The organism is Curtobacterium sp. VKM Ac-2865 (assembly GCF_015350905.1).
GTDB lineage: Bacteria > Actinomycetota > Actinomycetes > Actinomycetales > Microbacteriaceae > Curtobacterium.
The window spans coordinates 1-57,158 of record NZ_JADKRZ010000004.1 but is presented as its reverse complement, the minus strand read 5'-3'; the positions used below and the strand labels follow the sequence as shown (position 1 = coordinate 57,158).

The window sequence follows — 57,158 nt, the reverse complement described above, 5'->3', positions numbered from 1 at the left end:
GCCGCCCACTCCGGCCGGTCGGTCGCGGACCCGATGCCGTGCAGCGCGACGAGCACAGCGCCCGGAGTCGCTTCCGCGCGGATCGCCCCCTCGGCGACGGCAGCCGTCATCAGGTCGCCGAGCGTCCGCTCGAGCTCGCTGCCGCCCTCGGCCTGCGTCGCCGGGTCGACGACGGACGCAAGGGTCCGAGCCAGCGCAGCGTGCTCGACCACGTACTCCACGAACGTGTGCAGGAACACCTCGAGACGCTCGGCCGCAGGCCGCTCAGAGTCACGGGCCTCTCCGCAGAGCGCCTCGACCTCGCCCTGGTAGACCGCGGCCGCCAGCGCCTCCCGGGTCGGGAAGTGGCGGTACAGCGTCCCGACCCCGACACCGGCACGCATGGCGAAGTCGTCGAACCGGAGTTGTTCGTCCTGTTCGAACACCGTCCGAGCCGCCGCGATGATCGCGTCCCGGTTCCGGCGGGCATCAGCGCGCACTGGTTCTCCTCGATCGGGCAGCAGTCATTGACAAGTGGAGACCGTCTCCGTATCGTCGCAAGTGGAGACGGCCTCCAACTTAGCGGACAGGTGTGCGATGCGGATCCTCATGTTCGGCCGCGGTGTCATCGCGACCATCTACGGCCAGGCCTTCCAGCAGGCAGGCCATGAGGTGGACCACCACGTGCGCCCAGGCCGCGCTGCCGAGTACGGCGACACCGTCGAGATGGACGTCGTCGATGGACGCCACGGACTCCTCGGCCGCCGGAGCACATCCTTCTACCGGACGAGGCTCCGTGAGTCGGTCCACCCGGACGATGGCTACGACCTCGTCGTCCTCAGCGTCGGCCACCACCGACTCCGCGAAGCCGCCGCCTTCCTGGCGCCCCGCATCGGCGACGCGACGGTCGTGGTCCTCGGCAACGTCTGGGAGGAACCGCTCGATGCCGTCGCCCCGATCCCCGCTGACCAGGTGGTGTTCGGCTTCCCCGGCGCGGGCGGCGGCTTCAGTGACGACGGCGTCCTGCATGGCGGAGTCCTCCGATCGGTCACCCTGGCAGCGCCGGCAACCGGTCACGACCGACGCGGACAGGAGGCCCGGCTCGCCTTCCGACAGGCGGGTTTCGCCGTCAGAGACCAGCGGGACATGCGCGGATGGCTCTGGCTGCACGTCGTCCTGGACGCCGGCATGTTCTCCGCTGCCCTGCAGCACGGTGGGCTCGCGGCCATGATCGGGGACCGGCGGGCGCTCAGCGACGCGTTCCAGACGAGTCGGGAGCTCCTCCCGGTCCTCGAAGCACGGGGCGTCGACCTCAGCCTCCACCGAACGGCGACGGTCCCCGCGCGGTTCTCCCGGATGACGGGGACCATGCTCGCACTGGCCACCCGCCTCGTCCCGATCGCCCGAGCGAGCCTCGCAGGGCATGGTGACCCGAACGCCGCGGAACCCCGCGCGGTCATCGCCGACACCCTGCGCACCGCACGCGATCTCGGAATCGCGACCCCGCGCCTCCAGCGAATCGCCGCGCGCCGCTGAGATCCGCCCGGAGCGAGCGCGCGTCAGCCCGTCAACCGGTCAGAGCGCGTCAGCGGATCAGGCCCCGCCGCCGCCACCCGCTCTGCTCGAGCACCGTCCGGAGCGGGACCTTGAGCTCCTCCGGCCGGAACCGGTGCGGCGGCGTCGCGCTCCCGGTCCGTCGCTTGCGTTCGGCTCGTTGCACCAGCGTGACGATGAGGGACACGAGGTTGAGGTTGGAGTTGCGGCTGTACCCGCGGTAGGCGCGCAACGCCCCGTTGTTGTACCCGACGTCACGTTCCGAGCAGCGGAACGTGCCCGTCGACGGGTCGAGCGTGACGACGTACCGGAAGTTCGACGATGCTCCGCCGTCACCGAGCATCGGTCCGACAGCCGGGTCGTCGTAGTTCCACCGGCCCGTGATCGTCGCCCCCTCGATCACGTAGACGGACGGGGCCCCCGGGGCGTTGAGGGCGGCGACGCGTGGCATGAGCTCGTGGATCGGCGCTGCAGACATGGCTCCCCCTTGCGATCACCGGCGATCGATGACCGGGACAAGACTGCGGGAACACCGACGCGGGGGCAATCGCATCAGCGCTCCGTCAGACGTGCGCGCAGCCGGGACCGCAGGTCGGCGTCAGCCCCGATGGTCGCGAAGGCGGCGTCGACGTCGGCAGCTACGTCCTCGACGATCAGAGCAGTCGCGGCGATCCACTCGTCGACCTCGTCCGTCCCCCAGGTGGCCTGCCGGTCGTTGGGCGCGTGCGTCTTCGCCCCCGCCATAGCCCGGACCGACTCCGCGTAGTCGGCAGCGACCACTGCGGGGGAAACCCCCGCGTTGCTGAGCAGGAGCGCGCTGACCATGCCAGTGCGGTCTCGGCCAGCACTGCAGTGCACCAGGAGTCCGTGCGGAGCGTCCGCGATCGCGGTCAACGTCGCGAGCACGAGGTGCGGCAGGATGCGCCAGTTGTGGCGCCAGTACTCCGGCGAGTCCAGGATCGGGAAGCACGTCTCACGGAACTCGGGATCGTCCTGGTCCTCCGTGGGCGCGCTCACCACCGGCACCGCCTCGCGCGTCTCCAGCGAGACGACCGGGTCCCCGTCGCGGACGCCGATCTCGTCCGCACAGCGGAGGTCGACGACGGCCGCGAGGCCCCAGCCGCGGGCGTCCCGCCATCCGGCCTCGGTCAGCAGCTCGCGGCGCGGCCCTCGCGCTACCCTGCCGAAGCGCGTCGCCCCGGTCGCGGACAGGGGCGTCGGGAGTCCGCCCAGGTCACGGGCGTTCAGGTACCCGTCCCACACGAGGTCTCGCACGCAGACACCATAGCGACGAGCGCATCGGTGCCGCCGGCCTGCATCAACGATGGGAGGATCTCCTCCGTGATCACGACCTTCCTCGTCAACCACGCGTCGGCCGTGAAGGTGCTCTTCTGGGTCGTCCTGGTCGCACTCACGGCCCTGGGGTGGTTCGCGTACCGCCAGCGGGCTCGGCGGATGCTCATGACGCTCGCCGTCATCAGCGCGGTGGGGGTGTTCGCGCTGACCATGACCCCGGCGGGCGACGGCGGCAACGGGACCTTCTGCACGGTGCAGTTCTCGATCCCGTTCCAGGGCATCGACACGCTCGCCAACGTCGCGCTCCTGTTCCCGCTGACGCTCTTCGCCGCGCTGCGCACGAGCCGTCCGGTCGCCGTCGTGGCTGCGGCGTCGGGGCTGTCCGCCGCCATCGAGCTCGTCCAGGCGCTGCTGCCGGACCTCGGCAGGGCGTGTGACACGAACGACTGGTTCATGAACACGGTCGGAGCCGTGCTCGCCGGCCTCGTCAGCGCCGGCATCATCGCCGTCGACCGCCGCCGGCGCACGCAGCCGGTCCACCCGGGCGCATCGACGCCCTAGCTGGGGACCACCGCTCGCAGCGAGGGGCGGCCGGTCAGTCCTCGTGCGCGGCGAGCGTGGACAGCACGAGCTTCGCGATCCGCCGCTGGCCCGTGTCGTTCGGGTGCAGACCGTCCGTCGAGTAGATCCCGGTGCCGGAGTACGTGGCCTTCGGGAAGGTGTCGTCCATGCTGACGTACGCGGCCCCGGCAGCGGCAGCGGCCTTCTTCGTCGCGGAGAGGTAGCTCGACCAGGGGCTCGACATGTTGTTCGTCATCGCGGGCGCCGGCGTGAACTCGCCGATCACGAGCAGCGAGGGCTTGGTGGGCAGTGCGGCGAGCGCCTCGAGGAACGCCTGGTACTGCCTGCCGAGTTCCGCGGGCGTGACGTGCTGCGAGTCGTTGCCGCCCAGCGTGATGGTGACCAGGCTCGGCCCGGCGCGGCGCATGGCCCGCAGGAAGCCGGCCTGGTCCTCGGTGAAGGTCGCGATCGTCGCCCCGGAGTGCGCCGAGTCGTACAGCTGGATGCCCTTGTCCCGATCGCCGTCGTAGACCGTGAAGCCCTGCAGCGAGAACGGGTCCACCGCGGTGACGGTGACGGCGTGCTCCCCACGCGGCAGGTCGTCCACCTTCGTGACGGTCCCCGTGCTGGCCTTCCCCGTCGTCGACACCGTCTTCGGTGCGCCGCCGTCGATGCTGTAGGTGAAGTCGCCCGACCCCTGGTACCGCGCCCACCAGATGTCGATCCCGGTCCCGGTGAACGGGTAGGTCCGCGACGCACCCGCCTGCATGGCGACCGCCCGGTAGCCCAGGTCGGGGACGGTCACGTCGTACTGGCTCGACCCCGTCTTCGACGTCGCCCAGTCGCCCCAGGTCGAGTCCGGCGCGTAGACGGCGAACTGCGCGGGCAGGTACCCGGCACCGCCGCGGGCTCCCGAGGTCGGGTGGCGCGTCCGGAGCTGGTCGAGCGTCAGGTCCATCCAGCGCGTGGAACGGGCAGAAGCGCCCTGGCCCTCGGTGATCGAGTCCCCGAGCGCGACCCACTTCGCGGGAGCATCGGAACGGTCGGCGACGGCGGCGTTCCAGGCGGCGAGGGGCTCGCGCTCGGCGGGCTTCGTCGAGGCACACCCGGTCGCGACCGTCGCGACCAGGGCGACGAGCAGCCCGGCAATCAAGCGCGGTGCCGTTCGGGACGGTCGTCGGGTCAGGTCGAGCACGGTGCCTCCGCATGCGGTTCGGGATGTCGCGCACGACCGAGGTCCTGGCCGGGCCAGGGTAACTGGCCGAACCTGGCAGCGGCGGCGCAGCCGCCGTCCAGCGCACCCCGGATGCGGACGGACTGGAGGCTCGTGGCGGGCCCGCCACGAGCCTCCAGTCCGGTGTCCACCCGCTCACCCGAGCGGCTCGACGCCGTAGCTGGTGACCACCGCCCGCAGCTCGTCCAGGTACGCCTGCGCCTGCACGGTGAGGGGGACCGAGGCGTGGGCGATCCACCCGATCTCGATGCGTTCGTCGACGTCGAGCGGGATGGCGACGATCTCGGGGTCGAGGTCGTCGCTGATGAGACCGGTCGAGATCGTGTACCCGCCCAGGCCGATCATCAGGTTGAAGATCGTCGCCCGGTCCGACACCCGGATCTCCCGCTTGCTCGACATCGTCGACAGGATCTCCTCGGCCAGGTAGAAGGAGTTGTTCGCGCCCTGGTCGAACGTCAGCCGAGGCAGGTCTGCCAGGTCGGCGAGGGTCGCCCGCTTCCGTGACGCGAGCGGGTTCCTGCGAGCCACGAAGATGTGCGGCTGGGCGACGAACAGCGGGGTGAAGACGACCCCGGCGTCCCGCAGCAGCTTGCCGAGGACCTGCCGGTTGAAGTCGTTGCGGTAGAGGATGCCCACCTCGCTCCGGAGCGTGCGGACGTCCTCGATGATGTCCCACGTGCGTGTCTCACGGAGCGAGAACTCGTACTCGTCCGCAGCCGCCGCCTCGACCATGCGGACGAAGGCCTCCACCGCGAACGAGTAGTGCTGCGCCGACACCCCGAGCAGCCGACGCGACGCCTGGCCACCGACCCAGCGCTGCTCGAGCAGGGAGACCTGCTCGACGACCTGGCGGGCGTACCCGAGGAACTCGACGCCGTCGACGGTGAGCACGACGCCGCGGGCCGAGCGGGTGAACAGGGGGCGTCCGATCCGCGTCTCGAGGTCCTTCATCGCCGCGGACAGAGTCGGCTGCGCGACGTAGAGGAGGTCGGCTGCTGCGCTGATCGAGCCCTCGGTGGCGACCTCGATGAAGTACCGGAGCTGCTGCAGGGAGATGTCGTTCGAGACCCGGGCCATAGGCGCAGGCTATACCGCCGCATAGCGTCTCGGTATTACCTGATGACCCACGTCTGCCGTCATGCTCGGGGGATGGCGAATGACCTGACCTTCAGCACCACGCGGACGCGGTTCGACGAGGACTACTCCCCCGCGGACAGCTCCCGGTTGACCACGAACTTCGCCAACCTGGCGCGCGGCGAGCACCGCCAGCAGAACCTCCGCAACGCCATCGGCATGATCGATCGGCGCTGCAACGAGCTGGCGGCGGCGGGCGCGGCCGGCCTGGCCGGCTCGGCCAGCTCAGCCGGCTCGGCCGGGGATCGGTACCGCGTCGAGCTCGACATCGTCTCGGTCACGGCGCACTTCGTCGACGGCGGTGCTTCCGGCGAGTTCCCCCTGCTCGAGATGCTCGACGTCGCGGTCCTCGACCAGCACACCGGCGAGCGCCACCAGGGGATCCTGGGCAACAACTTCTCGTCGTACCTGCGCGACTACGACTTCGCCGTCCTGCTGCCGTCGGTGTCCTCGGTCCCGTCCGACTTCGGCGAGCTCCACGGGCAGCTCTTCCAGCGCTTCCTGGAGTCCTCGGCGTTCCACTCGGACTTCAGCGCCGAGCCCGTCGTGTGCATCAGCGTCTCGACGAGCCAGACCTACCGGCAGACCGAGTACGTGCACCCGGCCCTCGGCGCCGAGTACGAGCACGAGCACTCCTCCCTCACCGACGACTACTTCGGTCGGATGGGGATGCAGGTGCGCTACTTCATGCCCGCCGGCGGGAAGGCCCCGCTCGCGTTCTACTCCCGCGGCGACGTGGCGAACGACTACTCGGACCTGCAGCTCATCGGCACGATCAGCACCATGGAGACGTTCCAGAAGATCTACCGACCGGAGATCTACAACGCCGACACGGCCGCGCCGAGCACCTACCGCCCGAGCCTGGCGCACACGGACTACTCGGTGCCGCCCGTCTCCTACGACCGCGAGGAACGCAGCCGCCTCGCGATCACCCAGGGCCGGTACACCGAGGAGCACCTCGTCAGGCCGCACCGAGCACTCCTCGAGCAGTGGGCCTTGTCGCCCACAGCTCAGGCCGCTCTCACCCACTGACCTCCCCCAACGACAGGAACCACCTGCACATGAGCACCCTCCTGCCCACCTCGATCGTCGGCAGCCTGCCGAAACCGTCCTGGCTCGCCGAGCCCGAGAAGCTCTGGTCCCCCTGGCGGTTGGACGGCGCAGCACTGACCGAGGGCAAGCAGGACGCACTCCGCGCCGCGGTCCACGAGCAGGAGCGCGCCGGCCTCGACATCGTCAGCGACGGCGAGCAGACCCGCCAGCACTTCGTCACGACGTTCATCGAGCACCTCGACGGCGTCGACCTCGACCGCAAGGAGACCGTCCGGATCCGTGACCGGTACGACGCTGCCGTTCCGACCGTCGTCGGCGCCGTCAGCCGCCGGGCGCCCGTGTTCGTGGACGACGCCGCGTTCCTCCGCGCCCAGACCGACCGCCCGATCAAGTGGGCGCTCCCCGGCCCGATGACCATGATCGACACCCTCTCCGACCAGCACTACAAGAGCCGCGAGAAGCTGGCGTGGGAGTTCGCCACGATCCTCAACCAGGAGGCGCGGGAGCTCGAAGCCGCCGGCGTCGACGTCATCCAGTTCGACGAGCCCGCCTTCACCGTCTTCCACGACGAGGTGCAGGACTGGGGCGTCGCCGCACTCGAGCGCGCTGCCGAGGGCCTCCGCGCCGAGACCGCCGTGCACATCTGTTACGGCTACGGCATCGAGGCAAACAACAAGTGGAAGGAGACGCTCGGGGCCGAGTGGCGCCAGTACGAGCAGTCCTTCCCGCTCCTGCAGCAGTCGTCCATCGACATCGTCTCGCTCGAGTGCATCCACTCCCACGTCCCGCTCGAGCTCGTCGAGCTCATCCGCGGGAAGAAGGTCATGCTCGGCGCCATCGACGTCGCGACCGAGACCGTCGAGACCCCGGAAGAGGTCGCGGAGGTGCTCCGTCGCGCCCTGGAGTTCGTCGACGCCGACAAGCTCATCCCGAGTTCCAACTGCGGCATGGCTCCGCTCGCGCGGGGTGCCGCGCTCGACAAGCTCGGCGCGCTGTCGGCCGGAGCGGACATCGTCCGGGCGGAGCTCGTCGGCGCCGCTGTCCCGTCGGGACGATAGCCCGACGCTGAGCGGACCGCAGCGCTCAGCTCACGAAGCCGCGCGCTCGGCGCCGTACGCGTGGACGAAGGCGTCCACGCCGTCGACGAAGACCGCGTCGACGGCGGCGGCGTCGAGTTCCGGTGCGTTCAGTGCCAGGAGGAACGTCAGCGCGGTGAAGTGCTCGGAGGCCCGACGCGGGTTCGCCGCGCGGATCACGCCGGCTTCGGCCAGATCGCCGAACCGGGCCGCGATGACCTGCTCGGGGCCATGTGCCAGATCCGTCCCGGACGCGGGGACCGACCGACCCGACTCGAGGAGCAGCTTCACCACTGCGTAGTCAGACGACTGCAGCGCCTGGGTGGCGATCCGTCGTGTGAACGCCAGGAGCGCGGTGGTGAGATCGCGATCCACCCGGAGCTCCTGCTCAACAGCTTCCTCGACGGACGACATCAACGCCACGGCCGCCTGCTCCACGACGCTGGCGAACAGGCCGTCCTTGTCCGCGAAGTGGTCGTAGACCGTCCGCTTGGAGACGCCCGCCTGCGCGGCGACGGCATCGACGGACGTGCGGTCGTAGCCGTCCACCAGGAAGCGGTCCCGGGCAGCGTCGAGCATCGCCGCCCGCTTCCGCTCGGAGCTCGGGCGGAGAGCACGGGTGGGAACGGACATACCCCGACTGTAGCCATCGAGTTTTGCAACTACACGGTGTAGTGTGAAAACTCCGGCCCAACCCCGTGCTCCGAATCGGAAGGCAGCGTCATGCCTCGTACCACCCCCATCACCCCGAGCCCGAGCCCGACCACCATGACGGACGTCGTGGTCATCGGTGCCGGCCCCACGGGGCTCACGCTCGCCTGCGACCTCGCCCGACGCGGAACCCGTGTCCGCGTCATCGAGCGGTTCGACGTCCCGAGCGTCGCCTCGCGCGGGAAGGGCCTGCAACCACGGAGTCTCGAGGTGTTCGACGACCTCGGCGTCGCGGACGAGGTCCTGACGCGTGGCGTCACGAAGCTGCCGGTCCGCATGATCACCGACGACGGCACGGTGATCGACCGAGAACCCATCACCGTTCCGGTGTCCGACCCGACCACGACCGCGTACCCGGAGACGCTCTGGATCAGCGAGTTCGACGTCGAGGGCCCGCTCCGGGACCGTCTGGCACTCGATGGTGTCCACGTCGAGTTCGGCACCGCCGCCACCGACATCGACCAGCAGGCCGACTTCGTCGACGTGCTGGTCGACGGACCGAACGGCCCGGAGACGATCCGCGCCCGATGGGTCGTCGGCGCCGACGGAGGCAGGAGCACGGTCCGTCACGCGCTCGGCGTGGCGTTCGACGGGTTCACGATGCACGACCGCTGGTACCTCGGCGACGTCCGTCTCGAAGGACTCGACCACGGGCGGCAGTACATCCTGCCGACCAGCGACGGCATGATCGGCCTCACTCCGCTCCCCACGACGGACCTCTGGCAGTGGCAGTCGACGACCGAGGCCGGCGACGGCGCGGAACCGCCGTCGCTCGAGCTGTACCAGCAGCTGCTCGACGACCACCTCGGGAAGGACCGGGTGACCCTGAAGGAAGCGACCTGGCTCTCGCTCTACCGCGCCAACGTCCGTCTCGCAGCCCAGTACCGCGTCGGGCGTGTGTTCCTGGCCGGCGATGCAGCCCACGCGCACTCGCCAGCGGGAGGGCAGGGCATGAACACCGGGATCCAGGACAGCTGGAACCTCGGGTGGAAGCTCGCCGCAGTCGTCCAGGGCGCGGACCCCGTCCTCCTCGACACGTACGAGCTGGAGCGCCGACCGATCGCCGCCTCCGTCCTCGAGATGAGCACGGACAAGATGCACACGTTCCGCGCCGGCGCGACCGGTGGCGCGGAAGGAGTCGACCGCGGACTCGACAGCATGGGCGGTGACGACACGACCGGACTGTCCCTGCGCTACGCCCCGAACACCCTGTCCCTCGACGACCAGCCCGCCGTCCGCGCACCGTACGCGACGGGTCTCCGGGGCCTCGGCTTCGCCGGATCGACCTTCGACCTCCTCCGAGGCCCCCACTGGACGATCTTCGTGTTCTCGGACCACCCCGAGGACATGCGACCGCTCGAAGCCTCGCCTGCAGACGTCCACGTCCATCGGATCGGCGCCGGAGCGATCGAGGACTCCCGAGGCCAGGCTGCAACCCGGTACGCGCCGGCCCACGACGCTGTCGTGCTCATCCGCCCGGACGGCTACATCGCCGCCCGCCGGCCCGTCTCCGCAGCCGCCGCCGTCCTCGCGCACATCCGGACCGTCGAGGCGGAGGTCGTCCCCGCCTGAGTCCACCCTCCGGTGTGCGTAACCGCACTGGTGCGGTGACCCCCACGCGGATGGTCGTGTGGACCCATGGAACGAGATCCCGAACCGTCGGCAGGTGCAGTCGCTCCGGCCGCCTCGAGGGATGCGTACCGCTCCTGGCTCGTCGCACCTGCGATCGTCGTCCTGCTCGGCCTGGCGATCACGTCCGGGCTGCCGTCACAGATCGCCCGCACCGTCCTCACGCCGGTCGCCGCCGTGTACGAGCACCTCGTGTGCGGGATGCAGCACGCCGTCAACGACATCGCCGACACCGGTTCCTCCTGCCACTGACGACGACACCGTCATCCGCCGAGTCCGGCGGTCGTGGTGGCACCGCCGACGGGCGTGACGGTGACGGCCGTGCCATCGACGGACTGGAGGCCGTGCTCACCAGGTGAGCACGGCCTCCAGTCCGTCACGTGGTCCGGCCAGGACCGCTGGCGGCTCCGTCGGACACCCGAGGCGATGACGAGCACCGGTTGGAGGCTCGGTGCCAGCTGGCACCGAGCCTCCAGTCGCGAATCTGCTCAGTTCCGGTCGGCCGCGAACGCCGACCGGCGGCCACGGAGGGTGATGAGCAGGGCGATCACGCCCAGTCCCGCCATCAGCACCGCGAGCACCAGGGCGTCGAAGCGCTCGAGCAGCACCGCTCCGATCACGCCAGCGGCGAAGATCGCGAGGTTGAACGCCACGGGGAGGAACGAGTTCGCGACGTCCGAGTTCTCGCGACCGGAGCGACTGAGCGCTGACTGGAGCTGGGCGGAGGCCCCACCGAAGGTGATGCCCCACAGCACGCTCGCCACCAGGACGAGAGCTGGCGCTCCGCGACCCACGAGCAGGATCAGCCCCGCGACGACGAACACCGCGATGCTCAGGTGCAGCAGCGCTCTCGGCCAGCGGTCGATGCAGGCCGCGGTGATCGCGACGCCGATGATGGAGGAGACGCCGTAGACCAGGAGCACGAGGTCCGGACTGAGGCCCGAGCCACCGTCGCGCAGGAACGGTGCGATGTAGGTGTAGATCGTGTTGTGCGCGAGCATCCAGACGAAGATCACCAGACACACGATCGCGACGCCGGGCATCGCGAAGACGCGCGCCAACGGCAGGCTCCCCACCGCGGTCCTCGGCTGACCGGGCGCGTCCGGCACGAACAGGGCGATCAGCACGAACGTGACCAGCGCGATCAGGCTCAGCCCGCCGAAGGACCAGCGCCAGTCGAACGTCGTCCCGAGCCAGGCACCCAGTGGCGTGCCGAGGGCGAAGCCGACCGGAGCGCCGACCGAGACGATCGACAGCGCCAGCCCGGAGCGGTCGCGCGGGCTGATCCGACGACCGTAGGCGGCGAGCATCCCCCAGATGACCCCGGTGAACGCACCGGCGAAGAACCGGGACACGAGCGACACGACGACGTCGCTGGAGAGGGCCGTGACGGTGTTCGCGGCGATGAGGCACGCGATCGTCACGAGGATCAGCGGCTTGCGGCGGAAACCGCGGGTCAGGCTGATCGCGGGGATCGTCACGATCACCGTGCCGAGCGCCCAGACGCTGATGAACTGTCCGACGGTCCCCTCACTGATCCCCATGCCCTCGGCGATGACCGGCAGGAGGCCGGCGGGCATCGTCTCGGCGGCCACGAGGACGAACCCCATCGTGGCGAGGAGCGCGAGGGCGAGCCAGGGCATGGCGCGGGGTTCGTCAGGAGCGCTCTGGTCGGGGAGGCGCACGGGTACAGTGGATGGCATGGGTCCTACGGAGGCTCGGGGCGGTGTCGCGCGGGCTGCGGCGGCGGCGCGCGGGGTCAGTTCGCCGTGCTGGCGGGGAGGCGTGCGATGTCCTCCGTGGCGGCCCAGGTGGCGAGCATCCGGATCTTCTCGTCGGAGGCGCTGCCGGGGACGGCCGGGTACACGGTCATCGAGTGGCCGGGGTCGTCCTGCAGCTCGCTGACCTGGAAGGTGAGCTCGAGCAGGCCGACCACGGGGTGCTGGAACTGCTTCAGACCGGTGTAGTGGCGTCGCACGTTGTGCGCGGCCCACCGGGTGCGGAAGTCGTCGCTGCGCATCGACAGCTCGCCGATGAGCGCCGCGAGCTTCGTGTCGTGCGGGTTGCGGCCCGCGTCGCGCCGGAGGATCTCGACGTTCACGTTCGCTGCCCGCTCCCAGTCGGGGTAGAAGGCGTGCGCGCGCGAGTCCAGGAAGATGAAGCGCGAGTGGTTCGCCGGGCGAGCGGCGCCCCGGTACATCTCGGAGTAGAGCGCGAAGCCGAGCGTGTTCGCGGCCACCATGTCCATCCGCGTGTTCGTGACGAACGCAGGGGCGCCCGTGATCGCATCGAGCAGGTACTGCACCTCAGGCCGGACCGACTCCACGACCAGCGAGCGAGGTCGCGAGCGGACTCCCGCCTCGTTCGCCGTGCGCGCGAGGTCGTGGAGGTGATCGTGTTCGGCGCGATCCAGCTGCAGCGCCCGGGCGATCGCGTCGAGGACGGAATCGGACACACCGGAGAGGTTCCCCCGCTCGAGGCGGGTGTAGTAGTCGATGCTCACGCCCGCCAGTCGGGCGACCTCGTCGCGGCGCAGCCCCGCGACACGGCGACGGCCTCCGCTCGGCTCGATCCCGGCCTGCACCGGGGTGAGGCGCCCTCGGCGCGACGTCAGGTAGTCGCGTACCTCTGCTCGGTGATCCACACCTGGAACCGTACGAGCGGACGGTGGCGAGTTGAAGGGTTCTGACGGAACCCCTCTGGCGGGGCGGGCCTTGAACAACTGGTATTCCACGTTGCGCGTTCTGCGTACTCGGTGCAAGGTGGAATTCACCGAGCAGCCGCTCGTCCACACCCTTCTGATCCGATACACGGAAGGAGATTCACCATGCGTGCATGGCTGCTGTACATCCTGATCGTCATCGCTGCACTCGCAGCACTGCTCGCGATCGCTCACGGCTTCCCCGGGGCATCGTCCGCCGCCTTCGTCGTCGGCACCCCGGTCGTCGTGATCGGGGCCGGCCTCGGTGCCAAGTTCGTCAACGGGCGGTCCGTGGGCAGCGATGAGCCGGGCATTCAGTGCCGCCCACCGTGTCGACCCGAACCCAGAGTTTCGGTGTTCACACCTTCGGCGGCGGCCCGGACGTCTCTGCCGCGAAGCACCAGGCATCGGGCGTTCACTACGCCCATGATCACCAAGAGCAGGATCCACGAGGTCGAGAACGCGACCGTCCGAGATCGGGACGGCGCATCGGTCGGCAAGGTCAGGCAGGTGTTCCCCTCCGACGAGGACGGCAGCGCTGCGTTCGTCAGCGTCGCGACAGGACTCATCGGGGGTCGCACCGCGCTCGTCCCGGTCGAGGACGCCACGTTCGACGGCAGGGACCTGCACGTCGGGTACGCGAAGAGCGCGATCAAGGGCGCACCCTCCCCAGGCGCCGGAAACACCTTGTCCGCCACCGAGGCGAACGCCGTCCGCAAGCACTTCGGACTGTCCCCCACCGGCAGAGCGACCGGGGACATGGGTGATCCGCACGAGAACCTCGACCAGGCTGGTACAGGTCCCTCGGGCGCAGACGACACCGAGGGCGCGGGCACGACGCCGCCGGCGTGACCAGCGCCGGCGAGTGACCCAGCGAAGCGCGGGAGCCCGGGGCCGCCCGCGCGGCGCGAACTGACATCGCCGCCGTGCTGTCTGGACGCGACGATGACGGGGAACGCAACAGCGATGGCTGCGAAGATCCTGCGGGAGGCCCGGCGCGCTACCGCCGCACCTCGTGCTCGATGAGCGCAGTGGCGATCTTGTCGGCCGCATGCGGGGCCTTCGCGAGCGCGTGCACGACCGCGGTGACTCCTGCCGCGTTGGCTATGACTGCTCCTGCCGCCCGCACCTCGCCGTTGATCCAGCTCGATGCCCCTTCCCGTTGCCAGCTCACCGTGCGAGCGCCTCCAGCGTCAGGCGCGAGCGCCCAGTCGGCGTAGCGACAGAGGTCGTCGAACGTGGACCAGACGCCGCCTGCCGCCGCGAACGACGATTGTCCGAGCGCCCACGGTGTGATCGGACGACCGAGGAACTTCGGCACCACGCGCTCTGCCGGAGCAGGCACGAGCGCCGCAGAGGTGATCCCCGCCGGCTCGATGACGTGCTCGCGCACGGCGGCGAACCAGTCGCCGTGCACCTCGTCGAGCACTGCACCGAGGAGGGCGTACCCGAGGTTCGAGTACACGAACTGGCCTCGGGGCGTGGCCGGCACCGCAGCTGCCAGGTCCAGCCGAACTCCGACAGCCTCTCGGTAGGGGTCGGCGAACACGCGGTCGCGCATCGTGGCCGGGAGCCGAGGCAGACCCGAGGTGTGGTGGACGAGGTCAGCAACGGTCATCTCGGCGTCGGGCACACCGGGGAGGTAGTGCGCGACCGGCCGCTCGACCTCGAGTGTGAGACAGGCCGTCGTGCCCACGAGTCCCTTCGTGATGCTCCCCCACTCGAGCATCGAAGCGGTGGCGTACGACCCCCGGGCCTCACGGGCAGTTCGCCAGCCGTCGGCTGTGCGAAGACTCGCCCGCCAGTGTCCCGAGCGCTCCAGCGGGTTCCGCACCTGGCGCCTCCCTCTGCGATCGAGCTGCGACACTCGAGCCGCAGAAGTCGTGGTGTTGTCTGACATACTGCAGTACCACTCAAGAACAGTCCAGGCCCTTCTGACCCGATGCAGGAAAGGACAACCCTCATCAGCGCTGACCTCACGCGTGACTGGCACCGCGCCTCCAGTCCGGAGCGCGGTCGCGAACAGCGGCCGCACCACCGAGACCAAACACCCTCACCCCTAGACTCGGCAGATGCTCGAGAGCCGTCGCCTTCCCCTGTGGGCGGGTCGCACGGCCGCGCTGCTGGGCATCGTGCTCGTGGCGTTCACCCTTCGCCAAGCAGTCGCTGCGGTCTCACCGATCATCGGTGACATCCGGAACGACTTCCCCGTCTCGAACCTCGACGTCGGCCTGCTCGGCACCCTGCCGCCGCTGCTGTTCGCGGCCTCGGGGTTCACGGCACCACGCGTCGCACGCCGCCTCGGGCTCGACGGCGGCATCGTCCTCGCGCTGGTCCTCATCACCGTCGGCCACCTCGTCCGTGCCTTCGCACCCGGCGTCGCGATGCTGCTCGTCGGCAGCATCGTGGCCTTCGCCGGGACCGGTGTCGGCAACGTGCTGCTGCCGTCCGTCGTCCGTCGCTACTTCCCCGACCGAGTCGCCCTGCTCACCGCGGTGTACGCGTGCATCGTGGGCGTCAGCACCGCGGTACCGGCTGCCCTGGCTGCACCGATCGCGCAGTACGCCGGGTGGCGGACCTCGCTCGCCGTCTGGGCAGTCACCTCGGCGGCCGCGCTCGTCCCCTGGCTCGTCGTCCTCGCACAGCAGCGACGACTGCGCCGCGAGGACGCCGGTCTCGTCAGCCCCGCGCCCCCCGAGGTCGTCACCCGCCTGTGGCGATCACGCGCCGCACTGTCGATCACCGCGCTCTTCTCCTCGAGCGCGATCTGCACCTACGCGGCCTTCGCCTGGCTGCCGGAGATCCTGCAGGACGTCGCCGGATCGACGCCGACCGAAGCGGGCGTGCTCCTCGCCGTCACCGGCGTGATCAGTGTCCCCGGCGCGCTGATCGCTCCCCTGCTCGTGCCCCGACTCCGCAACGTCGGCTGGCTGATCGCCGCCGGCGTCCTGAGCTTCGCACTCGGGTACCTCGGCTTGCTGCTCGCGCCGGCGCCCCTCACCCTGCTCTGGGTGCTCCTGATCGGCTGCGGCTCGATCCTGTTCCCCGTCTGCCTCGTGCTCATCAACGTCCGCACCCGGACACACGGCGGAACCGTCGCATTGAGCGGCTTCGCCCAGGGCACCGCGTACGCGCTCGGCGCCCTCGGCCCGCTGGTGGTCGGGCTGCTCCACGACGCCAGTGGTGGCTGGACGCTGCCACTGCTCTTCCTCCTCGCCGTCACGCTCGCGGCAGCGATCCCGGCGGTCACGCTCGGCCGCCCGACGTTCGTCGAGGACGAGCTCGGTCGGTAAGGGCGCTGCTCCATCTGGCCAGCCTGGAGGCTCGGTGCCAGCTGGCACCGAGCCGCCAGTCCGGAACGGATCACGGACACCCGGCGGCGGCGCCGCCACCCCTCACATGTCGGCGATAAGACGGAGCGTGTACCCGTCGGGGATCGTCTGGTGTTCGACGTAGTGCATGAACACCGGCGCTGCCTGGTCGGCCGTGAAGAGCTCTGACGGGTGCCGAGGCTCGTGAGCAGCCTGCACGTCGATGGTCTCCGTGAGCGGTTCCGCGAGGTCGTGGTCACGGCCGACGATGTAGAAGCGGTACTCGCCGTCGCCCTCACGTCGGCGGAGCTCGAAGCTCATCTTCTCCGCGGTGCCGCCGGCCTGCAGGTAGGAGTTGCCGTACTCGTCGATGACCGACTGCGGGCCAGTGCGCCAGGTCTCGTCATCGATCAGTGCGGAGAAATCACGCTGGCAGCTTCGGTCTCAAGCACACGGCGGAGGAGTTTCTCGGCGCGTACTTGGCGGAGCTCCCTTACGTCTTCAACGGGACGACGATCTACCGCTGAACGCCCCGTCTGCTTTGAGGGAACGCGGGACGCTGATGAGCTCCTCTGGCCAATCAGCGACGCTGCGCGCCGACCACTGTGCCACAAACGGTTGTATTCGTGCGGTCCCCATTTGTCGGGGACAGGCGGTACCTTACTGAGCATTGCCCACGTCAGGAGTTCTTGTGCCAGAGTCGACCCCCACGCCTATCGGTGCCCATTGGATCCGCGCCGCTCTCCAGGTCAATCCCTTTTCGTATGAGGGACGCAACGCTCCATCGAACTTCTTCGACAGCGAAGCTGACTACAACGAAGCTCTCCTTGCGGAGTGTGTTTCGCTCGGTATCTCACTCATCGCAGTCACCGATCACTGGCGGGTGGACTCCTCTGCAGGCCTCATCGCTGCGGCGAAGCAGAAGGGCATCGTCGCGCTCCCTGGATTCGAGGCCAACTCCTCCGAGGGCGTCCACATCCTGGTGATCTTCGATGCCGACGCCGACTTCTCCTCCATCAACGCTTCCATCGGTCGATGCGGCGTCATGCCGGGCTGCCCAAACGGAACCCCCGGGGACCCGTACGCACAGATCATGCAGCGGATGAGTGAAGACGACGCGCTTGTCATCCCAGCCCACGTCAATGTGAAGCCCGCCGGACTCCTCACCACCCGCTCGGGCCAACCCCTCGCGGCCATGATCCAAGCGCCCGACCTTCACGCGATTGGCATCACACCGACCGCCGAGCGCACACGCGACCAGACCGCGGTGATCGAGGGAACTGGCATCTTTGCGCGCCCCCATCCCCTCGCCATCATCCACGCCGACGACGTCATGGGCCCACGCCAGCTGCGAACCGAAGGGGCGAGCTCATGGTTCAAGGTCAGCGCTCCCACGCTTCGCAGCCTCAAGCTGGCTGTTCGAACGCCAGCCACCAGGATCTCAGTGACCGATCCGACGATCCAGCCCCGCACGAGAATCAGGAGCGTCTCGTGGACTGGCGGCTACCTCAGCGGCGTGACCGTGCCGATCTCTGAGGACCTCACCGCACTCATTGGAGGTCGTGGCGCCGGCAAGTCAACGATCATCGAGAGCATCCGTCACGCGCTTGCACTCGAGCCGATCACTCCCCAGGTGAAGGCGGATCACAAGAGCATCGTCTCATCGGTTCTCCATGGAGGCACGATCATCCGGGTAGAAGTCGAAGCGGTCAACCCGATACCGAAACGTTTCACAATCGAACGCGAGATTCCTCACCCGCCTGTCGTCCTCGATGCTGCGGGAACGCGGACCAACCTGTCACCCATCGAAGTACTTGGGCCCGTTGAGATTTTCGGCCAGCACGAGCTCGCTGAGCTGTCAGGCAGCACCGAACGCGTCGCCGAGTTGGTTCGCAGGTTCAATGGAGAACTCGGCGACGATGCCGACATGCAACGCACGCTCCAGTCGTTGCGAACGAACCGTGAGGACCTCATTCGCGCCGAAGACGCTCTCGACGCTTTCGACGCTGAGCTCGCGCGCATGCCCGGCCTCAGCGAACAGGTGGCCCACTACGAAACAACTGACGTGCCCACCAAGCTCGCTGGGCAGCAACGACTTGGACAAGGCGCAGCCCTGTTCTCGGAAGGCGCCCAGCGAGTCAACGCAGTCGACGAGGCTCGCGCCTCCTTGGCCCAAGCGCATGCACTGCGGGATCTCGCCGCGCCCCTCGCGGACGTCGAAGACGCACCCCAACGTCAGCATCTGAACCGCGTAGTGCAAGCAGTCACCCAGCTACAGGTCCGAATGGGCGAATTGCTCAACGAGATGACAGCCGCTGTGTCCGCCTCGCGCGACGAGATCGATGCCGCCCGTCTGGCTTGGGAAACCGGCACGGCGGATGAGAAGGCGTCGTACGGCGAAGTCATGCGGGAGCTGCACGAGCGCAACCTCGACCCAGACACCTTCGTTGCGATCAAGGAAGAGCTCGACAAGCTACGGACGGCCGAACCGCGCCGGACGGCTCAGCAGAAGGACCGTGAGAAGCTGCTCTCGACGCGCGAGGCTCTGCTTGTCGCACTTCGCAGCCATGAGACGCAACGAACCGAGCGGCTCCATGCCGCGATCAGCGCCGCGAACGCCGCCACCGGCGGTGTCGTCGTTGCGCGCCCCACAGCTACGACCGAACGCAGCCACGTCCTCAACGTCATCAAGCCTTACATCACCACCCAGCGCACACAGATCTCTGCTGCGATCAACGCCGACTCTTTCTCCCCGCGAGCCCTCGCAGCAGCAATCCGCGGGGGGACCGAGGCGCTCAACGCCCTCGAGATTCGCGGAGCTCAATCAGCCGCACTCGTCGCCGCAGGCGAACGACTTGCCCGCGAACTCGACGAGCTACGCATCGAACTGGCCGTCGAAGTATTGCTGCAGGTCAATGGCACCGGGCTTCGATCGATGGACCAGCTTTCGAAAGGGCAACGTGCCACCGCGCTCCTACTCCTCCTACTCGCCGCCTCCAACGCTCCTCTGATCATCGACCAACCGGAAGATGACCTCGACAACAACTTCGTCTATCGAGGCGTGGTCACGAAGCTCCGCGAGCTCAAGGGGCAGCGCCAAATCATCGCCAGCACTCACAACGCAAACGTGCCCGTCCTCGGTGACGCTGAACTCATCGTCGCCCTCGAGAGCGACGGCACACATGGCCGCCCTTCCACCGATGGCATCGGCTCACTCGATGACGCAGCAATTCGGGCACTCGCCGAGAACATCCTCGAAGGCGGCCCTGCAGCCTTCAACGCCCGTCAGCATCTCTACGGCTTCTGAGCAGGGCAGAACAGCGTGCCGGCACGGTGTAGCTCATGGAGCTGCTTCTCCTACGGCTTGTGCCCGCCAAACGGAACTTGGCGACCATGCCGAGGACGTTATGCGGAATCGGCCGACGGGGTTGGTGGCGTCGTAGACCGATCCCCCCAAGGCTGAGGGCGACGCCCTTCTTCGTGAGCTCGTCCGCGATGCCCGTGGGGTCGCGATGCGACCGAGCTTCGTGACGACGAAGGTGTCGCCGGCTCGAGCGGAAGCGAGAGCCGCTCTGCGACTCCGAGGGGCTGCAGGCCAACCGCCGCGAGGTGGTCGTCGGCCTGAGCGCCGTCTTACTCGCCCTGGGTCCGACCTTGCTCTGGTTCGGACCCGTGACCGTCTAAGGCAGGGTTCCACTCAATGTCCGCTAGCCGATCCGCTGTTGGAATCACGCACACCTTGGCGCTACGTCCCACCCTCCGACTTGCTCGAGCGCGGCCACCCGCTCCGACCTACGTCGAGCACGACGCGGGCACTCTCCCCGACCCACGTTGAGCACGACGTGGCCACTCTCTCCGGCCGCGGCCGTCCAAGCCCTCGCCCACTCTCTCCAGGTGAGGGCTTCGACGTTGCCGACCCGATCGGCGCCGTGGTCACCCGTTTCATGCCTCAGGCTCGGCAGTACGTGCCACGGCGATTGACCATATGAGGTCACTGGAGCCCGGGCGGACTGTCGGCGGTCGAGTGCTGCGATCGAGCCAAACGGACTCAAAGTGCTGACGCTCTTTCATGTCTGTGTCGTACACCGTGTCGCCCAACTTGACCGCTATCGGGATCTCAACGATGAGTGGCCGATGAGACTCATCCCATGCAACGAAGAACTCTTCATCCGGCACCGACCACGAGGAGAATCTGGTGGATAGTTTGTGGCCTTCGAGTAGGGCCGCGACCCGCCCAAGTCGCTGAGCCCCCTGATCTGTCCACTTCTCCGGTCCCGGAATGGTGACTCGGGAAAGCGTGTGTTGCTGCACCACAGATAAAAGTCTTAGCAGCGTCGCGAAGTTTACCGCGTCAGTCGAGATTTCGTTATCTTCGAAATCGAATGTGGGCATGTAAAGCGGCCCTCCTTGGATGGCTAATTGCAGTGAGTTGCCCGGCAACTGTGCTAGAAGTTTCACAGCAGGGAAGGCAGCCGAGGGGGAAGCCCCTACTGCGTTGTTTGCCTTGATCTGGATCGAGCCTGGTTTTTCTGACCCTACGAAATACTCGACGACAACGGCCGGTCCAACTTCCACTTGCAGCCATACACCCTTACCGCGCAGACCTGCGGAGTGGGTTGCGGTGGTGACGGGGACGGTGAGCAGTGTGACGCCGGCGGGATCAATCAACCGGAACTCGAGGGGCGGGAGCTGGCTGTCATCGAGGGCCGGAAGAACAGAAGCGGTTGCGACGGTGGATTCTCCGAAGGTCGTACCCGGGGGGCCTTCCGTTCGGATGACAGTGCCTGGGGCGTCGGAGAGCGGGGCGCCGTACTGGACCCACCGCTCCACCGCTTCCTTCGCCTCGGGAGTCATCACGGTGAAGTTGATGGTTCCGCGGATGGGGCGTAGTTCCGTAGAAACTTCGGAACGGGCTATTATGTGCGTAACGAGGTATTGGGTGTCATTGACTTGTTCCAAAACAGATTCGACAAGGCCAGGTCGCTCAAACTGCGTCATTGACTGCTTGGCCGATATGTCTCGAAGGTCCCCGGACCGCAGCTCCAGTTCATAGCTGTAGAACGGGTCAACCTCATCCAACGACTTTCCGAGAGCGAGCATCCGTCCCTGGACAGAGTTGAGTAGAGGGTCCCCTTCACCCTGCGGCTGCTGGCTGCCTGACAAGGCGGTAGCCATTAGGTCGTGCAGGCGAGTTTCGCCGCCTTGGAAGTAGTACGCGGTCAGCTTCGGATTTTCCGCCGCCCAGCCGTCAAGGAGCGCCCTGCCTATCCAATTGATCTCAAAATCAACGTCGGCAGTCAACTTCGCAAACCAGATTTCGTTCTCCGGGGTGGGTTCAAGAGGAAGTACCAATGACCATGACTTGATGTCGCGCGTCGGAAGAACTTCCTTCACAAAGCGGTCCCACGACCCCTTGATGTGCTTCTTGTCCGTAGAGGAAAGGTTCTTGGCGAACCGTTTCACCTGAAATATTTTCCAGCCGTTAGCCGTGGGTATCTGAACATCGATGCCTCGGTCGCCTCGTGACGGGCGTATCTGGTTCCCACGGCCAGCGCGCATTAAGAGGTACGCCGCCGCAAAGTCTTCGACCCGTTCGCCCGGCTCTCGTTCCCAGTTGACCATCACGGAACCCATTCTCACGTGCCAGGTGCATCCGAGCTCTCAGCACAGAGGAATTCGGGGCGCGGGTTTCCCGGGTCACGGCCCCACTAGCGTCGCCAGGTGGCACGATACGCTCATGAGCGCCGAGGACCGCCGCGCCGAGGCTGGCGCCCGGCAGCAGCTCCACAACGCCGCAGTCCACGCCCCAAATAACACCACACGCGGTCTCACCAACTCGATCACAGGTCGTTCTCGCAACCCGCCCGGTTGAACACCAGGACCACACGGTGCCTCGCCGATGACGACAAGCCGAACCGGAAAACCGCTCAGCAGTCCGCCTGCCTACGTTAGCCGGTCCTCCAGCGGACACGGCCTCGCACGGCGCCCACCTCACGGCCATCCCGTCTCATCTAGCCCGTCCGAAACGGATCTCGATGAGCGCCGGCTATTCGGACACATTAGCGACGGCGTCCGCGAATCGAGAACGCCCCGCCGGCCGAAGCCAGCGGGGCGCTCCCACGAGTCAGACCAGACTCAGAAGTCCCAGTCCTCGTCCTCAGTGCTCTCCGCCTTGCCGATGACGTACGACGACCCCGACCCCGAGAAGAAGTCGTGGTTCTCGTCCGCGTTGGGCGACAGCGCCGACAGGATCGCCGGGTTCACGTCCGTCGTCTCCTTGGGGAACATCGGCTCGTAGCCCAGGTTCATCAGCGCCTTGTTGGCGTTGTAGTGCAGGAACTTCTTGACGTCCTCGGTCAGCCCCACCTGGTCGTAGAGGTCCTGCGTGTACTGGATCTCGTTCTCGTACAGCTCGAACAGCAGGCTGAACGTGTAGTCCTTGATCTCCTGCTTGCGCTCCTCGGAGGCGCCCTCGAGCCCCTTCTGGAACTTGTACCCGATGTAGTACCCGTGGACGGCTTCGTCGCGGATGATCAAGCGGATCAGGTCAGCGGTGTTGGTGAGCTTCGCGCGCGAGGACCAGTACATCGGCAGGTAGAAGCCGGAGTAGAACAGGAACGACTCGAGCAGGGTCGACGCGACCTTGCGCTTCAGGGGGTCGTCACCGGTGTAGTAGTCGAGGACGATCTGTGCCTTCTTCTGCAGGTTCACGTTCTCCGTGGACCAGCGGAACGCGTCATCGATCTCGGGCGTCGAGGCCAGGGTCGAGAAGATCGACGAGTAGCTCTTGGCGTGCACCGACTCCATGAACGCGATGTTCGTGTAGACGGACTCCTCGTGCGGGGTGATCGCGTCGGGGATCAGGCTGATCGCGCCGACGGTGCCCTGGATGGTGTCGAGGAGCGTCAGACCCGTGAACACACGCATGGTGAGCTGCTGCTCCTCCGGCGTGAGGGTGTTCCACGACTGCACGTCGTTCGACAGCGGCACCTTCTCGGGCAGCCAGAAGTTGTTGACGAGGCGGTTCCAGACCTCGACGTCCTTCTCGTCCTGGATGCGGTTCCAGTTGATGGCGCTGACCGAACGGATCAGCGGAACGGCTTTGCCGGTGGCGTGGACCGGGTCGGTGAGAGTCATTGCTTCTTCCGGAATTGAGATGGTGACGAATTGAAGGCCGGGAGGCGCGGTGCGGGCTGGCACCGCGCCTCCAGGCCGGGGGTGGTCGCGTCAGCGACCGAGACGACGCAGCATGCACGACGCCGGAGGCGTCACAGCATGCACGAAACGCAGCCCTCGACTTCGGTGCCCTCGAGGGCGAGCTGGCGCAGACGGATGTAGTAGATCGTCTTGATGCCCTTGCGCCATGCGTAGATCTGCGCCTTGTTGATGTCGCGCGTGGTGGCGGTGTCCTTGAAGAACAGCGTCAGGGACAGGCCCTGGTCCACGTGCTGCGTCGCCGCGGCGTACGTGTCGATGATCTTCTCGGCACCGATCTCGTAGGCGTCCTGGTAGTAGTCCAGGTTGTCGTTCGTCATGAACGGCGCCGGGTAGTAGACGCGGCCGAGCTTGCCTTCCTTGCGGATCTCGATCTTCGACGCGATCGGGTGGATCGACGACGTCGAGTGGTTGATGTACGAGATCGAACCGGTCGGCGGGACGGCCTGCAGGTTCTGGTTGTAGATGCCGTGCTCCTGGATGGACGCCTTCAGCGCCTTCCAGTCGTCCTGCGTCGGGATGGTGATGTCCGCGTTGTCGAACAGCGACGCGACGCGGGGGGTGGCCGGTGTCCAGACCTGGTCGGTGTACTTGTCGAAGAACTCACCCGACGCGTACTTCGAGTCGCGGAAGCCGTCGAAGGTCTCCCCGGTCTCGATCGCGATGTTGTTCGAGGCGCGCAGGGCGTGGAACAGCACCGTGTAGAAGTAGATGTTCGTGAAGTCGATGCCTTCTTCGGAGCCGTAGAACACGCGCTCACGAGCAAGGTATCCGTGCAGGTTCATCTGGCCGAGGCCGATGGCGTGCGACTTGTCGTTGCCGTCCTCGACGGACCGGACCGACGTGATGTGCGACATCTGCGAGACCGAGGTCAGGCCGCGGATGGCGGTCTCGATGGTCTTGCCGAAGTCCGGCGAGTCCATCGTCAGCGCGATGTTCAGCGAGCCGAGGTTGCAGGAGATGTCCTTGCCGATCTCCTTGTACGAGAGGTCCTCGTTGAAGGTGGTCGGGGTGTTGACCTGCAGGATCTCCGAGCACAGGTTCGACATGTTGATCCGGCCCTTGATCGGGTTGGCCTTGTTCACCGTGTCCTCGAACACGATGTACGGGTAGCCCGACTCGAACTGGATCTCCGCGATGGTCTGGAAGAACTCGCGCGCCTTGATCTTGGTCTTCTTGATGCGCGAGTCGTCGACCATCGCGCGGTAGTTCTCGGAGATCGGGACGTCACCGAACGGGACGCCGTAGACCTTCTCGACGTCGTACGGCGAGAACAGGTACATGTCCTCGTTGTTCTTCGCGAGCTCGAACGTGATGTCCGGCACGACGACGCCGAGGGACAGCGTCTTGATGCGGATCTTCTCGTCGGCGTTCTCGCGCTTGGTGTCGAGGAACTTCATGATGTCCGGGTGGTGGGCGCTGAGGTAGACCGCGCCGGCACCCTGGCGCGCACCGAGCTGGTTCGCGTAGGAGAAGGAGTCTTCCAGCAGCTTCATCACGGGGATGATGCCCGAGGACTGGTTCTCGATCTGCTTGATCGGGGCGCCGGCCTCGCGGATGTTGGAGAGCAGCAGGGCCACGCCGCCGCCGCGCTTCGAGAGCTGCAGCGAGGAGTTGATCCCGCGGGAGATCGACTCCATGTTGTCCTCGATGCGGAGGAGGAAGCAGGAGACGAGCTCGCCGCGCTGGGCCTTCGCGGTGTTGAGGAACGTCGGGGTGGCGGGCTGGAAGCGGCCGGCGACGATCTCCTCGACGAGGTCGATCGCGAGCTGCTCGTTGCCCTGCGCCAGGCCGAGGGCGGTCATCACGACGCGGTCCTCGAAGCGCTCGAGGTAGCGCTTGCCGTCGAACGTCTTGAGCGTGTAGCTCGTGTAGTACTTGAACGCACCGAGGAACGTCTGGAACCGGAACTTCTTCGAGTACGCCAGGTCGTTGAGGCGCTGGATGAAGTCCATCGAGTACAGGTCGATCGTCGCCTGCTCGTAGTACTCGTTCTCGACCAGGTAGTCCAGCCGCTCCTTCAGGTTGTGGAAGAAGACGGTGTTCTGGTTGACGTGCTGCAGGAAGAACTGCTTGGCGGCTTCGCGGTCCTTGTCGAACTGGATCTTGCCGTCCGCGTCGTAGAGGTTGAGCATCGCGTTGAGGGAGTGGTAGTCCATCCCCGTCGTCGGCGACGTCAGATCGACGTCTGCAACTGCTGCGTCCAAAATGCATCCAATCCTGAGTTGACCGCGGACACGTCGTCCGGCGTGCCGAAGAGTTCGAAGCGGTAGAGCACGGGCACGTGGCACTTGCGCGACACGACGTCGCCTGCCAGGCCGTAGGCCTCACCGAAGTTCGTGTTCCCGCCGACGATGACGCCCCGGATCAGTGACCGGTTGTGCTCGTCGTTCAGGAACTTGATGACCTGCTTGGGGACCGCTCCCTCGCCGTTGCCGCCACCGTAGGTGGGCAGGACGAGGACGTACGGTTCGTCCACGTGCAGGAACGGTTCGCCCGGGTAGAGCGGGATCCGGTCCGCGTCGCGGCCGAGCTTCCCGATGAAGCGCGCGGTGTACCCGGACACGCTCGAGAAGTAGACGAGTCGGCTCATGGTGTCGCTCCTTGTGAGGTGCGGACAGACGGACCGGGGGTGTCCGGCGGGTGGTGACCCGAGCCTCCTGAACGGACTCGGGTGACCGTCCGCCGGACGGTGGTGGTGCTACGCCAGTTCGGCGCTGAGGGTTGCGATCTTGTCGGGACGGAAGCCCGACCAGTGGTCGTCGTCGGTCACGACGACGGGGGCCTGCATGTAGCCGAGGCTCTTGACGTGCTCGAGGGCGGCGTCGTCCGTCGAGACGTCGTGCACCTCGTACTGGATGCCCTTGTTGTCGAGGGCCCGGTACGTGGCGGTGCACTGGACGCAGGACGGCTTGGTGTAGACGATGACGGCCATGTTCTCCCCTTGTTCTGGACCCCGTTCGGGACCCGAAGTTCTGGTGCTGTGCTGAGCACGACGCTACTACATGTTGTGCCCGATGCCCGGTTGGACCACTAGAGGAAGTGTTACACCCCTGTAGTTCTCCACAACGCCGTCCACAGACTCTGGATTCCCCACAGCCCCGGATTTCCGCCAGTCTGCCCCGCACCACCGACATCCCCAACAGCCTGTGGAGGGGGTTGTCCCGAGGTGTGGAAACAGCCCGTTCGTACCCCCTCGTCGGCGTGTCTGAGAAGGGGACCTCGACGCCCCTCCCCCGGTCGGGTGACACGCCTCCCGCGCCGCCCCGTCCGGTCCGTACACTCGATGCGTGAGCGCGTACGGCAACCTGTTGAAGACCCCCGGCGTCGGCCGTGTGATCGCCGCCCAGCTCACCGCACGGTTCCCGTTCGGGATGCTCTCGCTCGCCTACCTGCTGCACGTCGAGCACATCTTCGGCTCGTACGGCTCCGCGGGCCTCGTGCTCGCCACCACGAGCGTCGGCCAGGCCATCGCCGGCCCGCTCACCAGTCGGTGGATGGGCAGCTGGGGCATGCGGCCGGTCCTGATCCTGACCAGCATCGTCGCGCTCGCGAGCATGGCGGTCATCGCGTTCGTGCTGATGCCCCTGTGGGCGTACGTCGTCATCGGGTTCCTCGGCGGCCTCGCCGTGCCGCCCGTGCAGCCCGCCGTGCGCACCATCTACCCGAAGATGGTGACGTCGAAGCAGCTCACGCCCCTGTTCTCGCTCGACGCCAGCGCCCAGGAGCTCATCTGGGTCGCCGGCCCGGTCATCACCACGTTCGTCGCGACGCAGATCGGCACCGTCGAGGCGATCGTCGTCGCGATGGTGTTCCTCGTCGTCGGCGGGGTCTGGTTCATCGCCTCCCCCGAGCTCGGCCGCGTGCGCATCCCCCGGTCCAAGCGCGCGTTCGGCGTCGTGATGAAGCGTCCGTCGGTCGTCGTGGCCACCCTGACCGGTCTGCTCCTCATCGGGGCGTGCGCCGCGGTGGAGGCCGGCGTCACCAGCGCCTTCGGCGAGGGCAGCCCGAACGCCGGCATCGTCCTCGCGATCTTCGCGGTCGGCTCACTCGTCGGCGGTCTGGCGTTCGGCCACCGTCCGATCTCGCCGAACACGCTCTGGACCCGCATGCTCATCGTCTTCATCGGTCTGGGGCTCGCCACGTTCGGCACCGGGTTCTGGTGGCTGTCGTTCGCGCTCCTCATCGCCGGCGGTGGCATCGCGCCGGCCCTCGCCGTGATGTTCGGCTCGGTGTCCTCCACGGTGAAGTTCTCCGACACCGCCGAGGCCTACGGCTGGATGGGCACCGGGCAGCTCATCGGTGCCGCGGGCGGGTCAGCGGTCGCCGGCTTCCTCATCGACCAGCACGGTGCCACCGGTGGACTTGCGGTCGGTGCGGCAGCCGCGTTCGTCGGGGTGCTCCTGCCGCTGGCCGCCAAGCGCTGGCTCCCCGACCTGCGAGGCCGCGACGCGAGCCCGCTGCCCGACACCGAACCGGTGACGCTCCCCACCTGAGCGGGGCCGCCGCGCTCCCGCGCTCCCCTCCTCCCCCGCCTCCCCGCGGGTCGTTTCGCGCGTAGGAGGTCGAATCGCGCGTAGGAGGTCGAACCGTCCGACCCGCAACGCGCGGGAGCACATCCCAGCGCACGCGTGATGGGAAGGAACGCGCTCCTCCACACCGGCCCGCCAACGCGCACCCTCCACAGATCCGGCCGGGAGGCTCGTCCCGCCTCCGCCCCGCCCGGCAGGATGGACGCATGGTCACCTCCATCCCCCTCCGCGACGGCCACTCCGTCCCCGCCGTCGGCTTCGGCGTGTACAAGGTCGACGACGCGGACGCCGAGACCGCGGTCGGCATCGCCCTCGAGTCCGGCTACCGCCACGTCGACACGGCCGAGATGTACGGCAACGAGACCGGCGTGGGGAAGGCGATCCGAGCCTCCAGTCTGGATCGCGACGACGTCTTCGTGACCACCAAGGTGTGGAACGACCACCAGGGGCGCGACGCGACCCTGCGTGCGTTCGACGCCAGCCTCGACCGGCTCGGGCTCGACGCGGTCGACCTCTACCTGATCCACTGGCCGGCGGCCGCGAACGACCGCTACGTGGAGACCTGGCGCACCCTCGTGGAGCTCCGCGAGAGTGGTCGGGCACGGAGCGTCGGTGTCTCGAACTTCCAGGTGCCGCACCTCGAACGCATCATCGCCGAGACAGGCGAGGTGCCGGCGCTGAACCAGGTGGAGCGGCACCCGTGGCTCCCCCAGCACGAGCTCATGGCGTTCCACGCGCAGCACGACATCGTGACGGGTGCGTGGTCGCCACTTGGGCGTGGCCGGCTGGTGGAGGACCCGGTGCTGACACGCATCGCAGACGCGCACGGGGTGAGCGTGGCGCAGGTCCTCGTTCGGTGGAACGTCCAGCAGGGCGTCGTCGTCCTGCCGAAGTCCGTGACGCCGTCGCGGATCCGCGCGAACCTCGACGTCGATGGCTTCGTGCTCAGCGACGACGACCTGGCCGCGATCGCGACGCTCGAGTCCGGGCAGCGGACGGGCTCCCACCCGGACTCGGTGTCCTAGCGGCGAGGGTCAGTTGCTCTCCGACTGCCACGGCAGGTGCAAGTCGCCGGGCTCGGGCTCGACGTCGCCCGCGTCGTCGGCCCCACCGGTTCCCGGGGCCGCGACGATCCGCGACGGGTCGATGCCGTCCTCGCGCAGGTCGTCGTCGTCGCGCTGCAGGGTCTGCGACGCTTCCGTCTCCCGCTCGCTCGAGGGGCTGTAGGACGTGTCGGCCGCCCGCTGCTCACTCGCGCTGACGCCGTCGACGTCGTCGGAGTGCGCGGTGTTCGTCAGCGCCTCGGAACGGTCGCGGTCGTCGGAGTGCTCGGGGCCTGCGATGTCGTTGCTCATGGGTGTTCCTCTCGTCCTCGCCGACGCTAGGCGGGCCGGTGTCCTGCGTTCCCAGTTCTGGGGTCGGACGGGGGACGCTCGGATCGGTAGCGTCGTGGCGTGATGGATCCTCGCGCCCTGGCCTCCGAACAGCTCCGCAGCGGCGAGCACCTGCTGTGGGTGGGGCAGAGCGACCCCCGCAAGCTGTTCACCGGACGGGACGGCTACCTCATCCCGTTCAGCCTGCTCTGGTTCGGGATCGTGACGACCCAGATGATCCCCGGCACGATGGCGGACGGGCCCTCGTTCGTCTGGGTCCTCAGCGTCGTCTTCGCCGTCATCGGCCTGCACATGCTCGTCGGTCGCTTCCTCGTCAAACGGCACCGCAAGCGCACCGAGGTGTACGCAGTAACCGACCGACGGGTCTTCATCACGAACGGCCGCAGCACCCGCGAGACCGACGTCCGCCGCACGGACCGGAACGTGCAGTGGACGCGCGACCGAGCCCACTGCTCGGTGCAGTGGGAGACGGGGAACTCGGGCGCGGGGGCGTTCTTCGGGAGCGGCAACGCACAGGCGATCTATGCGAACACCGGGCTCGACGGCTTCTTCGGCCCGAGGACCACCGCGTTCTGGGACGTCCCCGACGGCGACGCGCTGGTCTCGGCGCTCGACGGAGTCTCCGTCCGCTGACGGCGCCGTGCCGGTGGCCGGGTCAGTCGGCAGCCCGGCCGACAGCGCCGACCGGCCGACGTTCGTGACAGTTCGGTCACGACTCCTGCAACGGCCGCTGTGCCCGCGCTACGCTCAGCCTCGGATCGAGGGGGAAGTATGGATCGACGGCCGTACCTGGTCGCACTGGTGGGGAGCGCGGCGCTGGTCGTCGCACTGTCGGGCTGCAGCCTGCTCCGGGGTGGCGACGAGCCACTGCCCGGGCCGAGCCGAGCGGCATCGACGTCGAGTCCCGCTCCGACCGACTCGTCCTCGTCAGACGCCGATGCAGACTCGGACGCGACCGACCCGGACATCGAGACGGCCGCGCTGAACCCGCCGCCGATCGCCGCGGACACGCTCCTCGCCGAGACCGACGTCACGTCGCCGACCGGTCGCACCAGCATCCACGTGCGCGTCCTCGCCGACGATGACGGCACCTTCCGCACGGAGCTGTCCGGCTGGCGCTCCACCGAGGCACAGGCGATGACGCTCGAGTTCCGCCGATCCGTGCCGAAGCCCTCGGACGGGTACGGCACGCCGTACGGCCAGGTCCAGTGGGCGGCTGGCCAGACACCCCCCGCGTCCTCCGGACTCGACGGCGTCGGCGCTCGCCCGGACTTCCTGAAGAGCGTCGTGCTCATCCCCACCGTCACGACCGACGGCGACGGATCGGTCGACAGCCCATCCTGGGCCGGACACGTGCTGGCGGTCGCCCCGCTGACGTGGCACGTCCCGACCCCGTACCCGGACATGCGCGTGACGCTCGGCGAGGCTCGGCCCGGTGCCTACGGGATCGTCAGCGCCCAGAGCGGCCGCACCGCGGACTACCTCGTGGCGCACGGCGACGACCAGGTGACGGTCGCCAAGCGCTTCGGTGTGAGCATCCCCGAACTCCGGTGGATGAACCCGGACATGCGCACGCTGAACGGCGAGTGGCTGATCGAGGGCGCGCACCTCAACCTCGACCCGCAGGGACGCTGAGCAACAGCCAGGAGGCCCGGCGCACCTCCCCGGGTCCGCTACCGTTGTCGGGCACTCGCCCCACCTCAGGAGGTCTCCCGTGACGATCGTCGCAGCAGCTGACGGCTCCGCCCTCGGCAACCCCGGCCCGGCCGGCTGGGCCTGGTACGTCGACGACGACCGCTGGGCCGCTGGCGGGTGGCCGCGCGGGACGAACAACCAGGGCGAGCTGACCGCCGTGCTCCAGCTGCTCCGTGCCACCAAGGACGCCGGCGAGCCGCTGCACATCCTCTGCGACAGCCAGTACGCCATCAAGGCCTGCACCGAGTGGCTCGCCGGGTGGAAGCGGAAGAACTGGCGCAAGGCCGACGGCAAGCCCGTCCTGAACGTCGAGATCATCAAGGAGCTCGACGCCGAGCTGCAGGGCCGCAAGGTCACCTTCGAGTGGGTCCGCGGACACATGGGCCACGAGATGAACGAGGCCGCCGACGTGCGAGCCCGGGGTGCCGCGACCGCGTACCAGAACCGCACCGACGTCCCGACGGGCCCGGGCTGGCCGGGTGTCGAGGTCGCCGAGCCGGCTGCGCTCCCCGAGGCGACACCGCCCGCAACTCTCTTCTGAGACGCCGCCGCCGGGGCGCAGCGCGTCAGGGACCTGCGGCACAGCAACCCCACGGCCCCACGGCACAGCGGCCCCGAGTGACGGTGTTCCGATTTCGCCGTGACGGATCCGGTTCGTCATCCCCGGGCTTCGTCGACCGGATTCGTCATCGCCGAGAACGAAGTCCGGTGCACCGCACCCAGAACCGCCCCCGGAGACACAACGACGGGCCCGGGCTCGAGAGCCCGGACCCGTCAGCCAGTCACTCGTGTCAGTAGGTGCCGTCGCGCCGGTCCTGACGGGTGATCTGCTCCCCCGAGGCCGGGTCGACACCCGAGCGCGTGGTCGTGGTGGTGCGACGGCCGCCGAAGCCCACCGCCAGGCTGATGATGAGCAGGACGACGCCCGCGGCCATCAGGATGTAGCCGATGAGTCGGAGATCGATGCCGGCGAGCTGGATGTCCAGCGCGAAGGCGACGATCGCGCCGATGACGATCAGGGCGATGCTGGATCCGATGCGCATGTCGCATTCCTTCCGGTAGGTGGCGCGCCAGACGCTACCCGCGCACGGCGCGTCGGGCACACCCCCGAACGGGCAGCTCGGCGCGATCGCAGTGGCACAGGAAACACCACGCTTGACATGTCGTATTCTGGCCGGACCCCGCTCGGAGCGGGCTCTGGAGAAAGAACCACACATGACCCCCAGCAAGAAGACCATCGGCCTCATGACGTGCGCCACTGGTGTCGTCATCGCTTCCCTCGCCTTCGGGCCGGCAGCGAACGCCGCGTCCATCGACACCGCGAGCACGACTGCGGCCGCTGCCAGCAGCTCCACCAACGCCGTCACCGCTCCCGAGCTGTCCATCGTGTCGAAGTCCAGCGGTGTCGTGCAGGTCGGCGTCCACGCGGCAGCCGGCAGCCTCGTGCGTTTCGAGGACGACACCCGACGCACCACGGTCGTCCGCATCCCCCCGTCCGGCTACAACACCGTGTTCGTCCGCGTCGACGACGACCGCCTCACCACGTTCACGGTGACCTCGGTCCTCGACGGCGAGAGCCTGCAGACCCCGTGGTCGGTCGACACCCGCGACCAGACCCCGGGCGACCCGGGCACGCCGGTCGACCCGGGCACGCCGGGCACCGGCGACGCCCCGACCGTCGTCGTCTCCGGGTACGCAGGCGGCTACGCCACGCTCGTCGTGACCGGCCCGGCCGGCAAGACATACGAGGTCACCGACGCCGCCGGTCACCTGGTCGGCGGCGGCATCCTCGGCCGCACCGCTGCGCGGGTGTCGGTCGAGGCACCCGAGGGTGCCGTCACCACCTACACGGTGTCCGTCAAGGACGGCCTGAAGGTCATCGGTTCGACCACCGTCGAGGTCGACCAGTCCTCGGGTGCCGAGCCGGAACAGCCGGTCGCGCCGTCACCCGAGCCTGTCGACCCGGGCGAGGACCCGCAGGTCCCGGTCGACCCGGGCACCCCGACCCCGGAACAGCCCGGTGACCAGGACGGCTCCATCGCCGGTGACGTCAAGGTCGGCGCCGTCGCGAACGGCCGCGCCGACGTCACGATCAGCGGCCCGATGGGTGCGCAGTACATGATCACCGGCGAGGGTGACACCTACGTCACCGGCGGGTTCATCGAGGGCTTCAGCATCACCCGCAGCATCGTCGTGGGCACGGGCTCGGTGAAGACCTTCACGCTCCACATGGCTGGCGGCACGAAGACCTTCACGGTCGACGCGCGCTGACGCCCGCTGACGGAGAGGAGCCCCCGGCCTGCTGGCCGGGGGCTCCTCTCTTCAGAACTGAGCGGTCAGTCGACGTCGACCTCGGTCCACCCGTCGAAGCGTCCGATCTCGGTGACGCGGACGACCGCTTCGCCGGCTTCGTCCGAGGCGTCGAGGTCGATCGTCGCCGAGAACCCGAAGTCCTTGTCGCCCGCCGGGTCGGCGAAGATCTGCCGTGCACGCCAGGTACGGCCCTGCTCGGACAGGTCGAGGAACTGCATCGACCGGGCGTCGGCGTCGATCCCGATGGTGTCGTGCTCGTCGTAGTACTCCTCGAGCACCAGGTCCCAGGCGGCGCGGTCGAACCCGGCGGCAGCGTCGAGCTCGCCGAGCCCGTCGATGTCGTCGTTCGCGGCGAGCAGCACCCGCTGGAACAGGGCGTTGCGCACGAGCACCCGGAACGCCCGGACGTTGCCGGTGAGTCGCGCGGGCTGGGGCGGGGCGATCTCGGCGTGCTCGGCCTCGGCGAGCGCCACGTCCCCGTTCATCAGGGCCTCCCACTCGTCGACCAGTGACGAGTCGACCTGGCGCACGAGCTCCCCGAGCCACTCGATCAGGTCGTCGAGCTCCTGCGTGCGCTGCTCGTCCGCGATGGTCTGGCGCATCGTGCGGTAGGCGTCCGAGAGGTAGCGGAGCACGAGCCCCTCGGAACGCGTGAGCTGGTAGAACCGCACGAAGTCGCCGAAGGTCATCGCGCGCTCGTACATGTCACGGACGACGGCCTTGGGCGACAGCGTGAAGTCGAGCACCCACGGCTGTTCGGCGGCGTAGGCCTCGTACGCCGCGGTCAGGAGCTCGTCGAGGGGCTTCGGGTGGGTCACCTCTTCCAGCAGCTCCATGCGCTCCTCGTACTCGATGCCCTCCTGCTTCATCCGCGCGACGGCCTCGCCGCGCTCCTTGAACTGCTGCTGCGACAGGATCGCGCGCGGGTCGTCGAGGGTGGCCTCGACGATGGACACCATGTCGAGCGCGTACGTCGGCGACTCGGGGTCCAGCAGCTCGAACGCGGCCAGCGCGAACGGCGACAGGGGCTGGTTTAGGGCGAAGTTGGCCTGCAGGTCGACGGTCACGCGGTACGTCCCGTCCACCTTCTCGATCACGCGGGCGTTGATCAGCGTGCGGGCGATCGTCAGGGCACGACGGGCCATGTCGAGCTGGCGCGACCGCGGCTCGTGGTTGTCGAACACGAGCGAGCGGACGTCCTCGAACGCGTCGTCGGCGCGGCCCACGACGGCGAGCACCATCGCGTGCGTGATCCGCATGCGCGACACCATCGGCTCGGGCTCGGCGTTGATGAGTCGCTCGAAGGACGCCTGCCCCCACGAGACGAAGCCCTCGGGCGCCTTCTTCCGCTTGATCTTGTTCTTCTTCTTCGGGTCGTCCCCGGCCTTGGCCACCGCGCGGGCGTTCTCGATCTCGTGCTCCGGTGCCTCGGCGACGACGTCGCCCTCGGTGTCGTAGCCCGCACGACCCGCGCGTCCGGCGATCTGGTGGAACTCGCGGGCGGACAGCTGGCGCATCCGGGTGCCGTCGTACTTGGTCAGGCCCGTCAGCAGCACCGAGCGGATCGGCACGTTGATGCCGACGCCGAGGGTGTCCGTGCCGCAGATCACGGGGAGCAGCCCGCGTTGCGCCAGCTGTTCGACGAGCCGTCGGTACTTCGGCAGCATCCCCGCGTGGTGCACCCCGATGCCGGCGCGGATCAGGCGCGAGAGCGTCTGCCCGAACCCGGCGCTGAAGCGGAAGGTGGCGATCGCCTCGGCGATCTGGTCGCGGCGTTCGCGTGAGGCGACCTTGGCGGACATGAGCGCCTGTGCCCGCTCGAGCGCGGCAGCCTGGGCGAAGTGCACGATGTACACGGGCGCCTTGCCTTCTTCCAGCAGGCGCTCGACGGTCTCCTGCACCGGCGTCATCACGTACTCGTACTCGAGCGGCACCGGACGCGAGACACCGGTGACCCGCGCGGTCGGCCGCCCGGTGCGCCGCGAGAGGTCGTCCGCGATCGTGGTGACGTCCCCGAGGGTGGCCGACATGAGCAGGAACTGCGCACGCTCGAGCACGAGCAGCGGGACCTGCCAGGCCCAGCCGCGGTCGGCGTCGCCGTAGAAGTGGAACTCGTCCATGACCACGACGTCCACGTCGGCGTCCGGGCCCTGCCGGAGCGCCAGGTTGGCGAGGATCTCCGCCGTGCAGCACACGATCGGGGCGTCCGCGTTGACGCTGGAGTCCCCCGTGACCATGCCGACGTTGTGGGCGCCGAACAGGTCCACGAGCTGGAAGAACTTCTCTGACACCAGGGCCTTGATCGGTGCGGTGTAGTAGCTGCGCTTGCCCTCGGCGAGCGCCGCGAAGTGCGCTCCGGCCGCGACGAGCGACTTGCCGGTGCCGGTCGGCGTGCTGAGGACGACGTTCGCGCCGGACACCAGCTCGATGACGGCTTCGTCCTGCGCCGGGTACAGCGGTCGTCCGCTCGACTCCGCCCAGTCGGCGAAGGCCTGGTAGACGGCGTCGGGGTCGACGACACCGCCGGGGGCCGCCGGCATCGCGGCGACGAGCGGAGCAGCAGTGGTGACGTCGGTCATGTACCCATCCTCCCAGCCCCACCATCGACCACGGTCGGGAGGCCCGACATCCGTGGACGGACACCGCACCTTCCACAGATCCATACAGGCGCATAGAATCGGCTCGTGCGTGAACTCGGCTTCCTGTCCTTCGTCCCCAACCACGGGGGCGCCGCCGGCGCGGCCGCCGCCCTGGAGGACGGCCTCCGCCTCTTCGAGACCGCCGAGCGGCTCGGGTACGGCACCGGGTGGGTCCGTGGTCGACACTTCGAACCGTTCCTCACGAGCCCGATGACGTTCTTCGCAGCCGCAGCGCAGCGCACCAGCACGATCGGCTTCGGCACCGCCGTCCTCGGCATGCGCTACGAGGACCCGGTACGCCTCGCCGAGGACGCCAGCACGGTCGACCTGCTCAGCGGCGGTCGCGTGCAGCTCGGCATCAGCACGGGGATCGCCGGGTACGGTCCCATCCTCGACCCGGTGTTCGGCAGTGTCGAGCGGAGCTTCCGCGACGAGGCCGAAGCCCGCGCAGCACGCCTGCTCGAGGTCCTCGACGGCCAGCCGCTCGGCACCTCGGGCAAGGGCTACGAGAGCATCCCCGAGGGCACCGACCTCACGCTGCAGCCCCTGAGCCCCGAGCTCCGTCACCGGGTGTGGTGGGGCGGCGGCAGCATGGGCACCGCGGTGCGCACGGCGGAGAAGGGCCTGCTGCTGCACTGCTCGACCCTGAACACCGAGGACACCGGCGAGCCCTTCGCCGTGGCACAGGCGGCGCAGATCGACGCCTACCGCGCTCGCTTCGCCGAGCTCCAGGCGGCGGGGACGCACGTCGGACGCACCCCGAAGGTCGCCGTCGGCCGGATCGTCGTCCCCCTGCTCGACGACCACGACCGTCAGGTCCACGACGAGTTCCTGACCAGCTACGCCGCGGGCATGGACGACGAGGGTCGCCCCCTGTCCGGTACGCCGCCGTTCCGCTTCAGCCAGGTCGTCTCCGGCGAACCCGCCGCGATCGTCGAGGCCCTGCGCGCCGACCCAGCCGTCACCGCGACGGACGAACTCGTGATCACGCTGCCGGCCAACGGCGACGCCGCGTCGCACGAGCGGATCCTGACCGTCATCGCCGAGCAGATCGCACCGCACCTGCACGGATGACGATGGCATCCGGCGGGGGCCCGCTCGAGTCGGTGAAGCTCGGGGCCCCCACCGGATGACCATCTCGGACCTGATCCGTCCGAGATGGTTCGTTCATCGTCCCACCTGACAGGCGGTCCGGCACAACCGCGCGCGGCGGCTCACAGCGCATTTTGACCTTCTGTCACCACTTTTTCCCAGTGCAGACGAACGACCAGTGCACACGAACGACCAGTGCAGACGAACGATGCGCCCCCGCGAGAACGCGAGGGCGCATCTGGCGCACCGGGACCACAGGGGCTCGTCGGCCGGATCAGGAGGCCGCTTCGCACACGCGATGATCCCTCGGTGGTGCGCGCGTCGACGGTAACCAGCCGCCTGACGCGGGGTTCATGCTACTGAATGGATCTGGTAACCGCGCGGAAAGCGGATGGGCAGCTGCTCAGGTACCTGCGACCGCCTCCGTGCCCTCGGCGGTAAAGTCCTGCCATGACACGACGCGGTTCCTACGCGAAGGGCATCGCCAAGCGCGAGGCGATCCTCACCGTGGCACTCGAACTCGTCGCCCGCCAGGGGTTCCGGCGCACCAGCATCAGGGACATCGCCGGAGCCGTCGGTCTCACACAGGCCGGGCTCCTGCACTACTTCGACTCGAAGGACGAGCTCTGGGTCGAGGTCCTCCGGCGCCGTGACGCGATCGACGACGCCACCCACGCTGACGCCCACGACCCCGCCCAGCTCCTCGCAGCGGTCGTCCGCCACAACGCCGAGGTGCCCGGCCTCGTGCAGATGTTCGTCAACCTGTCCGCCGCAGCGGCCACGGACCCGGAGCACCCCGCGCACGACTACTTCCGCGAGCGCTACGACAGGGCCCGCCGGATCATGACCACCGACTTCCGCCGCATGCAGGAGGACGGCCGCCTCCGGCCCGACGTCGACCCCGAAGCGCTCACGAGCGTCCTGCTCGCCGTCTCCGACGGCATGCAGATCCAGTGGCTCTTCGACCCGAGCCGCGACATGGCCGCGCACGTCGAGCTGGTCGCCCGGCTCGCGATCGCCGAGGTCGCCGCCGTGTCCGCCTCCTGACGACCGGCCAGGAGGCTCGGCGCACCCCCGGCACAGCAGGGCACCGTCAGTACCTGCCTCCGTCCACCCCCGCACGGCAGGATGGGCCCACAGCAACTCGACGATGAGCGGAGGCGCGATGACTCGCGTAGTGGTGACCGGCGGCAGCGGCAAGCTCGGACGAGCGGTGGTGCGCGACCTCGACGAACACGGGTACGACGTCGTCCTCCTCGACCGGGTCCCCTCGCCCGACAAGCCCGAACGGGTGCAGTTCGTCCGCATCGACCTGACGGACTACGGGCAGGTGCTCAACGCGTTCATGGGTGTCGACGACCGCTACGACCACGTCGACGCGGTCGTGCACCTGGCAGCGGTTCCCGCTCCCGGGCAGGTGCCGGACGTGGCGCTCATCACGAACAACGTGACCTCGTCGATCAACGTCTTCCACGCGGCCCGCGCCGCGAAGATCACGAACGTGGTCTGGGCGTCGAGTGAGACCCTGCTCGGCATCCCGATGGGCGAGCACCACCCGCCCTACCTGCCCGTCGACGAGGACTTCCCGGTGCGCCCGCAGTCCTCGTACTCCCTCGGCAAGGCCGTCGAAGAGGAGATGGCCCGGCACTTCACCCGCTGGGACCCGACGCTGAAGATGATCGGGTTGCGGTTCTCGAACGTCATGGACGAGACCGACTACCCGTCGTACCCGTGGGACGCGACGCCCGAGGCCAAGACCTTCAACCTGTGGTCCTACATCGACTCCCGCGACGGCGCCCAGGCCGTGCGCAAGGCCGTCGAGAGCGAACTCACCGGGTTCGAGGCGTTCGTCATCGCCAGCCCCGACACGGTGATGGACACCCCGACGCTCGAGCTCGTCGAGCGCTTCGTGCCCGACGTCGAGCGCCGCTCGGACATCGACGGCGTCAGCTCCCTGCTGTCGTCGGAGAAGGCCCGCGAGCTGCTCGGCTACGACCCGCAGCACTCCTGGCGCGACCACCGCTCCTGAGCCCCACCGCATGTGACCCCGGGCGACGCCACGCGCGCGTCCGGGGTCTCGTGCATCCGGGGGTCAGGCCGGGGACAGCAGCCCGTCGAGTACCAGTTCACGTGCAGCGGGCAGCAGGTCCGCGGCGAGCGCCTGCTCGTCCACGCCGGTGATCTGCGCGAGCGCCCCGACGATCGCCGCCACCGAGAGCTCGCCGTCGCACGCCCCGACGAACGCGGCCAACGCGGTGTCGGCGTCCACGCGACGACCGAAACCACCGCCCTGCACGAGCGTCATCACGGTCGGGTCGTCGTTGCCCGGCCAGTAGTAGCGCTCCTCGGTCACGTCGCCGGCGACCCGCAGGTGCGCTGAGGCGAGCGCGACGTCGTCGTGCGCGGCCAGCCACTCGGCCGCGTCGAGGACCCGAGCCACCGTGGCACCGAGCCCCGCGGGGTTGGAGCCGAGCGTCTCGGGGACGCGCTCGAACCGCCGGAGCCCAGCCGGGCCTCCCGACTGTGGCTTCCGGACCACGACGTAGCCGAAGCCGACCCCGATGACCCGGCGTTCCTGGAAGTCGTCGAGCCAGGCGCCGACCAGGTGGTCGAACGTCGGCGTGCCGGGCTTGGTGCCACCGTCGCGGATCCAGGTCTCGGCGTAGCGGTTCGGGTCCTGGCGTTCGCGCTCGACGACCCAGGCGTCCAGGCCGCTGTCCGCGAACCACCCGCGGACGCGGTCCAGGCCGTCGACGCCCCAGTGGTGTTCCCAGTTGCCGAGCAGCTGCGCGGTGCCGCCGGGCTCCAGGTGGTCGGCGAGGCCGCGCAGGACGGTCTCGACCAGCGCGTCGCCGACCATGCCGCCGTCGCGGTACTCGTACGACGGCACGCCCTCGGAGCGGGGCGTGATGACGAAGGGCGGGTTCGAGACGATGCGGTCGAAGCGCTCCCCCGCCACCGGGTCGAACAGCGAGCCGAGCCGGAACTCGATGCCGTCCAGGCCGTTGAGCTGGGCGTTGAAGCGGGCGATGTCGAGTGCGCGACGGGAGATGTCGGTCGCGACCACCTGGTCGGCGAAGCGTCGGGCGTGCATGGCCTGGATGCCGCAGCCCGTGCCGAGGTCGAGCACCCGGCGGACGGGCACGGGGACCTGCAGCCCGCTCAGTGTGGTGGTGGCCCCGCCGATGCCGAGCACGTGCTCCTCGTCGAGGGCGGCGCCGAGCGCGAGCTCCCCGAGGTCCGAGACGATCCACCAGCTGCCGGCACCCGCGTCGTCGACGAACGCGTACGGGCGCAGGTCCACGGCCGGGCGCACCTGGTCGGCGTCGTCGACCGTGTCCACGTCGGGGGCGTCGACCTCCTCCACCCGGACGATGCCGGCCCGCTCGAGCTCGTCGACGCGCACCGACGGGAACGCTGCGTCGGCCGCGGTCCGCGCGACCGGCAGGCCGAGCACGAACAGCGTGGCGAGGGTCCCGAGCGCGGACGGGCCACGTGCGGCGAGCGCACGGAGGGCCGGCACCCGGTTGCCGCGGTGCAGCGCCTCGGCGGCGTCCGCGCCCCAGAGCGCGTCGACCCCGTCGACGGTGAAGCCCGCGGCGGTCAGGTCCGCGGCGAGCGCTGCGGTGACGGCCGGGTCGGCGACGACCTCGGGCAGCGTGGGGGCGCTCATGCGACCAGGTCCGTCCGCATCAGCGCGGTGGGGACCTGCCAGGCGAAGACCAGGTCGAGCAGGCCGGGGAAGCGGTGCTCCACGTCGTCGACGCGCACCCGGCTGATCCGGGTCAGGCCCTCCTGGTGCTGCTCGAGGAGCCCGGCCTCACGCAGCACGCGGAAGTGGTGCGTGAGCGTGGACTTCGGCCGGTCGATGCCGACCCACCCGCAGGAGCGCTCACCACCGGCGGCGTCGACGAGGTACCGGTGCAGGATCGCCAGGCGGATCGGGTCCGACAGGGCGTCCAGCACGACGGGGAGGTCCATCTCGGCCGGCGACGGCTGAGGCAGCCGTTCGGGGGCATCCACGCGCTCGGGCATGGACGGGACGCTACCAGGGTTCGCCTCCCAGTACGACTTGCGTCGTACAGCGGTCGTGCTGTACCAATGCGGTACGACCCGACTCGTACAACGGGTCTCGCACAACGGGTTTCGCACTACGGAAGGGTCGCTCATGCAGTCCACTCGCTCGGTCGCCGGGTTCTGGATCATCGCGGCGCTGCTGCTCGTGTCGCTGGCGTCCTCGGCCGTGCCGTCGCCGATCTACCCGGTGTACGCCGCCGAGTGGCACCTGACCCCGCTCATGCTCACCGCGGTGTTCGCGATCTACGTCGCCGGGCTGCTGGCGAGCCTGCTCGTGGCCGGGCGGCTGTCCGACCACGTCGGTCGGAAGCCGGTGCTCGTGGCCGGGGGCATCGGCCTGGCGGTCTCGCTCGGGCTGTTCGCCGTCGCGGACGGCCTCGGGGCGCTCATCCTCGACCGCGTGCTGCAGGGCGTCTCCGTCGGGCTGCTCATCGGCGCCCTCGGGGCCGCGCTCATCGACAACTCGCTCGAGCGCCACCCCACCCTCGCCGGCGTGCTCAACGGCGCCGTCCCGCCGATCGCACTCGCCACCGGCGCCCTGTCGAGCGGCGCCCTGGTCGAGTGGGGCCCAGCGCCCGAGCAGTTCGTCTACCTGCTGTTCGGCGTGCTCCTCGTGCTCATGCTCGTCGCGCTCGTCGTCGTCCCCGAGCAGGTCACCCGACGTCCGGGAGCCCTGCGCTCCCTCCGCCCGACGATCGCCGTGCCGCGGTCCTCACGCCGGCTGTTCCGCGGCGTCGCGGGGTCCCTCGTCGCGAGCTGGGCCCTCGGTGGTCTGTTCCTCTCGCTCGTGCCCTCGGCGCTCGGCGCGATCTTCGGCATCGACAACCACTTCGCCGCCGGGGCCCTGATCGCCGTCGTCACCGGTGTCGGCGCTGCGACGGGCATCGCGATCCAGCGGCTCGACGCCCGCGTCGGCGTGCTCATCGGCCTCGTCGCGCTCATCCTGGGCCCGGTCGTCACGGTCGGCTTCGTGTTCGCCCACTCCCTGCCGGGGCTCGTCGTCGGCAGTGCCATCGCTGGCGTCGGGTTCGGCGCGGGGTTCCAGGCGCCGCTCCGGATGCTGCTCGCGACCGCTGCTCCGACGCACCGTGCGGGACTGCTCTCGACGATCTACGTCGTCAGCTACCTTGCGTTCGGCGTGCCGGCCGTCATCGGGGGTCTGCTCGAACCGACGGTCGGCCTCGTGCCGGTCATCGCCGGGTACGGCGCGTTCATCGTCCTCGCCGCGGGGGTCGCCCTCGTGCTGCAGCTCGCGTCGAAGGACGCCGCCGAGGTCGAGGAGCACGCGTCCGAGGTCCTCGAGCGCACCGCCACCGGCTCGATCCGCACCGCCGCCGCAGCCGACTGACCGCGCGGGCACTGTCGGTCGGCTCGCACCGTGCGCCGTCTCTCAGCTGGTGCGAGCTCGACCACCCCGTGCGCCGACACGACCTCGCACCGAGTGGTCAACACCGCACGAGCGCGGCCACAGCCGACCGACCCCGACCCCGCGCGTCAGTGCCCGGGCCGGGCCTGTCGGCCCATGGTCCGGTGGGCGTCCTCGTGCGCAGCGTCGACGTCCGCCTTGTTGCGGTCGGCCATCCGGCGCAGCCACCGAGGACCGCGGGCCTTCGCCCAGTCCCAGAACCGGTGGAGCTGCGCCCGGAGCCACGTGATGATCCGGTGGAAGAAGTGGAACTCACTGGCCAGGATCGTCAGCCCGATGAACACGACGAGCCACCCGGGCCCCGGCAGCGGCACCAGGACCAGCCCGATGATCACGACGAGCCCGCCGACGATGCCGATCAGCACCTTCCAGAACAGGTGCACGTGCGGCCGCGCGTGGATCCAGGCGCGCATGTCGTGGAACCACCGGAACCGCTGCGGCCGTGCAGCCTCGACTGCGTTCGCAGGGGGGTGGTCCCGGTCCGTCTCCATGCGGGAACGGTATGGCTCGCGGCTGAGAATCAGCGGCGCAGCAGGTGACCGTCGCCTCCGTCGCGGACGGTGGTCGAGCCTCCAGGCCGGGTCACGTCACCAGGAGGCGGACGGGAGGCTCGTCACGCGTGCGCGACGCAGGTGGCGGCCCATGGGACCGCCGCCAGTCGCGCCTCCGGGATCGGCTCGCCGCCGACGGCGCACGCTCCGTACGTGCCCACGTCGAGCCGGGCCAGCGCCGCGTCGACCAGTTCGATCCTGCGACGGGCGTCGTCCCGCACCGGGCCCAGCGAGCCGCGTTCCCAGGCGAGCGTCGCGCCCTCGGGGTCGTGCTCGTCGTCCGTGTTCGCGCCGTCGCGGGCGTCGCTGACGTCCTGCATGCTCCGTTCGACGTCGGCCAGCAGCTTCTCGGACCGCGCCCGCTCGTCGGTCAGCGCCTGGCGCGGGTCGAACTCCATGGAGCCGACCGTAGTCGTGCGGAATGTCTCCACGTCCCGTTACCGTCGGGATGTGGTCGACAACGAGCAGGTGGAACCGCTTCCGGTGCGTTGGAGGAACGTCGTGGCTTCGACCATGCTGTTCTTCGCTGTGATCCTCCTCGTCGGTACCGCGGTGCGCGCCCTGTCGTTGCCAGGGGTGTTGTCCGGCGAGGTGTTCGACTGGCTCGTCGTCGTCGGAAGGGCCGATGACGGCGGGATCGTGGACGTCCTGAGCGCCTTCGTCGGCACCACGGTGGCCGCCTTCGGCATCTCGCTCGGTGGGCAGTTCACGTTGGCCGACGTCCAGAGCCGTCGTCGTTTCCGCCGCGCGATGGGAGCCGTCGCGCAGCTCATCATGCTCTCGGCGCTGTTGCTGTTCGCGGGCCAGATCGCGGCATGCGTCGTCGATCCGACGAGAGCCGGCCTCTTCGCAGCCACGGTGCCCCTGACCGCGGCGGTCGTGGCGTTCGGCGTTCCACTGGCGGCGCTCAACGTCTCGGACTTCGACCGGCAGGTCGACCACGCGACGAGCGCTCTCGCGCAACGACGTGCACAACTCGGACGCCTGCCAGAACGCGCGACCGCGTCACTCCCGCGCGTGCTGCTCGCGCTGGTCGTGCATGCGTCCGTCTTCGGTGGGACCGTCGCTGTCATCGCTGCGTGTTCAGGGCTCGGGCTGCGCCGTTCCATCGCGGTGGTCGCGTTGGCGCTGGTGGCCACAGGACTCCTGGCCATCGCGGCGTTCGCCGTCCCCGCTGCTGCCCTCACGTCGCAAGGTCGGGGAAATCGGGTGGCGAACCTGGCTGGCCCCGTCCTCATGATCCTCCTCGTCACCGCGTCCGCGTGGGCCGGCGCCCTGGTCGTCGCGCAGACGGCCGCGATCCCCCTCACAGCCGTCTTCACGGCGATCGCGCTCGTCGCGCTCCTGAGTCCGCTGCGGATGCCTCGGCGCTCACCGCAGTGGATCGTCGACGTCACGGTCAACGGGGCGGTGGCCCGTTCCGTCATCCTCGAGGTCACACGGAGCATCACGCAGGCGGAACGCCACCTCGAGCGCCTCCACGAGCACCGGGCAGCCGCGAGCCCTCCTCCGCTCCACGCCCGGGTACGAGGATGGATCTCGACGCGGATCCGGTGACTTCGGAATCGCCACGATCGCGGATGCGTTCGCATGGACATGACGAAGATCGGGTTCCTGTCGTTCGGACACTGGCGCGACGTGCCGGGGTCGAGGGTGCGCAGCGGTCGTGAAGCCCTGCTGCAGGGCATCGACCTCGCGGTGGCTGCGGAAGAGGCCGGCGTCGACGGCGCGTACTTCCGCGTCCACCACTTCGCGCAGCAGCAGGCGGCGCCCTTCCCGCTCCTGTCCGCGATCGCCGCGAAGACCAGCCGCATCGAGATCGGCACCGGCGTGATCGACATGCGCTACGAGAACCCGCTGTACATGGCGGAGGAAGCGGCAGCGACCGACTTCATCTCCGGCGGGCGACTGCAGCTCGGCGTGAGCCGTGGGTCACCCGAGACCGCCCAGGCCGGGTACCAGTCCTTCGGCTACGTGCCCGAGGCCTCTGACCCGAACGGCGCCGACCTGGCCCGTGCGCACACCAGCGTCTTCCGCCGCGCGATCGCCGGCGAGCCGATGGCGAACGCGAACCCCCAGATGACCGGGGCCGAGGGCTCGCTGCCGATCCTGCCGCTCTCCGACGGGCTCGGCGACCGCATCTGGTGGGGTGCCGGTACCCGTGCCACCGCGGAGTGGACGGCCGAGCAGGGCATGAACCTGATGTCCTCGACCCTGCTCACCGAGGACACCGGCGTGCCGTTCGACCAGCTGCAGGCCGAGCAGATCGAGCGCTTCCGTCGCGTCTGGGCCGAGTCGGGCTGGGAGCGCACACCGCGGGTCTCGGTGTCGCGCAGCATCATCCCGATCATCGACGACGAGTCCCAGCACTACTTCGGCATCCGTGCGCAGGCCGAGGGTTCCGACCAGGTCGGGTACCTCGACGGCGGTCTCGCCCGGTTCGGTCGCTCGTACATCGGTTCGCCCGAGGACCTCGTCGCCGAGCTCGCCGCCGACGCCGCCGTCCGCGCTGCCGACACGGTGCTCGTCACCGTGCCGAACCAGCTCGGCGTCGACTTCAACGCCCGGCAGCTCGCCGCGGTCGCCGCAGTCATGCGCGAGGTGGACGCCGCCCCCGTCCCCGCCTGAACCCCGCTCGCCGCCTGTCCCCCTTCCTGCCGACACCCGGGTTGGGACTGGGACAGGCGGCAGCGTCGTCATAGCGTCAGAGAGCACCATCCACCGTTCTCAGGAGCTCGTCGTGACGCTGCCGGCTGCAGGCTGGTTCCCGGACCCCCGGGACACCGCCCGTCTCCGCTGGTGGGACGGCGGCGCCTGGGGTGAGGCCACCAGGGCACTCCCCAGCCGCCCGGTCGAGGCCGTCCGGCCCATCGTCGTGACGCCCACCGGCCCGGCGTTCTCGGTGCTCACCCACCCGGTCGAGAGCCGCACATGGGCCTACGGTGCCGGCGCCGCGCAGCGCTTCTGTGTGCTCACGTTCCTGGCCGTCGTGCTGGCCGTCACGTCCGTGGCGCTGAACCCCTGGGGCGCCTGCAGTGTGCTCGGGTTCGCCGCCGGGGTCGCCGGGCTCGTGCACCCGAACGCGACCGGGGCCTGGCGTCCGGTCGCGCGGAGTCTGTCGGCCTCGTCGATGGTCGTGGCGTTGGCGACGGGCGTCGTCGCCGTGTCCCATATGTTCTGACGCGGGACATACCGACACCGTCCGCCGATGTCGGACGGCCTGCTAGAACGGTTGCCGTGATCATCGTCCTGAGTCTGGCTTGCGGCCTCCTGTTCGGAATCGCTGCGGCGCGGACCGGTCGCATCCTCGGCACCGTGCTCGCATGTGTCCCCGTCGCCGCCTGGTTCGGCGCGTTGGCGGCCGTCCTCGCACGTCCAGGATCAGATGCCGCTGTCGAGTCGCTCGCGCTCTGTCTGCTCGGGCTGTTGCTCGGGTCGTTCGTCGGCCAGGCGGTTGCGCGACGCTCCCGCACCCGCCACGCGCCCGATGCTCGGGCATCGAGGGAGCAGTAACTGTCGATCGGCCCCGCGGGACTCGACGATTTCTGCTCCATCGACGCGAGAGTTTGGCGCGCGCACGCCACCACGCACCGCACCGCACCCCGCCCCGCGCTACCGCCGCGCCCGCGGATGCGCCGTCTGGTACACGTCCCGCAGCATGTCCGCCGTCACCATCGTGTAGATCTGCGTCGTCGCGACGCTCGCGTGCCCGAGCAGCTCCTGCACCACGCGCACGTCCGCCCCGCCCTCGAGCAGGTGCGTCGCGAACGAGTGCCGGAACGTGTGTGGCGACACGTGCTCGGCGAGGTCGGCACCCTCGGCAGCAGCCTGGATCACGAGCCAGGCGCTCTGGCGGGACAGCCGCGCACCCCGGGCGCCGAGGAACAGCGCCGGCGTCGAGGCCCCCCGTGCGGCGAACAGCGGCCGTGCCCGCACCAGGTAGGCCTCGACCGCAGCCCGGGCGTAGCTGCCGAGCGGCACGATGCGCTGCTTGTTCCCCTTGCCGGTGACCCGCACCACGGAGACGTCGGTGTCCTCGTCGGCTGCGTCATCGAGCCCGGACAGCGTGGTGACGTCGTCCACGGACAACCCGACGGCCTCGGAGATGCGCGCACCCGTGGCGTAGAGGAGCTCGAGCAGCGCCCGGTCGCGGAGCTGCACGGGGTCGTCACCGTCGACCGCTCCGAGCAGCCGCTCCATGTCGTGCACCGAGATCGCCTTCGGCAGCCGCATCGGGGCCTTCGGCGGGCGGACGGAAGCGCCTGGGTCGAGCGGCAGCCAGCCCTCCCCCGCCGCGAACGCAGTGAAGGACCGCACGGAGCTGAGCATCCGGGCGACGGACCGCGGCGCCAACGGAGTGGGCTCACGCGTCGCCAGGTACGTCACGAACCCGGCGAGGTCCGCCCGCGCGATTCGCTCCACGTCACCGGCCACCGACGCACCGCCGGCTCGGTCAGCCCCCGCCGACGACACCTCGGGCTGGGTGGCGATCCACTCGGCGAACGTCGTCAGGTCCCGCCGGTAGGCCGACAGGGTGTGGTCGGACAGGCCCCGCTCGATGGCGACGTGCCGCAGGTAGGTCTCGATGGCACGGTCGAGCGGGATCACCCGACGAGGCTAGCGTCCGCCCGCACCGTCAGCCGCGTTCGATCGCGTCCACGGCGAGCGCCGCGACGATGAGCGCCGAGTTGTGGAGCCGACCGCCGAGGATCCCCGCGACGACCTCGGCGCGCGGCACCCACCGCACCAGGATGTCGGCCTCCTCTGCCTCGCGCTCGAACGCGGACGCCGTGGCCCGGACGCCACGGGCCCGGTAGATCTGGATGAACTCGTTGCTGCCACCGGACGAGGTGTTGTAGTGGACGAGCGGCTCCCACGTGTCGGCCTCGACGTCTGCCTCTTCTGCGAGCTCGCGCTGCGCGGCCACGAGGTGGTCCTCCCCCGGGTGGTCGAGCAGCCCGGCCGGCAGCTCCCAGTCGCGCACGTGCACCGGGTGGCGGTACTGCTGGATGAGGAGCACGCGGCCCTCGTCGTCCTCGGCCCAGACGCCGACGGCACCGGTGTGGTCGATGTACTCGCGCACCATGCTGCCGTCGCCGTACGCCACGGTGTCGCGGCGGACGTCCCACACGGCGCCCTCGTACACGAGCGCGGAGTCGGTCACGTCGAAGGATGCGGGTTCGTCGGCGATGGGTGCGTCAGTCACGTGCCCATCCAACCAGCGCCCACCGTCACCCCGACCATGTGACGGACGGGAGGCTCGGTGCCAGCTGGCACCGAGCCTCCCGTCCGTCATGTGGTGACGCTGGCTACGCGACCTGCTCCGACTCCGGGTCGAAGAGGCGCGACGCCTCGTTCCGCGCGATCGCGGCCTCGACGAGGCCCGCGAAGAGCGGGTGTGCGTTGTTCGGCCGCGAGCGCAGCTCGGGGTGCGCCTGCGTGCCGATGTAGAACGGGTGCTCCGCACGGTCCAGCTCGACGTACTCGACGAGCGTGCCGTCGGGCGAGGTGCCCGAGAACACCAGGCCGGCGTCCGCGATCTGCTGGCGGTACTGGTTGTTGACCTCGTAGCGGTGACGGTGCCGCTCGGAGGCCTCGGGAGCGCCGTAGAGCGACGCGGCGAGCGAGCCCTCGGTGAAGTGGGCGGGGTAGAGGCCCAGGCGCATCGTGCCGCCGAGGTCGCCACCGGCGATGATGTCCACCTGCTCGGCCATCGTCGCGATGACGGGGGTCGAGGTCTCCGGGTCGAACTCGGAGCTCGAGGCGTCGACCAGCCCGGCCTCGTGCCGGGCGTACTCGATGACCATGCACTGCAGGCCGAGGCACAGGCCGAGCGTGGGGATCTTGTTCTCGCGCGCGAACTTCAGCGCACCGAGCTTGCCCTCGATCCCGCGCACGCCGAAGCCGCCGGGGACGCAGATGCCGTCGACGTCGCCGAGCTGCTTCGCGGCGCCCTCGGGCGTGGTGCAGTCGTCGGACACGACCCACTTCAGCGTGACCTTGGCGGTGTGCGCGAAGCCACCGGCACGGAGCGCCTCGGTGACCGACAGGTAGGCGTCCGGCAGGTCGATGTACTTGCCGACCAGGGCGATCGTGACGTCCTTCTTCGGCTCGTGCACCGCGCGCAGCACCGGGTTCCACGAGGTCCAGTCCACCGCACCGGCCTCGAGGTGCAGGGCGTCGACGATGACCTGGTCGAGCCCCTGGCTGTTCAGCAGCGTCGGCAGGTCGTAGATCGACGGCACGTCCACGGCGTTCACCACGGCGTCCTCGTCCACGTCGCACATGAGCGCGATCTTGCGCTTGTTCGAGTCCGACACCGGGCGGTCGGAGCGCAGCACGAGAGCGTCGGGTTGGATGCCGATCGAGCGGAGCGCGGCGACGGAGTGCTGCGTCGGCTTCGTCTTCTGCTCACCGGACGCGTTCATGAACGGCACCAGCGACACGTGCACGAAGAACACGTTGTTACGGCCGAGCTCGTGACGCACCTGGCGCGCGGACTCGAGGAACGGCTGGGACTCGATGTCGCCGACGGTGCCACCGACCTCGGTGATGATGACGTCGGGCTGCGGGTCGTTCCCCGCCTGCTCGCGCATCCGACGCTTGATCTCGTCGGTGATGTGCGGGATGACCTGCACGGTGTCGCCGAGGTACTCGCCACGGCGCTCCTTGGCGATGACCGTCGAGTACACCTGACCGGTCGTGACGTTCGCCGACTGCGACAGGTTGATGTCGAGGAAGCGCTCGTAGTGCCCGATGTCGAGGTCCGTCTCGGCGCCGTCGTCGGTCACGAAGACCTCGCCGTGCTGGAACGGGTTCATGGTGCCCGGGTCCACGTTGAGGTACGGGTCGAGCTTCTGCATGACGACCCGGAGGCCGCGAGCCGTGAGGAGGTTGCCGAGGCTGGCCGCCGTCAGGCCCTTGCCGAGAGACGAGACGACCCCGCCGGTCACGAAGATCTGCTTCGTCACCTTCGGGGTCGGGGTGCTTGCCTTGGTACCGCTGCTGAGAGTGTCCGCCACGGGGTTCCATCGTACGTCAGAAGTGCCGGGAGGCGCGACTCGCGTTCGCCGGGCGCGTTGCGGTGGTCGTGTGGTCGCGTTCGCTGCGCTCAGGCGGAGCGGCCTGCGACCTCGATCAGTTCGCGGGCGTGCTCCATGCCGCTGGCGCTGTCGCCGAGACCGGAGAGCAGGCGGGCCATCTCCTGCAGCCGGTCGTCGCCCTCCAGACGCCGCACGCTCGACGACGTCACCGCACCGCTGGCGTCCTTGACGACGTTGAGGTGGTTGTTCGCGAACGCCGCCACCTGCGCCAGGTGTGTGACGACGATGACCTGGGTGCGTTCGGCGAGCGCGGCCAGCCGACGGCCGATCTCGATCGCCGCCGCACCACCGACGCCGGCGTCCACCTCGTCGAACACGAACGTGGGCACGGTCGTGCTGCCGGCCATGACGACCTCGATCGCGAGCATCACGCGGGAGAGCTCCCCACCGGAAGCGCCCTTGCCGATCGGGCGCGGGTCGGTGCCGGAGTGCGGCTGGAGCAGGATCGCGACCTGGTCCCGGCCGTGGCGCCGGTACTCGCCGGCGTCGGTGACCTCGACCACCAGGGTCGCGCCGCCCATCGCCAGCGTCTTCAGCTCGGCGGTGACGCGCTTGGCCAGGTCGGTCGCGGCCTTCGCACGAGCGGCCGTGAGTGCGGATGCCGCTGCAGCGAGGGTCTGCTCGTCCTGCTCGACGGCCTGCTGCAGGGCGACGATGCGGTCGTCGTCGCCGTCGAGTTCGAGCAGCCGGTTCGAGGCCTGTTCGCCGAACGCGATGACGTCGTCGACGGTCTCGCCGTACTTCCGAGCCAGGGCGGACAGGACGGCACGGCGCTCGTTGATGAGCTCGAGGTCGTGTCCGGCTTCGGGCTCGAGCGAGCCGATGTAGCTCGACAGGCTCGCCGAGGCCTCGCTGGCCTGGATGCCGAGTTCCGTGAGCTGCTCGAGGACGGGCTGCAGGGTGCTGTCGGCGTTGACGACTCGCTCGACGGCGCGACGGGCGGCTTCGACGAGGCCGATGACGTCCGCGGCGCCGTCGAGGGACTCGGACGAGATGGCTTCGTGCGCCAGGCCCGCGGAGAGTCGGAGCTCCTCGAGGTTCCCCAGACGCTCAGCGCGTTCCGCGAGCTCGGCGTCCTCGCCGGGCTGGGGTGCCGCGGCCTCGATCTCGTCAGAGGCTGCGCGCAGCCGAGCAGCTTCAGCGAGCCGGTCGTCGCGGTCACGCGTCAGGGTCTCGAGTTCGGCGGCGTGCTCCTGCCAGGCGTCGTACGCGGTGACGTACTTCCGCAGGGCCTTCTCGACCGTGGCACCGCCGAAGCCGTCGAGCGCCGCACGCTGGGCGGTGGACGACGTCAGGCGGATCTGGTCGGACTGCCCGTGGACGGTGACGAGCTGGTCGGCGAGTTCCCCGAGCACGGCGACGGGTGCGCTGCGGCCGCCGACCGTGGCACGGCTGCGGCCCTCTGCTGACACCGTGCGCGTGAGTATCAGCTCGCCGTCCTCCACGGCGCCGCCGGCGTCCTCGACGCGGTCGACCACCGTGGCGTGGTCCGGGACGTGCCAGCGGCCCTCGACCACGGCGCTCGACGCACCGCGGCGCACGGAACCGGCGTCGGCCCGCGAACCGAGCAGCAGCCCGAGCGCGGTGACGATCATGGTCTTGCCGGCGCCGGTCTCACCCGTGACCACGGTGAAGCCGGGGCCGAGCTCGAGGGTGGCCTCGCCGATCACACCGAGGTCGGCGATGGAGATCTCCTCGATCACCGGTCGCCCCCGGTCTCCTCGTCGTCGTGCTGCGGGCCACGCCAGCCGGCGACCGGGAGCTGGAACTTCGCCACGAGGCGGTCGGTGAAGGGCGCGTCCTTGAGCCGTGCGACGCGGACGGGCTCCGGGGAGCGACGGACCTCGACGCGGGCTCCCGGGGGCAGGTCGTGCGTCCGTCGGCCGTCGCACCACAGCACGCCGACACCGCTCGTGCGACGCAGGACCTCGATCGCGAGGACGCAGTCCGGCCCGACGACGATCGGCCGCGAGAACAGCGCGTGGGCGCTCAGCGGCACCATGAGGATGGCGTCGACGTTCGGCCACACGATGGGGCCGCCGCCCGAGAACGAGTACGCGGTGGAGCCGGTCGGGGTGGAGACGACGACGCCGTCACACCCGAACGACGACAGCGGACGGCCGTCGACCTCTGTGACGACCTCGAGCATGCGCTCGCGGGAGGCCTTCTCGATGGTGGCCTCGTTCAGTGCCCACGACGAGTAGACGACCTCGTTGCCGACGACGACGTCGACCTGCAGTGCCACGCGCTCCTCGACGTTGTAGTCGCCGGACAGGGCGCGCTGGACGGTCTCGCCGAGGCCGTCCCGCTCGCTCTCGGCGAGGAACCCGACGTGGCCGAGGTTGACGCCGACCAGCGGGGCGTGGGTGCCGCGTGCGAGTTCCGCGGCACGGAGGATGGTGCCGTCACCACCGAGGACGATGACGATCTCGAGGTCCTCGAGCTGGACGTCCACACCGAGGATGTCGACCTTGCCGACGGAGGCCTCGGCTCGGCGGATGTCGGCGTACTCGTCGAAGGGCATCACCGGGGTGACACCGGCCGCGTGCAGCAGGTCGCAGACCTCGACCGCGGCGTCGATCGAGTCCCGCCGACCCGTGTGCGACACGAGCAGGATGTGCCGTTCGTCGCTCATGGGGTTCCTTCCGCCAGTTCCGTGGCCCGGTCGATCCATTCTGTCGGGTTCGACCCTGCGCCCCGCTGGAGACGCGCGACGTACTCGTGGTTGCCGTGGGTGCCGAGGATCGGTGACGCCGCGATGCCGGACGTCCCGAAGCCGAGGTCCCACGCGGCCCACAGCACGTTCATCAGGGCGTCGTTGCGCAGGTCCGCGTCGTGCACGATGCCCTCGCGCACACCGCCACGACCGACCTCGAACTGCGGCTTGACGAGCAGGACGTACTCGTCCGCCGGCACGGCCTCGACGAGCGCGGGCAGGACGATCCGCAGGCTGATGAAGGACAGGTCCCCGACGACCAGGCTGGTCTCCCCCGCTGCGGGGTCGAGCGCCAGGTAGTCGGCGGCCGTCAGGTTCCTGGCGTTGACGCCCTCGACCACGGTGACGCGGTCGTCGAGCCCCACGACCGGGTCGATCTGCCCGTGCCCGACGTCGAGCGCGACCACACGTCGGGCTCCGCGGGCCAGGAGCACCTGCGTGAAGCCACCCGTGCTGGCGCCGACGTCCAGCGCGACACGGCCCGACGGGTCCACGCCGAAGGTGTCGAGCGCGCCGACGAGCTTGAGCGCCGCGCGCGACACCCACTCGTCTCCGGCGTCGACCACGATCTGGGTGTCCTCGGTGACCGGTGTCGATGCCTTGATGACCGGAGCGCCGTCCACGCTGACCCGTCCGTCCAGGATGAGCTTGGCGGCGGCGGTGCGGGACTTGGCGAGTCCACGTGCGGCCACCGCAGCGTCGAGCCGGACCGGGGCCGCGGCCGCGCGCTCGCCCGTGTCTGCGGCACCGTCGGTCTGCACCGAGTCCGGGGCCGTCATGTCGGCGTCAGGCACTCGCGGTGCCGCCGCTCTCGAGCCGCGTGCGCAGCTCGTCGTGCAGTCCGGCGAAGACGTCGGCACGCTCGGTCAGCGGCAGCTCCTCAGCCGCTCGGGCTCGCTCGGCGATGTCGCTGGGCTGCTCCTGCTGGTCGACTGGCACGTCGGACACGCTACTCGCCGCCGTACAGCTGCGGGTCCACGTCGAGGCCGTAGATGGCCAGGCCGGAGTCCCAGATCGCCGTCGCCCCGGCACGCAGCAGGTCCATCGTGTCGGAGCCCGCCTGCTCCACTCGGACCACGTTCCGCTGCATCCGCACGGTGGCGTCACCGACACTGACGTAGCGGGTGCCGTCGTCGGCGGTGTGCCGGTGCGTCACGGGGTACGGTGCCGACAGCCCGCGGAGGTCCTGCAGCACGTAGGTCGGACGCGAACGCTCGTCGGCCGCCAGCACCTGCTTGGCCTGGTCGATGCCGGTCAGCACGAGCACGCTCGGGATGCCGGCGTCGTTGGCGCCCTTGATGTCGGTGTCGAGTCGGTCGCCGATGAACAGCGGACGCTCGCCACCGAAGCGCGCCAGGGCCGCGTCGAAGATCGGTCGCTCGGGCTTGCCCGCCACGACGGGCATGCGCCCCACCGCCTGGTGCACTGCGGCGACGAGCGTGCCGTTGCCGGGCGCGATGCCACGCTCCACCGGGATCGACCAGTCCATGTTCGTCGCGACCCAGGGGATCTGCGGGTCCGCGAGGGCGAACGAGGCCTCGGCGAGCTGCGTCCACCCGAGGTCCGGTGAGAACCCCTGGATGACGCCTGCCGGTGCGTCGTCAGCACTCGCGGTCACCGTGAAGCCCGCCTGCTCGACGATGCTGGTCAGTCCGATGCCGCCGATGACCAGGATCGTGGAGCCCGCCGGCACCAGGGTCTCGAGGAGCCGCACGCCGGCCTGCGACGACGTGACGACGTCGTCCGGGCCGACCTGCAGCCCGTAGCCCTCGAGGTGCTCGGCGACGTCGGACGGACGACGCGAGGCGTTGTTCGTGATGTAGCCCACCCGTGCGGTGCGGGACGCCTGTGTCAGGGCCTCCACCGCGTGCGGGATGGCGTTGCGGCCGCGGTAGACGACGCCGTCGAGGTCGGTGAGGACCACGTCGACGCCGTCCGTCGGCGGACGCGGGGTGTCAGCCGGCTGCGGACCCGTCGACGTCGCGGGGGTTGTCGTCGTCGATCTCGCCGAGGTCGTCGTCGGGCTCGTCGTCGAGGTCGTCATCGGCGCCGGGGTCTCCGAGGGGCGAGAGCTGGTCGGGCTCGCCGGGCTCGTCGACGTCTCCGGGCTGTTCGAGCTCGTCGACGTCTCCTGGCTGCTCGAGCTCGTCTTCGGGCTCGTCGATCTCGAACGTTTCCTCGACCACATCAACTGTCTCCCATGAGTCTTCGTCGGCGGCTTCGGCAAGCGCTTCTGCCGCACGGTCGACACGGGCCCACCACTCGTCGGCCTCGTCCTGGCGGCCGAGCTCCTCGAGCGTGGCCGCGTAAGCACTGTAGAGCGCGGGCGACCACGTGTACGCCGTGGACGGGTCGAGCTGTGGAATCTCCAGCTCACCGAGCGCGGCTGTGGGATTCCCGAGGTCGAGGCGGGCACCGGACATCGCGATCGCGAGCTCCACCTGCACACCGGGCTCGAGCGCCGCACGCTCCACCGACCGGCCGAGTTCGAGTGCCCGCTCCGGACGACCGAGCCCACGCTCGCAGTCGACCATCATCGGGAGCTGGTCGTTCCTTCCGGAGATGCGCCGGTAGGTGCGCAGCTCGCGGAGCGCCGTGCTGAAGTCGCCGAGGCGGTAGGCGGTGATCGCTGCCGTCTCGCGGACGACCGCGACACGACCGGCACGACGGGCAGCGCTGAGGGCGTGCTGGTTCGCGAGCTCCGGGTCGTCGTCGATGAACATCGCCGCGGTCACCAGGTGTCGCGCCACCCACTCGGCGTTGTCCTTGCTGAGGGTCTTCAGCTCCGTGCGGGCCTGCGGGTGCAGGTCGCGCGCCTGGACCTCGTCGGGGATCTCCGGGTCCTCGTGACGCGGGCGGATCGAGCGGGTGCCGTACGGGTCGCGGTCTTCCCAGTCGTCACGCGCGGACTCGCCGAAGCGGGCACCGGGCGCGCGGGAGCCGTCGCCGAAGCGCTTGCGGTCGTCACTGCCGCCGCGGGTGCTGAACTGGCCGCGCTCCGGGCGGTCCCCGTCACGGCGGGGGCGGTCGGAGTTGAACGGACGGTCACCGTCACGGCGGGGACGGTCGGAGTTGAACGGACGATCCCCATCACGACGCGTGCGGTCCGAGCCGGACGGACGGTCGCTGTCACGACGCGGACGGTCGGAGTTGAACGAACGGTCCCCATCCCGACGAGGACGGTCGGAGTTGAACGGACGATCCCCGTCACGACGGGGACGATCCGAGTTGAACGGACGGTCCCCATCGCGACGCGGACGGTCCGAGTTGAAGGGGCGGTCACCATCCCGACGCGGACGGTCGGAGTTGAACGGACGATCCCCATCCCGACGCGGACGATCCGAGCCGGACGGACGGTCGCCATCACGACGCGGCCGGTCGGAGTTGAACGGACGATCCCCATCGCGGCGGGGACGGTCGGAGTTGAACGGACGGTCCCCATCCCGACGCGGCCGATCCGAGCCAGACGGACGGTCACCATCCCGACGGGGACGGTCGGAGCTGAACGGACGATCCGACCGCGGGCCGCTCGACCGCGGCGGACGGCCGGCATCGTCACGGTCTCCCCGCCAGGCCGGACGATCAGAACGCTGTCCACCGTCCCGGAACCCGCGCCCAGGGGCACTGTCCCGAGCGGGACGGTCGGTGCGCGCCGGTCGGTCACCATCACGCGAGGGACGGTCGCGACGATCGCCTTCCCGACGCTCGAACTCACGAGGCCCAGACGACCATCCACCACGGCCACCACCCTGGCCGTCACGACGAGGGGGTCCATCACGACGAGGAGCGCTGTCGCCATCCCGACGGGGTCGCTCCCCACGCTCGTCGTCGCGGTCGTTCCGCCGTTCGTCGTCGTTCGCCACTGTTGCTCCTCATGCGTGCCGGAACTGCTGCGCCGGCGATCGTCCGCTGTGTCGTTGTGTGCGCCCTGCGTGACGCTGTGCCGTCCCAGTCCATCACGGACCGGGCGGCACGTCGAGTCACGCTCGTGCGTGGAAAACAGAAATGGCCACCGGCCTTCCACGAGAACGAGGGTCTCCCCTGCGAGTTCTCGATGGAGGGCCGATGGCCACATCTTTTCTTACGTTGAGTCCGGCGGCGTCCTACTCTCCCACAAGGTCCCCCTTGCAGTACCATCGGCGCTGAGAGGCTTAGCTTCCGGGTTC

The 57,158-nt window shown here is 69.3% G+C and carries 53 protein-coding genes and 1 rRNA gene (1 of these 54 running past the window's edge); 22 read left to right on the top strand and 32 right to left on the bottom strand.

Annotation, left to right across the window (positions count from 1 at the left end; all coding sequences use genetic code 11):
• Positions 1-479: the 5' portion of a helix-turn-helix domain-containing protein gene (locus tag ITJ54_RS11060; protein WP_323741690.1), read on the bottom strand. It extends 52 nt beyond the left edge of the window; 479 of the gene's 531 nt are visible here — the first part of the coding sequence; its start codon is at positions 477-479; its stop codon lies beyond the left edge, outside the window.
• A gap of 97 nt (positions 480-576) precedes the next feature.
• Here ITJ54_RS11060 and ITJ54_RS11055 point away from each other — a divergent pair, with 97 nt between their 5' ends.
• On the top strand, positions 577-1,515 hold the full coding sequence (locus ITJ54_RS11055; RefSeq protein ID WP_194628262.1) for a ketopantoate reductase family protein: 939 nt from the start codon (positions 577-579) through the stop codon (positions 1,513-1,515).
• 49 nt (positions 1,516-1,564) lie between these two features.
• Here ITJ54_RS11055 and ITJ54_RS11050 read toward each other — a convergent pair whose 3' ends face one another.
• Together ITJ54_RS11050 and ITJ54_RS11045 are read right to left on the bottom strand one after the other, a co-directional pair.
• Positions 1,565-2,011: a hypothetical protein gene (locus tag ITJ54_RS11050; protein WP_194628260.1), complete on the bottom strand. Its 447-nt coding sequence runs from the start codon at positions 2,009-2,011 to the stop codon at positions 1,565-1,567.
• A 74-nt stretch (positions 2,012-2,085) separates the two neighbouring features.
• On the bottom strand, positions 2,086-2,808 hold the full coding sequence (locus tag ITJ54_RS11045) for a tyrosine-protein phosphatase (RefSeq protein WP_194628258.1): 723 nt from the start codon (positions 2,806-2,808) through the stop codon (positions 2,086-2,088).
• A gap of 66 nt (positions 2,809-2,874) precedes the next feature.
• Here ITJ54_RS11045 and ITJ54_RS11040 point away from each other — a divergent pair, with 66 nt between their 5' ends.
• Positions 2,875-3,390, top strand: a complete 516-nt coding sequence (locus ITJ54_RS11040) for a VanZ family protein (RefSeq protein ID WP_194628256.1) — start codon at positions 2,875-2,877, stop codon at positions 3,388-3,390.
• A 34-nt stretch (positions 3,391-3,424) separates the two neighbouring features.
• Here the strand turns inward: ITJ54_RS11040 and ITJ54_RS11035 are convergent, their stop codons facing one another.
• Both ITJ54_RS11035 and ITJ54_RS11030 read right to left on the bottom strand, forming a co-directional pair.
• Positions 3,425-4,585 (bottom strand): SGNH/GDSL hydrolase family protein, encoded by a 1,161-nt coding sequence (locus ITJ54_RS11035; protein ID WP_194628254.1) that lies wholly within the window; start codon positions 4,583-4,585, stop codon positions 3,425-3,427.
• Between the two features lie 174 nt (positions 4,586-4,759).
• Positions 4,760-5,701: a LysR family transcriptional regulator gene (locus tag ITJ54_RS11030; RefSeq protein ID WP_194628252.1), complete on the bottom strand. Its 942-nt coding sequence runs from the start codon at positions 5,699-5,701 to the stop codon at positions 4,760-4,762.
• Positions 5,702-5,773: 72 nt separating this feature from the next.
• Between ITJ54_RS11030 and ITJ54_RS11025 the strand changes: the two genes are divergently transcribed.
• Together ITJ54_RS11025 and ITJ54_RS11020 are read left to right on the top strand one after the other, a co-directional pair.
• Positions 5,774-6,790, top strand: coding sequence for a putative oxygenase MesX (locus ITJ54_RS11025; protein WP_194628250.1), 1,017 nt, complete (start codon positions 5,774-5,776; stop codon positions 6,788-6,790).
• 29 nt (positions 6,791-6,819) lie between these two features.
• Positions 6,820-7,869 carry a methionine synthase gene (locus ITJ54_RS11020; protein ID WP_194628248.1) on the top strand — a complete coding sequence of 350 codons (1,050 nt, stop codon included), beginning with the start codon at positions 6,820-6,822 and terminating at the stop codon, positions 7,867-7,869.
• A gap of 30 nt (positions 7,870-7,899) precedes the next feature.
• On the opposite strand, the gene ITJ54_RS11015 is transcribed toward ITJ54_RS11020, so the two are convergent.
• Positions 7,900-8,520: a TetR/AcrR family transcriptional regulator gene (locus tag ITJ54_RS11015; RefSeq protein WP_194628246.1), complete on the bottom strand. Its 621-nt coding sequence runs from the start codon at positions 8,518-8,520 to the stop codon at positions 7,900-7,902.
• Positions 8,521-8,610: 90 nt separating this feature from the next.
• Here ITJ54_RS11015 and ITJ54_RS11010 point away from each other — a divergent pair, with 90 nt between their 5' ends.
• A complete protein-coding gene (locus tag ITJ54_RS11010; RefSeq protein ID WP_228509300.1) occupies positions 8,611-10,170 on the top strand; it encodes an FAD-dependent oxidoreductase in 1,560 nt (519 codons plus the stop codon).
• 66 nt (positions 10,171-10,236) lie between these two features.
• Positions 10,237-10,479 (top strand): hypothetical protein, encoded by a 243-nt coding sequence (locus tag ITJ54_RS11005; protein WP_194628244.1) that lies wholly within the window; start codon positions 10,237-10,239, stop codon positions 10,477-10,479.
• 236 nt (positions 10,480-10,715) lie between these two features.
• Here ITJ54_RS11005 and ITJ54_RS11000 read toward each other — a convergent pair whose 3' ends face one another.
• Together ITJ54_RS11000 and ITJ54_RS10995 are read right to left on the bottom strand one after the other, a co-directional pair.
• On the bottom strand, positions 10,716-11,912 hold the full coding sequence (locus tag ITJ54_RS11000) for an MFS transporter (RefSeq protein WP_323741689.1): 1,197 nt from the start codon (positions 11,910-11,912) through the stop codon (positions 10,716-10,718).
• Between the two features lie 74 nt (positions 11,913-11,986).
• Positions 11,987-12,871 carry a helix-turn-helix transcriptional regulator gene (locus ITJ54_RS10995; RefSeq protein ID WP_194628240.1) on the bottom strand — a complete coding sequence of 295 codons (885 nt, stop codon included), beginning with the start codon at positions 12,869-12,871 and terminating at the stop codon, positions 11,987-11,989.
• 183 nt (positions 12,872-13,054) lie between these two features.
• Between ITJ54_RS10995 and ITJ54_RS10990 the strand changes: the two genes are divergently transcribed.
• Positions 13,055-13,780: a PRC-barrel domain-containing protein gene (locus tag ITJ54_RS10990; protein ID WP_194628239.1), complete on the top strand. Its 726-nt coding sequence runs from the start codon at positions 13,055-13,057 to the stop codon at positions 13,778-13,780.
• Positions 13,781-13,928: 148 nt separating this feature from the next.
• Here the strand turns inward: ITJ54_RS10990 and ITJ54_RS10985 are convergent, their stop codons facing one another.
• A complete protein-coding gene (locus ITJ54_RS10985; protein WP_228509333.1) occupies positions 13,929-14,828 on the bottom strand; it encodes a serine hydrolase domain-containing protein in 900 nt (299 codons plus the stop codon).
• Positions 14,829-15,000: 172 nt separating this feature from the next.
• Here ITJ54_RS10985 and ITJ54_RS10980 point away from each other — a divergent pair, with 172 nt between their 5' ends.
• The gene (locus ITJ54_RS10980; RefSeq protein ID WP_194628235.1) at positions 15,001-16,221 is read left to right on the top strand and encodes a CynX/NimT family MFS transporter; all 1,221 of its coding nucleotides are present in this window, start codon (positions 15,001-15,003) and stop codon (positions 16,219-16,221) included.
• Between the two features lie 102 nt (positions 16,222-16,323).
• Here ITJ54_RS10980 and ITJ54_RS10975 read toward each other — a convergent pair whose 3' ends face one another.
• Positions 16,324-16,560: a hypothetical protein gene (locus ITJ54_RS10975; RefSeq protein WP_194628233.1), complete on the bottom strand. Its 237-nt coding sequence runs from the start codon at positions 16,558-16,560 to the stop codon at positions 16,324-16,326.
• 370 nt (positions 16,561-16,930) lie between these two features.
• On the opposite strand from ITJ54_RS10975, the gene ITJ54_RS10970 reads away from it, so the two are divergent.
• Complete coding sequence (locus ITJ54_RS10970; RefSeq protein WP_194628231.1) at positions 16,931-19,546, top strand: TrlF family AAA-like ATPase; 2,616 nt, start codon at positions 16,931-16,933, stop codon at positions 19,544-19,546.
• Positions 19,547-20,181: 635 nt separating this feature from the next.
• Here ITJ54_RS10970 and ITJ54_RS10965 read toward each other — a convergent pair.
• The 5 genes from ITJ54_RS10965 to nrdH form a co-directional block, all read right to left on the bottom strand.
• Positions 20,182-21,864: a hypothetical protein gene (locus tag ITJ54_RS10965; RefSeq protein ID WP_194628229.1), complete on the bottom strand. Its 1,683-nt coding sequence runs from the start codon at positions 21,862-21,864 to the stop codon at positions 20,182-20,184.
• 510 nt (positions 21,865-22,374) lie between these two features.
• Positions 22,375-23,376: a class 1b ribonucleoside-diphosphate reductase subunit beta gene (nrdF, locus tag ITJ54_RS10960; protein ID WP_056119980.1), complete on the bottom strand. Its 1,002-nt coding sequence runs from the start codon at positions 23,374-23,376 to the stop codon at positions 22,375-22,377.
• 131 nt (positions 23,377-23,507) lie between these two features.
• Positions 23,508-25,613 carry a class 1b ribonucleoside-diphosphate reductase subunit alpha gene (gene nrdE, locus ITJ54_RS10955; RefSeq protein ID WP_194628227.1) on the bottom strand — a complete coding sequence of 702 codons (2,106 nt, stop codon included), beginning with the start codon at positions 25,611-25,613 and terminating at the stop codon, positions 23,508-23,510.
• A 17-nt stretch (positions 25,614-25,630) separates the two neighbouring features.
• Positions 25,631-26,047 (bottom strand): class Ib ribonucleoside-diphosphate reductase assembly flavoprotein NrdI, encoded by a 417-nt coding sequence (nrdI, locus tag ITJ54_RS10950; protein WP_194628225.1) that lies wholly within the window; start codon positions 26,045-26,047, stop codon positions 25,631-25,633.
• Between the two features lie 108 nt (positions 26,048-26,155).
• On the bottom strand, positions 26,156-26,389 hold the full coding sequence (nrdH, locus tag ITJ54_RS10945) for a glutaredoxin-like protein NrdH (protein WP_071277742.1): 234 nt from the start codon (positions 26,387-26,389) through the stop codon (positions 26,156-26,158).
• A gap of 355 nt (positions 26,390-26,744) precedes the next feature.
• Between nrdH and ITJ54_RS10940 the strand changes: the two genes are divergently transcribed.
• Together ITJ54_RS10940 and ITJ54_RS10935 are read left to right on the top strand one after the other, a co-directional pair.
• Positions 26,745-27,950 carry an MFS transporter gene (locus tag ITJ54_RS10940; protein ID WP_194628223.1) on the top strand — a complete coding sequence of 402 codons (1,206 nt, stop codon included), beginning with the start codon at positions 26,745-26,747 and terminating at the stop codon, positions 27,948-27,950.
• A gap of 242 nt (positions 27,951-28,192) precedes the next feature.
• Positions 28,193-29,011, top strand: a complete 819-nt coding sequence (locus ITJ54_RS10935) for an aldo/keto reductase (RefSeq protein ID WP_194628221.1) — start codon at positions 28,193-28,195, stop codon at positions 29,009-29,011.
• A gap of 9 nt (positions 29,012-29,020) precedes the next feature.
• Here the strand turns inward: ITJ54_RS10935 and ITJ54_RS10930 are convergent, their stop codons facing one another.
• Positions 29,021-29,341 carry a hypothetical protein gene (locus ITJ54_RS10930; protein WP_194628219.1) on the bottom strand — a complete coding sequence of 107 codons (321 nt, stop codon included), beginning with the start codon at positions 29,339-29,341 and terminating at the stop codon, positions 29,021-29,023.
• Positions 29,342-29,440: 99 nt separating this feature from the next.
• Here ITJ54_RS10930 and ITJ54_RS10925 point away from each other — a divergent pair, with 99 nt between their 5' ends.
• The 3 genes from ITJ54_RS10925 (at position 29,441) to ITJ54_RS10915 (ending at position 31,616) form a co-directional block, all read left to right on the top strand.
• On the top strand, positions 29,441-30,013 hold the full coding sequence (locus ITJ54_RS10925; protein WP_194628218.1) for a hypothetical protein: 573 nt from the start codon (positions 29,441-29,443) through the stop codon (positions 30,011-30,013).
• A gap of 138 nt (positions 30,014-30,151) precedes the next feature.
• A complete protein-coding gene (locus tag ITJ54_RS10920) occupies positions 30,152-31,015 on the top strand; it encodes a hypothetical protein (RefSeq protein WP_194628216.1) in 864 nt (287 codons plus the stop codon).
• 79 nt (positions 31,016-31,094) lie between these two features.
• Positions 31,095-31,616, top strand: coding sequence for a ribonuclease H family protein (locus ITJ54_RS10915; protein WP_194628214.1), 522 nt, complete (start codon positions 31,095-31,097; stop codon positions 31,614-31,616).
• Positions 31,617-31,866: 250 nt separating this feature from the next.
• On the opposite strand, the gene ITJ54_RS10910 is transcribed toward ITJ54_RS10915, so the two are convergent.
• Positions 31,867-32,118 carry a DUF6458 family protein gene (locus ITJ54_RS10910; protein WP_194628212.1) on the bottom strand — a complete coding sequence of 84 codons (252 nt, stop codon included), beginning with the start codon at positions 32,116-32,118 and terminating at the stop codon, positions 31,867-31,869.
• A 172-nt stretch (positions 32,119-32,290) separates the two neighbouring features.
• On the opposite strand from ITJ54_RS10910, the gene ITJ54_RS10905 reads away from it, so the two are divergent.
• Positions 32,291-33,346, top strand: coding sequence for a hypothetical protein (locus ITJ54_RS10905; protein WP_194628210.1), 1,056 nt, complete (start codon positions 32,291-32,293; stop codon positions 33,344-33,346).
• Positions 33,347-33,411: 65 nt separating this feature from the next.
• Here ITJ54_RS10905 and ITJ54_RS10900 read toward each other — a convergent pair whose 3' ends face one another.
• Complete coding sequence (locus ITJ54_RS10900; protein ID WP_194628209.1) at positions 33,412-35,967, bottom strand: DEAD/DEAH box helicase; 2,556 nt, start codon at positions 35,965-35,967, stop codon at positions 33,412-33,414.
• Between the two features lie 105 nt (positions 35,968-36,072).
• On the opposite strand from ITJ54_RS10900, the gene ITJ54_RS10895 reads away from it, so the two are divergent.
• The 3 genes from ITJ54_RS10895 (at position 36,073) to ITJ54_RS10885 (ending at position 39,148) form a co-directional block, all read left to right on the top strand.
• Entirely contained in the window at positions 36,073-37,101 is a 1,029-nt protein-coding gene (locus ITJ54_RS10895) for an LLM class flavin-dependent oxidoreductase (protein ID WP_194628207.1), read from the top strand.
• 468 nt (positions 37,102-37,569) lie between these two features.
• Complete coding sequence (locus tag ITJ54_RS10890) at positions 37,570-38,166, top strand: TetR/AcrR family transcriptional regulator (protein WP_194628205.1); 597 nt, start codon at positions 37,570-37,572, stop codon at positions 38,164-38,166.
• Positions 38,167-38,284: 118 nt separating this feature from the next.
• Positions 38,285-39,148, top strand: coding sequence for an NAD-dependent epimerase/dehydratase family protein (locus ITJ54_RS10885; protein ID WP_194628203.1), 864 nt, complete (start codon positions 38,285-38,287; stop codon positions 39,146-39,148).
• 63 nt (positions 39,149-39,211) lie between these two features.
• On the opposite strand, the gene ITJ54_RS10880 is transcribed toward ITJ54_RS10885, so the two are convergent.
• Positions 39,212-40,792 (bottom strand): methyltransferase, encoded by a 1,581-nt coding sequence (locus tag ITJ54_RS10880; protein WP_194628201.1) that lies wholly within the window; start codon positions 40,790-40,792, stop codon positions 39,212-39,214.
• Positions 40,789-41,154, bottom strand: coding sequence for an ArsR/SmtB family transcription factor (locus ITJ54_RS10875; protein ID WP_194628200.1), 366 nt, complete (start codon positions 41,152-41,154; stop codon positions 40,789-40,791). The genes ITJ54_RS10880 and ITJ54_RS10875 overlap by 4 nt, the downstream gene beginning before the upstream one ends.
• Positions 41,155-41,287: 133 nt before the next feature.
• Here ITJ54_RS10875 and ITJ54_RS10870 point away from each other — a divergent pair, with 133 nt between their 5' ends.
• Positions 41,288-42,544 (top strand): MFS transporter, encoded by a 1,257-nt coding sequence (locus ITJ54_RS10870; RefSeq protein WP_194628197.1) that lies wholly within the window; start codon positions 41,288-41,290, stop codon positions 42,542-42,544.
• A gap of 146 nt (positions 42,545-42,690) precedes the next feature.
• On the opposite strand, the gene ITJ54_RS10865 is transcribed toward ITJ54_RS10870, so the two are convergent.
• Together ITJ54_RS10865 and ITJ54_RS10860 are read right to left on the bottom strand one after the other, a co-directional pair.
• Positions 42,691-43,113, bottom strand: coding sequence for a TIGR02611 family protein (locus tag ITJ54_RS10865; protein WP_228509298.1), 423 nt, complete (start codon positions 43,111-43,113; stop codon positions 42,691-42,693).
• Positions 43,114-43,235: 122 nt separating this feature from the next.
• On the bottom strand, positions 43,236-43,571 hold the full coding sequence (locus ITJ54_RS10860) for a TraR/DksA family transcriptional regulator (RefSeq protein ID WP_194628195.1): 336 nt from the start codon (positions 43,569-43,571) through the stop codon (positions 43,236-43,238).
• Positions 43,572-43,674: 103 nt separating this feature from the next.
• Between ITJ54_RS10860 and ITJ54_RS10855 the strand changes: the two genes are divergently transcribed.
• The 3 genes from ITJ54_RS10855 (at position 43,675) to ITJ54_RS10845 (ending at position 46,354) form a co-directional block, all read left to right on the top strand.
• Positions 43,675-44,730, top strand: a complete 1,056-nt coding sequence (locus ITJ54_RS10855) for a hypothetical protein (protein ID WP_194628193.1) — start codon at positions 43,675-43,677, stop codon at positions 44,728-44,730.
• A 33-nt stretch (positions 44,731-44,763) separates the two neighbouring features.
• Positions 44,764-45,801, top strand: coding sequence for an LLM class flavin-dependent oxidoreductase (locus ITJ54_RS10850; RefSeq protein WP_194628191.1), 1,038 nt, complete (start codon positions 44,764-44,766; stop codon positions 45,799-45,801).
• 112 nt (positions 45,802-45,913) lie between these two features.
• Complete coding sequence (locus ITJ54_RS10845; RefSeq protein WP_194628189.1) at positions 45,914-46,354, top strand: DUF2510 domain-containing protein; 441 nt, start codon at positions 45,914-45,916, stop codon at positions 46,352-46,354.
• A 431-nt stretch (positions 46,355-46,785) separates the two neighbouring features.
• On the opposite strand, the gene ITJ54_RS10840 is transcribed toward ITJ54_RS10845, so the two are convergent.
• The 10 genes from ITJ54_RS10840 to rrf all read right to left on the bottom strand — a co-directional run.
• Positions 46,786-47,778, bottom strand: coding sequence for a site-specific tyrosine recombinase XerD (locus ITJ54_RS10840; RefSeq protein ID WP_194628758.1), 993 nt, complete (start codon positions 47,776-47,778; stop codon positions 46,786-46,788).
• Positions 47,779-47,809: 31 nt separating this feature from the next.
• A complete protein-coding gene (locus ITJ54_RS10835; protein WP_323741688.1) occupies positions 47,810-48,379 on the bottom strand; it encodes an NUDIX hydrolase in 570 nt (189 codons plus the stop codon).
• A gap of 103 nt (positions 48,380-48,482) precedes the next feature.
• Positions 48,483-50,195 (bottom strand): CTP synthase, encoded by a 1,713-nt coding sequence (locus ITJ54_RS10830; protein WP_323741687.1) that lies wholly within the window; start codon positions 50,193-50,195, stop codon positions 48,483-48,485.
• An 89-nt stretch (positions 50,196-50,284) separates the two neighbouring features.
• Complete coding sequence (recN, locus tag ITJ54_RS10825; RefSeq protein ID WP_194628185.1) at positions 50,285-51,979, bottom strand: DNA repair protein RecN; 1,695 nt, start codon at positions 51,977-51,979, stop codon at positions 50,285-50,287.
• Complete coding sequence (locus tag ITJ54_RS10820) at positions 51,976-52,911, bottom strand: NAD kinase (protein ID WP_194628183.1); 936 nt, start codon at positions 52,909-52,911, stop codon at positions 51,976-51,978. Before ITJ54_RS10820 ends, recN begins: the two co-directional genes overlap by 4 nt.
• Positions 52,908-53,786, bottom strand: coding sequence for a TlyA family RNA methyltransferase (locus ITJ54_RS10815; protein WP_323741686.1), 879 nt, complete (start codon positions 53,784-53,786; stop codon positions 52,908-52,910). The genes ITJ54_RS10820 and ITJ54_RS10815 overlap by 4 nt, the downstream gene beginning before the upstream one ends.
• Positions 53,779-53,931, bottom strand: a complete 153-nt coding sequence (locus ITJ54_RS10810; RefSeq protein WP_194628818.1) for a hypothetical protein — start codon at positions 53,929-53,931, stop codon at positions 53,779-53,781. The genes ITJ54_RS10815 and ITJ54_RS10810 overlap by 8 nt, the downstream gene beginning before the upstream one ends.
• A gap of 10 nt (positions 53,932-53,941) precedes the next feature.
• Positions 53,942-54,916 (bottom strand): HAD-IIA family hydrolase, encoded by a 975-nt coding sequence (locus ITJ54_RS10805; RefSeq protein WP_323741685.1) that lies wholly within the window; start codon positions 54,914-54,916, stop codon positions 53,942-53,944.
• A 31-nt stretch (positions 54,917-54,947) separates the two neighbouring features.
• Positions 54,948-55,742 carry a hypothetical protein gene (locus ITJ54_RS10800; protein WP_323741684.1) on the bottom strand — a complete coding sequence of 265 codons (795 nt, stop codon included), beginning with the start codon at positions 55,740-55,742 and terminating at the stop codon, positions 54,948-54,950.
• A gap of 1,340 nt (positions 55,743-57,082) precedes the next feature.
• A 5S ribosomal RNA gene (gene rrf / locus ITJ54_RS10795) occupies positions 57,083-57,158 on the bottom strand; the annotation flags it as partial.

Coding starts and splice junctions, on each gene's coding strand:
- ITJ54_RS10920 (WP_194628216.1), top strand. CDS start 30,152: ATGGATCGACGGCCGTACCTGGTCGCACTGGTGGGGAGCGCGGCGCTG.
- ITJ54_RS10935 (WP_194628221.1), top strand. CDS start 28,193: ATGGTCACCTCCATCCCCCTCCGCGACGGCCACTCCGTCCCCGCCGTC.
- ITJ54_RS10900 (WP_194628209.1), bottom strand. CDS start 35,967: ATGACCGACGTCACCACTGCTGCTCCGCTCGTCGCCGCGATGCCGGCG.
- ITJ54_RS11050 (WP_194628260.1), bottom strand. CDS start 2,011: ATGTCTGCAGCGCCGATCCACGAGCTCATGCCACGCGTCGCCGCCCTC.
- nrdE (WP_194628227.1), bottom strand. CDS start 25,613: ATGGACTACCACTCCCTCAACGCGATGCTCAACCTCTACGACGCGGAC.
- ITJ54_RS10930 (WP_194628219.1), bottom strand. CDS start 29,341: ATGAGCAACGACATCGCAGGCCCCGAGCACTCCGACGACCGCGACCGT.
- ITJ54_RS11020 (WP_194628248.1), top strand. CDS start 6,820: ATGAGCACCCTCCTGCCCACCTCGATCGTCGGCAGCCTGCCGAAACCG.
- ITJ54_RS10975 (WP_194628233.1), bottom strand. CDS start 16,560: ATGAGCTTCGAGCTCCGCCGACGTGAGGGCGACGGCGAGTACCGCTTC.
- ITJ54_RS10890 (WP_194628205.1), top strand. CDS start 37,570: ATGACACGACGCGGTTCCTACGCGAAGGGCATCGCCAAGCGCGAGGCG.
- ITJ54_RS11025 (WP_194628250.1), top strand. CDS start 5,774: ATGGCGAATGACCTGACCTTCAGCACCACGCGGACGCGGTTCGACGAG.
- ITJ54_RS10870 (WP_194628197.1), top strand. CDS start 41,288: ATGCAGTCCACTCGCTCGGTCGCCGGGTTCTGGATCATCGCGGCGCTG.
- ITJ54_RS11005 (WP_194628244.1), top strand. CDS start 10,237: ATGGAACGAGATCCCGAACCGTCGGCAGGTGCAGTCGCTCCGGCCGCC.
- ITJ54_RS11010 (WP_228509300.1), top strand. CDS start 8,611: ATGCCTCGTACCACCCCCATCACCCCGAGCCCGAGCCCGACCACCATG.
- ITJ54_RS10820 (WP_194628183.1), bottom strand. CDS start 52,911: ATGAGCGACGAACGGCACATCCTGCTCGTGTCGCACACGGGTCGGCGG.
- ITJ54_RS10910 (WP_194628212.1), bottom strand. CDS start 32,118: ATGCGCATCGGATCCAGCATCGCCCTGATCGTCATCGGCGCGATCGTC.
- ITJ54_RS10865 (WP_228509298.1), bottom strand. CDS start 43,113: ATGGAGACGGACCGGGACCACCCCCCTGCGAACGCAGTCGAGGCTGCA.
- ITJ54_RS11015 (WP_194628246.1), bottom strand. CDS start 8,520: ATGTCCGTTCCCACCCGTGCTCTCCGCCCGAGCTCCGAGCGGAAGCGG.
- ITJ54_RS11055 (WP_194628262.1), top strand. CDS start 577: ATGCGGATCCTCATGTTCGGCCGCGGTGTCATCGCGACCATCTACGGC.
- ITJ54_RS10980 (WP_194628235.1), top strand. CDS start 15,001: ATGCTCGAGAGCCGTCGCCTTCCCCTGTGGGCGGGTCGCACGGCCGCG.
- nrdH (WP_071277742.1), bottom strand. CDS start 26,389: ATGGCCGTCATCGTCTACACCAAGCCGTCCTGCGTCCAGTGCACCGCC.
- ITJ54_RS10880 (WP_194628201.1), bottom strand. CDS start 40,792: ATGAGCGCCCCCACGCTGCCCGAGGTCGTCGCCGACCCGGCCGTCACC.
- ITJ54_RS11030 (WP_194628252.1), bottom strand. CDS start 5,701: ATGGCCCGGGTCTCGAACGACATCTCCCTGCAGCAGCTCCGGTACTTC.
- nrdI (WP_194628225.1), bottom strand. CDS start 26,047: ATGAGCCGACTCGTCTACTTCTCGAGCGTGTCCGGGTACACCGCGCGC.
- ITJ54_RS10905 (WP_194628210.1), top strand. CDS start 32,291: ATGACCCCCAGCAAGAAGACCATCGGCCTCATGACGTGCGCCACTGGT.
- ITJ54_RS10860 (WP_194628195.1), bottom strand. CDS start 43,571: ATGGAGTTCGACCCGCGCCAGGCGCTGACCGACGAGCGGGCGCGGTCC.
- ITJ54_RS10850 (WP_194628191.1), top strand. CDS start 44,764: ATGGACATGACGAAGATCGGGTTCCTGTCGTTCGGACACTGGCGCGAC.
- nrdF (WP_056119980.1), bottom strand. CDS start 23,376: ATGACTCTCACCGACCCGGTCCACGCCACCGGCAAAGCCGTTCCGCTG.
- ITJ54_RS10885 (WP_194628203.1), top strand. CDS start 38,285: ATGACTCGCGTAGTGGTGACCGGCGGCAGCGGCAAGCTCGGACGAGCG.
- ITJ54_RS10985 (WP_228509333.1), bottom strand. CDS start 14,828: ATGTCAGACAACACCACGACTTCTGCGGCTCGAGTGTCGCAGCTCGAT.
- ITJ54_RS10990 (WP_194628239.1), top strand. CDS start 13,055: ATGCGTGCATGGCTGCTGTACATCCTGATCGTCATCGCTGCACTCGCA.
- ITJ54_RS10875 (WP_194628200.1), bottom strand. CDS start 41,154: ATGCCCGAGCGCGTGGATGCCCCCGAACGGCTGCCTCAGCCGTCGCCG.